Annotated in this window: 49 protein-coding genes and 1 pseudogene (1 of these 50 running past the window's edge); 21 read left to right on the top strand and 29 right to left on the bottom strand. The window is 65.3% G+C overall.

The window, feature by feature from the left end; all coding sequences use genetic code 11:
* The 4 genes from CG716_RS25610 to CG716_RS25595 all read right to left on the bottom strand — a co-directional run.
* Positions 1-2,215, bottom strand: partial view of a two-component system response regulator gene (locus CG716_RS25610; RefSeq protein WP_234818032.1) — the 5' portion only. It extends 470 nt beyond the left edge of the window; only the first 2,215 of its 2,685 coding nucleotides appear in the window; it begins with the start codon at positions 2,213-2,215; the stop codon falls past the left edge of the window.
* Positions 2,216-2,303: 88 nt separating this feature from the next.
* Positions 2,304-3,707, bottom strand: a complete 1,404-nt coding sequence (locus tag CG716_RS25605) for an APC family permease (protein WP_207760778.1) — start codon at positions 3,705-3,707, stop codon at positions 2,304-2,306.
* Positions 3,708-3,712: 5 nt separating this feature from the next.
* A complete protein-coding gene (locus tag CG716_RS30545; RefSeq protein ID WP_207760777.1) occupies positions 3,713-4,576 on the bottom strand; it encodes a universal stress protein in 864 nt (287 codons plus the stop codon).
* 88 nt (positions 4,577-4,664) lie between these two features.
* Positions 4,665-5,834 (bottom strand): MFS transporter, encoded by a 1,170-nt coding sequence (locus CG716_RS25595; protein ID WP_234818031.1) that lies wholly within the window; start codon positions 5,832-5,834, stop codon positions 4,665-4,667.
* A gap of 114 nt (positions 5,835-5,948) precedes the next feature.
* On the opposite strand from CG716_RS25595, the gene CG716_RS25590 reads away from it, so the two are divergent.
* Positions 5,949-8,069 (top strand): EAL domain-containing protein, encoded by a 2,121-nt coding sequence (locus CG716_RS25590; RefSeq protein ID WP_094483944.1) that lies wholly within the window; start codon positions 5,949-5,951, stop codon positions 8,067-8,069.
* Between the two features lie 91 nt (positions 8,070-8,160).
* Positions 8,161-8,640 carry a hypothetical protein gene (locus tag CG716_RS25585; RefSeq protein ID WP_094483943.1) on the top strand — a complete coding sequence of 160 codons (480 nt, stop codon included), beginning with the start codon at positions 8,161-8,163 and terminating at the stop codon, positions 8,638-8,640.
* Positions 8,641-8,646: 6 nt separating this feature from the next.
* Here CG716_RS25585 and CG716_RS25580 read toward each other — a convergent pair whose 3' ends face one another.
* The 5 genes from CG716_RS25580 to CG716_RS25560 all read right to left on the bottom strand — a co-directional run bounded on the left by CG716_RS25580 (position 8,647) and on the right by CG716_RS25560 (position 15,007).
* The gene (locus CG716_RS25580; RefSeq protein WP_094483942.1) at positions 8,647-11,523 is read right to left on the bottom strand and encodes an MMPL/RND family transporter; all 2,877 of its coding nucleotides are present in this window, start codon (positions 11,521-11,523) and stop codon (positions 8,647-8,649) included.
* Positions 11,520-11,966: an MmpS family transport accessory protein gene (locus CG716_RS25575; protein ID WP_094483941.1), complete on the bottom strand. Its 447-nt coding sequence runs from the start codon at positions 11,964-11,966 to the stop codon at positions 11,520-11,522. The genes CG716_RS25580 and CG716_RS25575 overlap by 4 nt, the downstream gene beginning before the upstream one ends.
* Positions 11,967-12,089: 123 nt before the next feature.
* A complete protein-coding gene (locus tag CG716_RS25570) occupies positions 12,090-13,457 on the bottom strand; it encodes an NAD(P)/FAD-dependent oxidoreductase (RefSeq protein ID WP_094483940.1) in 1,368 nt (455 codons plus the stop codon).
* A 29-nt stretch (positions 13,458-13,486) separates the two neighbouring features.
* The gene (locus CG716_RS25565) at positions 13,487-14,317 is read right to left on the bottom strand and encodes an LLM class F420-dependent oxidoreductase (protein WP_094483939.1); all 831 of its coding nucleotides are present in this window, start codon (positions 14,315-14,317) and stop codon (positions 13,487-13,489) included.
* Positions 14,318-14,380: 63 nt separating this feature from the next.
* Entirely contained in the window at positions 14,381-15,007 is a 627-nt protein-coding gene (locus CG716_RS25560) for a DedA family protein (RefSeq protein ID WP_094483938.1), read from the bottom strand.
* A gap of 89 nt (positions 15,008-15,096) precedes the next feature.
* Between CG716_RS25560 and CG716_RS25555 the strand changes: the two genes are divergently transcribed.
* A complete protein-coding gene (locus tag CG716_RS25555; protein ID WP_094483937.1) occupies positions 15,097-16,623 on the top strand; it encodes a phospholipase D-like domain-containing protein in 1,527 nt (508 codons plus the stop codon).
* On the opposite strand, the gene CG716_RS25550 is transcribed toward CG716_RS25555, so the two are convergent.
* The gene (locus tag CG716_RS25550; protein ID WP_094483936.1) at positions 16,586-17,209 is read right to left on the bottom strand and encodes a TIGR03086 family metal-binding protein; all 624 of its coding nucleotides are present in this window, start codon (positions 17,207-17,209) and stop codon (positions 16,586-16,588) included. The genes CG716_RS25555 and CG716_RS25550 overlap by 38 nt on opposite strands.
* 87 nt (positions 17,210-17,296) lie before the next feature.
* Between CG716_RS25550 and CG716_RS25545 the strand changes: the two genes are divergently transcribed.
* Positions 17,297-17,692, top strand: a complete 396-nt coding sequence (locus CG716_RS25545; protein ID WP_275987799.1) for a MarR family winged helix-turn-helix transcriptional regulator — start codon at positions 17,297-17,299, stop codon at positions 17,690-17,692.
* A 23-nt stretch (positions 17,693-17,715) separates the two neighbouring features.
* On the opposite strand, the gene CG716_RS25540 is transcribed toward CG716_RS25545, so the two are convergent.
* From CG716_RS25540 to CG716_RS25530, 4 genes are all read right to left on the bottom strand, one after another.
* Positions 17,716-19,104 carry an oxygenase MpaB family protein gene (locus CG716_RS25540; RefSeq protein ID WP_094483934.1) on the bottom strand — a complete coding sequence of 463 codons (1,389 nt, stop codon included), beginning with the start codon at positions 19,102-19,104 and terminating at the stop codon, positions 17,716-17,718.
* A gap of 216 nt (positions 19,105-19,320) precedes the next feature.
* Complete coding sequence (locus tag CG716_RS25535) at positions 19,321-20,205, bottom strand: NAD(P)-dependent oxidoreductase (RefSeq protein ID WP_272938290.1); 885 nt, start codon at positions 20,203-20,205, stop codon at positions 19,321-19,323.
* A gap of 180 nt (positions 20,206-20,385) precedes the next feature.
* Positions 20,386-20,559, bottom strand: a complete 174-nt coding sequence (locus CG716_RS30370) for a hypothetical protein (RefSeq protein ID WP_165774300.1) — start codon at positions 20,557-20,559, stop codon at positions 20,386-20,388.
* 77 nt (positions 20,560-20,636) lie between these two features.
* On the bottom strand, positions 20,637-20,939 hold the full coding sequence (locus tag CG716_RS25530) for a Rossmann-fold NAD(P)-binding domain-containing protein (protein WP_094483932.1): 303 nt from the start codon (positions 20,937-20,939) through the stop codon (positions 20,637-20,639).
* 299 nt (positions 20,940-21,238) lie between these two features.
* On the opposite strand from CG716_RS25530, the gene CG716_RS25520 reads away from it, so the two are divergent.
* Positions 21,239-22,642 carry an MFS transporter gene (locus CG716_RS25520; protein ID WP_234818030.1) on the top strand — a complete coding sequence of 468 codons (1,404 nt, stop codon included), beginning with the start codon at positions 21,239-21,241 and terminating at the stop codon, positions 22,640-22,642.
* A gap of 14 nt (positions 22,643-22,656) precedes the next feature.
* Here CG716_RS25520 and CG716_RS25515 read toward each other — a convergent pair whose 3' ends face one another.
* A complete protein-coding gene (locus tag CG716_RS25515) occupies positions 22,657-23,844 on the bottom strand; it encodes a PucR family transcriptional regulator (RefSeq protein ID WP_133067021.1) in 1,188 nt (395 codons plus the stop codon).
* Positions 23,845-23,957: 113 nt separating this feature from the next.
* On the opposite strand from CG716_RS25515, the gene CG716_RS25510 reads away from it, so the two are divergent.
* Genes CG716_RS25510 through CG716_RS25495 form a run of 4 tightly spaced genes read left to right on the top strand, consistent with a single transcriptional unit; the run spans position 23,958 to position 28,243 of the window.
* The gene (locus CG716_RS25510; RefSeq protein ID WP_094483961.1) at positions 23,958-24,785 is read left to right on the top strand and encodes an alpha/beta hydrolase; all 828 of its coding nucleotides are present in this window, start codon (positions 23,958-23,960) and stop codon (positions 24,783-24,785) included.
* A gap of 38 nt (positions 24,786-24,823) precedes the next feature.
* A complete protein-coding gene (gene mdlC / locus CG716_RS25505; RefSeq protein WP_207760776.1) occupies positions 24,824-26,437 on the top strand; it encodes a benzoylformate decarboxylase in 1,614 nt (537 codons plus the stop codon).
* A gap of 10 nt (positions 26,438-26,447) precedes the next feature.
* The gene (locus CG716_RS25500; protein ID WP_234818029.1) at positions 26,448-26,915 is read left to right on the top strand and encodes an FAD-binding oxidoreductase; all 468 of its coding nucleotides are present in this window, start codon (positions 26,448-26,450) and stop codon (positions 26,913-26,915) included.
* On the top strand, positions 26,915-28,243 hold the full coding sequence (locus tag CG716_RS25495; RefSeq protein ID WP_094483926.1) for a cytochrome P450: 1,329 nt from the start codon (positions 26,915-26,917) through the stop codon (positions 28,241-28,243). Before CG716_RS25500 ends, CG716_RS25495 begins: the two co-directional genes overlap by 1 nt.
* A gap of 113 nt (positions 28,244-28,356) precedes the next feature.
* Here CG716_RS25495 and CG716_RS25490 read toward each other — a convergent pair whose 3' ends face one another.
* Positions 28,357-29,970, bottom strand: coding sequence for an arylsulfatase (locus CG716_RS25490; RefSeq protein WP_094483925.1), 1,614 nt, complete (start codon positions 29,968-29,970; stop codon positions 28,357-28,359).
* Positions 29,971-30,162: 192 nt separating this feature from the next.
* On the opposite strand from CG716_RS25490, the gene CG716_RS25485 reads away from it, so the two are divergent.
* Positions 30,163-30,522 (top strand): hypothetical protein, encoded by a 360-nt coding sequence (locus CG716_RS25485; RefSeq protein ID WP_234818028.1) that lies wholly within the window; start codon positions 30,163-30,165, stop codon positions 30,520-30,522.
* 151 nt (positions 30,523-30,673) lie between these two features.
* Here the strand turns inward: CG716_RS25485 and dnaB are convergent, their stop codons facing one another.
* From dnaB to CG716_RS25440, 9 genes are all read right to left on the bottom strand, one after another.
* Positions 30,674-33,301, bottom strand: a complete 2,628-nt coding sequence (gene dnaB, locus CG716_RS25480; protein ID WP_094483923.1) for a replicative DNA helicase — start codon at positions 33,299-33,301, stop codon at positions 30,674-30,676.
* Between the two features lie 485 nt (positions 33,302-33,786).
* The gene (gene rplI / locus CG716_RS25475; RefSeq protein ID WP_094483922.1) at positions 33,787-34,245 is read right to left on the bottom strand and encodes a 50S ribosomal protein L9; all 459 of its coding nucleotides are present in this window, start codon (positions 34,243-34,245) and stop codon (positions 33,787-33,789) included.
* 17 nt (positions 34,246-34,262) lie between these two features.
* Positions 34,263-34,517: a 30S ribosomal protein S18 gene (gene rpsR / locus CG716_RS25470; RefSeq protein WP_094483921.1), complete on the bottom strand. Its 255-nt coding sequence runs from the start codon at positions 34,515-34,517 to the stop codon at positions 34,263-34,265.
* A 65-nt stretch (positions 34,518-34,582) separates the two neighbouring features.
* Positions 34,583-35,098: a single-stranded DNA-binding protein gene (locus tag CG716_RS25465; RefSeq protein ID WP_094483920.1), complete on the bottom strand. Its 516-nt coding sequence runs from the start codon at positions 35,096-35,098 to the stop codon at positions 34,583-34,585.
* 85 nt (positions 35,099-35,183) lie between these two features.
* A complete protein-coding gene (gene rpsF / locus CG716_RS25460; RefSeq protein WP_078021647.1) occupies positions 35,184-35,474 on the bottom strand; it encodes a 30S ribosomal protein S6 in 291 nt (96 codons plus the stop codon).
* A gap of 111 nt (positions 35,475-35,585) precedes the next feature.
* Positions 35,586-36,224 carry a DJ-1/PfpI family protein gene (locus tag CG716_RS25455; protein ID WP_094483919.1) on the bottom strand — a complete coding sequence of 213 codons (639 nt, stop codon included), beginning with the start codon at positions 36,222-36,224 and terminating at the stop codon, positions 35,586-35,588.
* Positions 36,193-37,764 carry a glycosyltransferase family 87 protein gene (locus CG716_RS25450; protein ID WP_234818037.1) on the bottom strand — a complete coding sequence of 524 codons (1,572 nt, stop codon included), beginning with the start codon at positions 37,762-37,764 and terminating at the stop codon, positions 36,193-36,195. The genes CG716_RS25455 and CG716_RS25450 overlap by 32 nt, the downstream gene beginning before the upstream one ends.
* 152 nt (positions 37,765-37,916) lie before the next feature.
* Positions 37,917-40,316 (bottom strand): transglycosylase domain-containing protein, encoded by a 2,400-nt coding sequence (locus CG716_RS25445; protein WP_094483960.1) that lies wholly within the window; start codon positions 40,314-40,316, stop codon positions 37,917-37,919.
* Positions 40,317-40,407: 91 nt separating this feature from the next.
* Complete coding sequence (locus tag CG716_RS25440; protein WP_094483917.1) at positions 40,408-40,842, bottom strand: DUF5318 family protein; 435 nt, start codon at positions 40,840-40,842, stop codon at positions 40,408-40,410.
* Between the two features lie 113 nt (positions 40,843-40,955).
* Here CG716_RS25440 and CG716_RS25435 point away from each other — a divergent pair, with 113 nt between their 5' ends.
* From CG716_RS25435 to CG716_RS25425, 3 genes are all read left to right on the top strand, one after another.
* Positions 40,956-41,813: a DUF1707 SHOCT-like domain-containing protein gene (locus CG716_RS25435; protein WP_094483916.1), complete on the top strand. Its 858-nt coding sequence runs from the start codon at positions 40,956-40,958 to the stop codon at positions 41,811-41,813.
* Positions 41,814-41,994: 181 nt separating this feature from the next.
* Complete coding sequence (locus tag CG716_RS25430; RefSeq protein WP_094483915.1) at positions 41,995-42,540, top strand: PadR family transcriptional regulator; 546 nt, start codon at positions 41,995-41,997, stop codon at positions 42,538-42,540.
* Between the two features lie 59 nt (positions 42,541-42,599).
* On the top strand, positions 42,600-43,703 hold the full coding sequence (locus tag CG716_RS25425; protein WP_094483914.1) for an inositol-3-phosphate synthase: 1,104 nt from the start codon (positions 42,600-42,602) through the stop codon (positions 43,701-43,703).
* Positions 43,704-43,709: 6 nt separating this feature from the next.
* Here the strand turns inward: CG716_RS25425 and CG716_RS25420 are convergent, their stop codons facing one another.
* Complete coding sequence (locus CG716_RS25420) at positions 43,710-45,260, bottom strand: cytochrome P450 family protein (protein WP_234818027.1); 1,551 nt, start codon at positions 45,258-45,260, stop codon at positions 43,710-43,712.
* A gap of 81 nt (positions 45,261-45,341) precedes the next feature.
* Between CG716_RS25420 and CG716_RS25415 the strand changes: the two genes are divergently transcribed.
* Both CG716_RS25415 and CG716_RS25410 read left to right on the top strand, forming a co-directional pair.
* Complete coding sequence (locus tag CG716_RS25415; RefSeq protein WP_094483913.1) at positions 45,342-46,262, top strand: Rv0045c family esterase; 921 nt, start codon at positions 45,342-45,344, stop codon at positions 46,260-46,262.
* Positions 46,263-46,315: 53 nt separating this feature from the next.
* Positions 46,316-47,104 carry an LLM class F420-dependent oxidoreductase gene (locus CG716_RS25410; RefSeq protein WP_094483912.1) on the top strand — a complete coding sequence of 263 codons (789 nt, stop codon included), beginning with the start codon at positions 46,316-46,318 and terminating at the stop codon, positions 47,102-47,104.
* 19 nt (positions 47,105-47,123) lie between these two features.
* Here CG716_RS25410 and CG716_RS25405 read toward each other — a convergent pair whose 3' ends face one another.
* Complete coding sequence (locus tag CG716_RS25405; protein ID WP_094483911.1) at positions 47,124-48,296, bottom strand: cytochrome P450; 1,173 nt, start codon at positions 48,294-48,296, stop codon at positions 47,124-47,126.
* 115 nt (positions 48,297-48,411) lie between these two features.
* Between CG716_RS25405 and CG716_RS25400 the strand changes: the two genes are divergently transcribed.
* From CG716_RS25400 to CG716_RS25385, 4 genes are all read left to right on the top strand, one after another.
* A complete protein-coding gene (locus CG716_RS25400; RefSeq protein ID WP_094483910.1) occupies positions 48,412-49,077 on the top strand; it encodes a GntR family transcriptional regulator in 666 nt (221 codons plus the stop codon).
* A 44-nt stretch (positions 49,078-49,121) separates the two neighbouring features.
* Entirely contained in the window at positions 49,122-50,915 is a 1,794-nt protein-coding gene (locus tag CG716_RS25395; protein ID WP_094483909.1) for an ABC transporter substrate-binding protein/permease, read from the top strand.
* Positions 50,915-51,655: an amino acid ABC transporter ATP-binding protein gene (locus tag CG716_RS25390; protein WP_094483908.1), complete on the top strand. Its 741-nt coding sequence runs from the start codon at positions 50,915-50,917 to the stop codon at positions 51,653-51,655. Before CG716_RS25395 ends, CG716_RS25390 begins: the two co-directional genes overlap by 1 nt.
* A gap of 63 nt (positions 51,656-51,718) precedes the next feature.
* Positions 51,719-52,177: a MarR family winged helix-turn-helix transcriptional regulator gene (locus tag CG716_RS25385; RefSeq protein ID WP_094483907.1), complete on the top strand. Its 459-nt coding sequence runs from the start codon at positions 51,719-51,721 to the stop codon at positions 52,175-52,177.
* 1 nt (position 52,178) lies between these two features.
* On the opposite strand, the gene ggh is transcribed toward CG716_RS25385, so the two are convergent.
* Positions 52,179-53,519: a glucosylglycerate hydrolase gene (ggh, locus tag CG716_RS25380; RefSeq protein WP_094483906.1), complete on the bottom strand. Its 1,341-nt coding sequence runs from the start codon at positions 53,517-53,519 to the stop codon at positions 52,179-52,181.
* Positions 53,520-53,608: 89 nt separating this feature from the next.
* Between ggh and CG716_RS25375 the strand changes: the two genes are divergently transcribed.
* Positions 53,609-54,274: an SDR family oxidoreductase gene (locus CG716_RS25375; RefSeq protein WP_094483905.1), complete on the top strand. Its 666-nt coding sequence runs from the start codon at positions 53,609-53,611 to the stop codon at positions 54,272-54,274.
* A 9-nt stretch (positions 54,275-54,283) separates the two neighbouring features.
* On the opposite strand, the gene leuS is transcribed toward CG716_RS25375, so the two are convergent.
* Positions 54,284-57,184, bottom strand: a complete 2,901-nt coding sequence (leuS, locus tag CG716_RS25370; RefSeq protein WP_094483904.1) for a leucine--tRNA ligase — start codon at positions 57,182-57,184, stop codon at positions 54,284-54,286.
* A gap of 255 nt (positions 57,185-57,439) precedes the next feature.
* On the opposite strand from leuS, the pseudogene CG716_RS29965 reads away from it, so the two are divergent.
* A pseudogene (locus CG716_RS29965) lies at positions 57,440-57,671 on the top strand (LpqN/LpqT family lipoprotein); the annotation flags it as partial.

The raw sequence follows: 57,671 nt of genomic DNA, 5'->3' as shown, positions 1-57,671 counted from the left end.
GACAAACGCTCTCCGGCGCGATCTGATTGTCCTCCTGAGCGCCGATCAGGTGGTCGAGGAAGCTGGCGTCGAGCACCTGAACCGGTGAGAGGTTCACGTGTAGTTTCAGGTCACTTCGCCCCAGGGACGCGTAGTCCTCCAGGCTGCGTGTGACGATCCATCGACCCAATGGACCTATCTGTCCGCCGCTTTCGGCCAAAGCGATGATCTCCCGCGCCGGCATCTCTTCGTCACCAACCCGCCACCGAACCAACGCTTCAAGACCGAAAAGGGCTCCGGTGGCTGCGTTTACGATCGGCTGGTACACCATTCGGAATTCCGACCGCACGATGGCGCCGGACAACTCCGCTCGCCGATCCACCTGGCCCTGGTGGCGGGACCCGATCAGATCGGTGTAGAGCACACACTGATCCAGTCGGTTCTTCTTCGCTTCGAACATCGCCATATCGGCCTGAGACAGCAACTCCTCCGGCGTATGAGCAGTCGCACCGAGGCACGCAATACCCATGCTCAGCGACGGGCGCAGTGTCGCTTCCTTACACCGCACGGGCTGTGACTGGACCCGTTCCAGAATCCGGTTTCCCGCCGAGACGGCTGCGCTCGCCGACGGCACATTTTCCAACAGGACGATGAATTCATCGCCGCCGATTCGGCATGCCAGGGCGTCGTCGCTGCGTATCGCCGACTGCAGTCGCGCAGCCACTTCGACCAGCAGTTCGTCCCCGGTGTCGTGCCCGTAGGTGTCGTTGACCGCCTTGAACTTGTTCACGTCCATGTACACCAGGGCGGCCAGCTTCCCACCGTCCTGCTGGCGCGCAAGCTCCGCAAGCCGATCGTTGAGCTGCCGTCGATTGGCCAGGTCGGTCAGCGCGTCATGACTGGCGAGATGGCTGATGACCAGCTGGGCTTGTTTGATCTCGGTCAAGTCGTGGACCACGACTGCCACGTTCAGGTCGACGGAATCGCCGATCGGTGACAACGTGATCAGGACTTCGATGGGGCGGCCGTCGTTAGCCGCCAGCGTCATCTCCAGCGATACCTCTTGATGTGTCGACAAGGTGGTATCCAACTGCTCACGCAACCGCTGCCGGTGAGCGGATACGGCAAGGTCCACGATCGACCGGCCGATCAACGTATCGGAGTGGTCACTGAACAGAGCGGTCGCAGCTTTGTTGCAACTACGGATGGCACCGGATGCGTCGACGGCGAGGATCGCATCGGCAGTGGCCTGCATAACGGCGGCATACTCGGCCTGGACCCGAAAAAGCAGCGCATTGGAAATCGCCAACGCGGCCGCCACACATGACCCGCGGAACTGCGCGCCTTCGGTCTCCGAGATGGGCAGGGCACCCGCTCGACCGAGGCAGAGCACGCCAACGCGCTGGCCCCGAGCGATCAACTCCTCGACGACCACCACCTGATACGTCGCCCTGCGAGTTCTGTCGTCCGGTTCGCCGAGCCACGCTTGCATGTCCGGCATCCGCCCCGATTCCGGGTGGGAAAATGTATCGTGCCAATCACTGCCGGGAAGTTGCACGCGCAGAAGGCAATCCGCGTCGAACACCTGGCTCATCTCGGTGACGATGGCCTTCTCCAGGTCGGCCAGATCCAGACTCACCGCGGCGAAGACGTTCCCCAGCCGCTCACGCCGGCGCGCGTAGATCATCTCGTCCCGTTGCCGGATCTCCGCGGAGCGTGCCACCTGTAGCTGTTGTTCGTGGAGGTGGGCCGCCTCGATCCGTAGCCGGGCAAACGACTGGTCCAGCTCCAGCAGTGCTTTGACTTTCGCGAAGAGCACCCGATGCGAGACCGGTTTGAGCAGGAAGTCAACCGCACCCAGGTCGTACCCGCGATGGGGGTCGTTCGCGTCCGACTGGCCGGTGAGAAAGATGATCGGCGTGGACGTGAACTCGCCGGCTTCCCGGATCAGCTGTGCAGTCTCGAACCCGTCCATCCCTGGCATGTTGACGTCCAGCACGATCACCGCGGCCTTGCGCAGGAGCAGGGCGGTGAGCGCTTCTTCTCCGGACCCCGCCTGGACGATCTCGCAGCCCAGCGGGGTCAGCACCGTGCAGAGCACGTCGCGCAGTCGCGCATCGTCGTCGACCACCAAGACTGTCTGTGTGCTCTCGATCGTCGCGGGCGGCGTCCGCGCAGCGGGTTCCGTCAGCGCAGGGAATGGTGATCCCTGCCGCACCACTTCCGGAACCACCACGCCGACTTCCACCTCCAGGCCTCCACGCGCGAACAATTTGCCCCCAGTGTGCCCTGGTCAGCCCGTGTACGGACGGTGATCGAAAAGGTCACTCCTGACCGTGTTTGATGTGGATGACCGGCGTGCCTTCCTCGGCCAGCGTCTCTTCCTCGATACGCATCGTCAGCGGCTCGCGGAACAACTTGGTCAGATAGAGCAGTACCGCGACCCCGATCGCGAACCAGATCCCGCCGTACAACAGCGCGTCGAAGTGCAGGTTGACCCAGAGCGCGCCGGTCAGGAACATCCCGATTGCCGGCAGCACGATGTTGGTGAAGATCTCTTTCGGAGTGCGCCGCCGCTTCAAGCGGAACGCGAAGAACACGATAATGGTCAGATTCACCACGGTGAACGCGATCAGGGCACCGAAGTTGATCATCGACGAAGCGAACTCGAGGGTGAATTTCACCGCTAGCAGCGACACGATGCCGACGATGAGGACGGCATGGGTCGGGGTGAGGAATCGCGGGTCGATGTGGGACAGGAACCGGCCGAATCGCCCTTTCCCGTTGCGGCCCATCACGTAGATCATCCGCGCCACACTGGCGTGCGAGGCGAGGCTCGACGCGACGACGGCGGCCAGGGCTGCTGATACGAAGAAGACCTTGAACAGCATGCCGCCAACCTTCAGCGCTATCTCGGGCAGCGTGTCGTCGGTGACTTCGAAACCGTCGAGTGTCGGGAACACCGACTGGGCGAACCAGCCCGCGATGAAGAAGATGGCGCCACCGATGAGCAACGCCAGCACGATCGCCCTGGGCACGACGTCCGGCGATTTGGCTTCCTCGGCGTACATCGTGATCGCGTCGAATCCGATGAACGAGAAGCACACAACGGTCGCGCCGGCGATCACCGCCTGCATCTGGACACCGTCGTGGACGAAAGGATCGAGAGTGAAGATCGTGCCGTGGCCGACGCCCTTGCTCAGCGCCATCGTCGCGAGGACCAGAAACGCGCCGATGAGCACCACCTGGAAGACGACAAGGATGCCGTTGACTCGCGACGTCCCCTTCATGCTCAGGTAATTCAGCGCGGTGATCCCGCCGACGTAGGCGACGACGAAAAGCCACGACGGTGCCGACGGGAAGAACGACTCGAAGTAGATGCGCGCGATGACCGCGTTCACCATGGGCAGCAACAGGTAGTCCAACAACGAGGACCAGCCGACCAGGAAGCCGAAGTTCGGATGGATCGTCTCAGACGCGTAGGTGTACGCCGACCCCGCCGACGGGTAGACGCGGGTCATCCGGCCGTAACTGATCGCGGTGAACACCATGGCGATCAGGGCGACAATGTAGGCCAGCGGCACCACCCCGTCCGTTTCCCCCGAGACGATCCCGAACGTGTCGAAGACCGTCATGGGAGTCATGTAACCCAGACCCAGGCCGACGATTGCCCACAGGCCCAGCGACCTGGACAGGTGCGATGTGGACGGGGAAGTGCTCTCAGACAAGGGTTTTACCTTCCTGGGGCGTCGGGGCTGGGAACGACGACAAGCGGGACGTGCAATACGCGCAGCATCTTCGCCGCGGTCGAGCCGAGGAACAGCCGTCTCGGTTGAGCCAGCCGGCTGGAGCCGACCATGATGAGATCGCCGTCGCGCCAGTCGAGTTTCTCCACAGCCGCCTCGACTGTCGCGCCGTCGGCGACCACCACCGTGACCGGAAAGCCCTCCGGCAGCGAGGACCTCGCAGCGGCCAGCGTTGCAGCGGCGTGATCGACTGCTTGTTGCCGAACCGCCTCTGCGCTGACCTCGTTGCGGGAGCCGTACTGGTCCAAGGGCACCAGCGACACCAGCCGCAACGGGCATCCGGCCGCACTGCTGATCCGCACCGCGGTGGCCAGAAGATCGTCGGCGCCCGGGCGCATGCCGACAGCACACGTGACGCTGCGGATTCGGTCGACGTCCGAGTGCCGGATGCCCCGCGGTGCGACAGCCACCGGGACCGGCGCCGAATGCAGCAGTTCGTTGACGACCGAGCCCAGGGAGAATCCACCGGCCAGACCGCCGCCGGATCCGCCGACCACGATGGCCGCCGCGCCCAACCGTTCGGCTTCTTGGCTGATTCCCTCGGCGAACGACTCGCGGAAGCTCACGTGGGTGTGTGCAGCGAGGTCGTCGGGCACACAGTCCAGCGCTTCGCGGAGCCACTGCTCTGCCTGCTCGCCCAGTTCCTCCTGGTATTCCGTGTTCAGGGGAACCGGCACCGGAAGTACCGCACAAATCTCCAGCTCGGCGCCGAAGGTTCTGGCCAACCGCACACCCAGCGTCAATGCGTCGGCGCCGCCAGGGGTGGCCAGGTATCCGATGAGCAGTTTCACTGCGTTCCGTTTCTTCAGCCGTAGCGCGGCGCGCCCGTTCGCTGCCGTCAAATTAGCTGAAGCGCCGACTCTATGCCCGCCGGGGGGTCTACACAGCCGTTCGATCCGGAACGGTATGTGCAGAAGCGCGTTTCGCCGAGATCTCCCGCGCAGCGCGCAGCATGGCCGCGGCGGCCGCCACGACACTGAGCACGACCAGCGGCGCGGTGATACCGACCGCGGGCTCGATGGTGACCAACAACACGGGCAGCCCGAAACCGAGGTAGGTGACGGCCCAGAACACACCGGTCAACGTTCCCCGCAGCGCGGGCGGCGACTTGGTTTCCACGTCGACCAGACCCTGCCGCAGGCACAGACCGTAGGCGATTCCCAATACGACCGCGACGGTGACGAACACGGCCAGTGACGGTGTCGCGCCGGCGGTGGCGACGGTGCCGTATCCGATCGCGGCCGCCACTGCACCGGCGGCGCCGGCAAGAGGGCCCCAGCCCCACCGCCGGGCGACCATCTGAATGGCGACACCCGACGTCAGCGTCAACGCGGCGGCCAAACCCGGCAGCAACGGACCGTTGAAGCGGTAATGCATGCGCTCGACCATCGTGACCATCGCAACCGTCGCACTGGCGAACACCCACACCGCCAATGGCAACGCCGCGCCCAGCGCGGCCGCGACACCCTGCCCACGGTCGGCGTCAGCGGCTGGGCCTGCTGCCGGCCAGCCGGCCGGCTCAGGTGTGCGGGCCAGAAACACACCGGCGAACACCGCGGCGGCTGAGAGTGTGACCGAGATGGCGAACGGCACATGAACCGGCGCCGAGGTGAACTGTTCCACCAGCGCGGAAGTGACCGGGCCACAACCGAATCCGGCACTCAATGACACGCCGGCCAGCACCGAACCCGATCCGCCGCCGATATCGGCGCTCCACGCGGTGCCTGCGCTCATCGCGACCCCGACACCCGCGCCGACGATGAGCCGGCCGACGAAGATTCCGGTCTGGTCATGCCAGCACAGCAGCGCGAAGTTTCCCAGGCCCGCAACCGCAGCACCGGTCAGCAGCAGCGGTCGGCGGCCCCACCGGTCGGACAAGGTTCCGCCACCCAGCAGACCGGGAAGCAGGCCGACCGCATAAATGCCGAACGCACCATCAAGCGCGGTCCGGCCCAATCCGTTCCGTTGAGCCAGCACCGGCAGCAGGGCGGTGAAGTGGTTCGCCGCCCACCCGGTGGCGAACAGCACAATCAAGACCGCGGGCAGCACAGCTTTTACCCGCGATTGCTGCCCTGTAGTCGCCACAGTCACCCACATCCGAACAGTCGTATCGACCCCTGCATTCCTATGCACGTTCGGTAGTCGTGCGGTCTACTAGTGGCTATGCGGTTCGAGGGGGCAGGCGAGCCTCTCTCCAACGACGGGCCAGGAATTCCCGTAGAACTGGTCCGCACCCTTCTGGGTCTCCTGCGAAGCCAGCTGGGTCTGGACACCGCGTGGTTGTCGTCCTTTCGCGACGGAGTGCAAGTTTTCGAGGTGCTCGACGGCGATGCGCTCGCGGTGGATCTATCCAGTGGTGACCGAGCCTCACTGGCGGATTCGTACTGTGTGCGGGTCGTCGACGGGCGGCTGCCCGCGATCATCCCCGACACGACCGGCAACCTAACCACCGCCGCACTCCCAGTCACCGGTGAGTGGGGGCTGGGCGCCTACGTGGGTGTGCCGGTACTGAGCCCCACCGGCATGACGCTGGGGATGGTGTGCGCCGTCAGCCGAGAAGCCAAGCCGTACCTCGCCGATATCGACCTGCGCCTCGTCAAGCAAGTGGCCGAACTCATCGGGACACTGATCGAATCCCCGGGCACCAGCGCGAGCACCACCGCGGCCCAACGCGAAGCAATCCGAAAAGTCGTGTCCCAACGCGACTTCGAAATTGTGTTCCAGCCAGTCCACGAAGTGGCATCCGGCAAGGTGATGGGTGTGGAGGCGCTGGCCCGTTTTCCGCATGCGCCGTTTCGCCCCGACGCCTTCCTTGCCCAGTCGGCACTGTTGGGCCTCGGGCTGGAGTTGGAGCTCGCGATCCTCACGCGAGTTCTCTCGATGGTGTCGCAGATCCCCGACGAGATCTTCGTCGCGGTCAACATCTCGCCGGGGGCGGCACTCGTCGCCCCATGGGCTCGGCTGCTCGCCGACGTGGACCCGTCGCGAATCGTGCTGGAGCTCACCGAACACACCGCCGTGCTGGACTACAGCGCACTCGACGAGGCACTGGAGCCGTGCCGGACGCGAGGTGTGCGAATCGCGGTCGATGACGTCGGTGCCGGCTTCTCCTCGTTCTCCCACGTGCTCGAGCTGACCCCGGAATTCGTCAAGATCGACCAATCGATCACCCGCAATATCGATGTCGACGACGCCAGACGGCGACTGGCGCACGCCATCGCCGAGCTCGCCGGGCAGATGGGCGCGACCGTGATCGCCGAGGGGGTCGAGAACCAAGGCGAACTCGATGCCGTCAGTGCTGTGGGTATCACTGCGGTTCAAGGCTTTTACCTCAACCGCCCGCAGCCCCTGGGCCACGGGTTCGAGCCGGCCAGTGTCACCGCTGAGCCCGCCGACCTCATGCGCGCGGAAGTCGACCTGCTCGGTGAGCGGCGTTTCGAACTGGCGCTCGCGCACTCGCCCATCGGTATGGCCGTCGTCGGATTGGACGGCACGTTCCTGCGGACCAACCGGGCACTGCGAGCCATGCTCGGCTACAGCAAGTGGGAGCTGGCCGAACTCACCTTCCAGGAGATCACTCACCCTGACGACCTGGACGCCGACGTGGCGTTGCTCACGGAATGCCTTGAGGGGCGTCGACGCTCGTATCGCATGGACAAGCGCTACATCGCCGCCGACGGCCGGATCGTGTGGGGCGCCCTCACCGTCGCCATCGTGCACGCACCACGGGACAAGCCGCGCTACTTCGTATCCCAAATCGTCGATGTGACTGCCGACCGGATTCGTGAGGCCGATCTGGCCCGTCAGGCTGCCACCGACCCACTGACCGCGATCGCCAATCGGTCGGCGGGGTGGGGCCGGCTGGAACACCTCGAAGCCGGCGGAGCGGGCTACGGCGTGCTGTTCTGCGACATCGAACGGTTCAAGGCGTTCAACGATCACCATGGCCACCGCGCCGGGGATCGCCTGCTGGTAGAGGTGGCGCACCGCCTACGCACCGCTGTCTGCGATGACGGCATGGTGGCCCGATGGGGTGGTGACGAGTTCCTGGTGATCACCCACTCTGTCGATGACGCGGAGTTGGCGCGTCTGGCCGACCTGATCGCGGACGACCTGGACAACAAGCCGGTCACCCTCGGCGACGGTTCGCAGGTTCCGGTCGGGCTGACGATCGGCTACGCGGCTCATCGCCCAGGTGACGGGCGCTCGATCGACACCGTGCTCGACCAGGCTGATCACGCCATGCACGAGAAGCGCCAGCACCGCAACGAGGCCCCCGCCTGACATGAACCTGCCCGGTTCCTGTGAGATGCGGGAAGATTACTTAGATCAGGTAGCGTTTTAAGAGGCACACACTGATCAGAGGAGCGCCTACGTGAATCTCGGACCCTGGGGTGATCTCACCGTCTTCGCCGGCTTGATGGAGTTCGTCTTCGCGACATGCGTATTCGTGTACATCGGCCGGATGGAGCGCCGGACCTCACATCCGATGGGTGAACAGGTGGGCGCCCACAAGGCGGTGCTGGCCAAGATCCGTAAGCGCGAGCCGCTGACGCAGGACGAATTCGACTACGCAAGCGAACTGGTGGCCGACGCTCGATCGCCGCTCGCCTACGCCATACCCGCCGCGCTGTTCACCATCGGGTTCTTCTATGTGGTGGGCTGCCTCTTCATGCTCCACCTCGACGGCGGGAACCCCTCGTTCCGCACGTTCATCGGTGGCATCCCGATGCTGACGTCGATGAACATTGCCGCTCAGCTGCGCCGGGTCGCGGGCATGAAGCGCAAGCTGCAGGACATCCCGGTGTTGGAGGCGGAGCCCACCGAAGAGCTCGCTACCGTTGGTAGCGCCTGACTTTCGTCACTTCGGCGTATTGGTGACGGTGTCGCCATCTTCCCACAGCAATAGCTGACGCACCGATTGCCGTGTGCCATAAGGCCGAAGCATCGAGCTGGCGGGGCGAGGGCGCACCTTCAGCGGCCACCAGAACCACCGGCCAAGCATGGCCGCGACGGCCGGGGTCATGAAGGACCGCACGATCAACGTGTCGAAGAGCAGTCCCAGGGCGATCGTGGTGCCGATCTGACCTAGAATCCGCAAGTCGGCGAAGATGAACGAGGCCATGGTCGCGGCGAACACCAGACCGGCCGCAGTCACCACCGCGCCGGAGCCGGCCATCGCCCGGATGATGCCGGTGTTCAAGCCGGCGTGAATCTCCTCCTTGAACCGGGAGATCAGCAGCAGGTTGTAGTCCGAGCCCACCGCCAGCAACAGAATGACGGCCAGTGCCAACACGATCCAGAACAGATGGATCCCAAAGATGTCCTGCCATATCAGCACCGAGAGGCCGAACGAGGCGCCCAACGACAGCGCCACGGTACCCACGATCACAAACGCGGCCACGATGCTGCGGGTGATGAACATCATGACGAGCAGGATCAGGCTCATCGCCGCGATGCCCGCAATCATCAGGTCGTAGGTGGCGCCGTCCTGAATGTCCTTGTACGTGGCCGCCGTTCCGGCGAGGTAGATCTTCGAGCCGCCCAGCGGCGTGCCCTTGACGGCTTCCTGCGCGGCATGCCGGATCGCATCGATGTGCGCAATGCCTTCGGGCGTGGCGGGATCACCGTCGTGGGTGATGATCATCCTGGCGGCATGGCCGTCCGGGGACATGAACAACTTCTCGCCGCGCACGAATTCGGAGTTGGTGAAGGCTTCCGGCGGTAGGTAGAACGAGTCGTCGGTCTTCGACGCGTCGAAAGCCTGGCCCAGCGCGGTCGAGTTCTGCAGTGCGGCCTGGGCCTGATCGTTGATGCCTGTCGTGGTGGCGTAGTTGGTCAGCACCAGATCGCGGTTGGTCTGCTGGCTGTCGATCTGCGGCGGAATCAGCGCGAGCAATTTCGGCTGCAGCTGGTCGAGTTTCGCGATGCTGCCAGCCACGTTGCCCAGTTGGTCGGTCAGCGCGTCAATGCCGTCGAGCGCGTCGAACAGCGAGCGCAGCGCAGCGCAGGCCGGGATGTCGAAACAGTGTGGCTCCCAATAGAAATAGCTGCGCAGCGGCCGGAAGAAATCGTCGAAGTTGGCGATCTTGTCGCGCAGGTCCTGAGCGGTGCGGACGGTGTCCGCGAATGCCTTGGTCTGCTCGTCGGTGACTTCGCTGGACTGTTGCTGCAACGCGTACTGCTGGCGCAGGACGTCGATCGACGTGTTGATCACGTCCACCTGCTTGAGCAGGTCGGCGCCGCGGGCCTCCTGGAACGGCAGATTGTTGATCTGCCCGAGGCTGCCGGCACTGATCTGGAACGGTATCGAGGTGTGGTCTAGCGGCGTGCCCAGCGGACGGGTAATGGCCTGCACCTGCGCGATGCCTTCAGTGTGAAAGACCGCTTTGGCGACGCGCTCCAGCAGGATCATGTCGGCGGAGTTGCGCAGATCGTGGTCAGATTCGATCATCAACAACTCGGGGTTGAGCCGCGCCTGGGAGAAGTGGCGTTCGGCGGCCGTGTAGCCGACGTTGGCCGGAGAGCCGGCGGGCATGTATCCGCGGGCGTCATAGCTCGTCTTGTAGGCCGGCAGCGCGAGCAGGCCGATGAGAGCGATGCCGACCGTCACCGCCAGGACCGGACCCGGCCAGCGCACGACGGCAGTGCCGATCCGCCGCCAGCCCCTGGTGCGCATGGGCCGGGCCGGATCGAAAAGGCCGAAGTGGCGGCCGATGATCAGCAACGCGGGCGCCAATGTCAGCGCCGCCACCACGGCGACGAGCACACCGATACCGGCTGGGACACCGAGGCTGTTGAAGTACGGCAGCCGGGTGAACACCAGACACAACACCGCGCCGGCGATCGTCAGGCCCGAGCCCAAGATGATGTGCGCGGTGCCGTGGTACATCGAGTTGTAGGCCGAAACGCGGTCCTGTCCGGCGTGTCGCGCTTCATGAAAGCGGCCGAGAAGGAAGATCGCATAGTCGGTGCCTGCGGCAATCACCAAGAGCGTCAACAGGTTCGTCGAATACGTCGACAGTTCGATGATGCCGGCGTTGGCGAGCACCGCCACCGAGCCGCGGGATGCGGTCAGCTCGATCATCACCGTGAAGATGACGAAGAACACGGTGGTGAGGCGCCGGTATAGGAAGAACAGCATCACCGCGATCACCCCGAGGGTGATCAGGGTGGTTTTCAGCGTGCCGTGACGGCCCACCTCGAACTGGTCGGTGACCAGGGGCGCGGCACCGGTGACATACACCTTGAGGCCCGGTGGCGGAGGGGTCTTGTTGACGATGTCGCGGATCGAGTCGACGGATTCGTTGGCCAGCGACTCACCCTGATTGCCGGCGAGGTACAGCTGGACCAGGGCGGCCTTGCCGTCGGCGCTCTGCGAGCCGGCAGCCGTCAGTGGATCGCCCCAGAAGTCCTGGATGTGCTCGACGTGCTTGGTGTCCTGCTGCAGCTTCTTGATCAGGCCGTCGTAGTAGTGGTGGGCGTCGGCGCCGAGCGGTTGGTCGCCTTCCAGCACGATCATCGCCGAGCTGTCGGAGTCGAACTCGCCGAACACCTTGCCGATGCGCTTGGCGGCTACTAGCGACGGCGAGTCCTGCGGGCTCAGGGACACGTTGTGCTTTTCGGCGACGGTCTCCAGCTGAGGCACGAAGACGTTGGTGAGCACTGCCAGGCTGAGCCAGAACAGGGCGATCAGCACCGAAAAGCGTCGGATGAAGTCTGGAACCCGCTGGTTCATCCGGACTTGTCCAGGCAGTAGGTGAAGGCGTTCAGGGTGTTCACCGTTCGCTCGTCTTTGACGGCGTCATCGATCTTGATACGGCAGCCGATCGAATCACTGTCCCCTTGGGCCGAGACATTGACGAAGACCGCAGGCTGGGTGGTGGTGGTGTCGTAGGCCCACGGCAGGGTGACGTTGTCGGCGCGCTGCGGTTGGGCGTTCACGTCGGTGTAGGTGATGGTCGCGATGGTGCCCGGCGGGCCGAAAACCTCCATGACCACGTGCTTCGGGTTGAACGGGACAATGTCGTTGCCCGAGCCGCTCGGCGTGGACGTCACGTCGTGGGAGCCGAAGATGCCGTGCAGGCGGTACACCGCGAAGCCGGCGACCGCGATCACCACCACCGCGACCAGCAGCATCCAGCGTTTACTAAGCCGGCGTCCGATCGAAACCCGCTGCATCCGTGACCCTTTCATGAGCGGCGACAGGCGCTGACGGCAACGAAATATCTGTAGGGCGGCTAATCAACTAGGTTGACAGTACGACACGGGACCGTACTCCACAACACTGGGAACCCGGTCGCGCTAGGCCGTCTTGTCGTCGCCCTGGTCGCCGCCGGTTAAGTCGTAACCCCCATGCACCGGCGTTCCCCAGGTGTAGGGCTCCCCTGGGTGGCCCGACCCGCCCAGGATGAAGGAGCGGTCGCTGCGGTCCGCCCGCGCGATGGTGGCCAGCCACGTCGCAACGGTGCTGAAGCGGTTGCGCACCCCGGTGAGGAATGCGATGTGGATGAAACCCCAGCCCAGCCAGCCCAGAAACCCGGTGAGCTTGACCGGGCCGGCCTGTAGCAGTGCGTGGCCGCGGCTGATGTAGGCCGCCGATCCCAGGTCGCGGTAGCGGAAGTCTTTCCGGCCGGTTCCTTTGAGGTCGCTTTTGATGGCCGCGGCGGCGTGGAGGCCACCCTGCATGGCGTTCTCGGCGACCCCGGGCAGGCCGTCGCGACCGGCCAGGTCACCGATGACGAACACCTCGGGGTGCCCGGGCACCGACAGGTCGGCGTCCACTGAGATGCGGCCGGAGTGGTCGGTCTTGGCGCCCAGCATCTCGGCGGCGTGCCGCGCGAACGGCACTGCCTCGACGCCGGCCGTCCACAGCACGGTGCGGGTAGCGAAATCTTGAGAGGTGCCGTCGGCTTTCGAACTCACGGTCACGCCGTCGCTCCGGACATCGGTGACGTGTACACCCAGGTGCAGCTCCACACCCAACTTCTCCAGGACCCGCTGCGCCCGATGGGCCAGGGCCGGGGCGAAGGCCTTGAGCACCCGGTCGCCGCCGTCGAACAACAGCACCCGCGCCTCTTCGGGCTGGATGCTGTGGAACTCGTTGGCCAGCGACCGCGTCGCCAATTCCCGTATCTGTCCTGCCAATTCGACGCCGGTGGGCCCCGCGCCGGTGACCGCGAAGGTCAGCCACTCGTCGCGTTCTGGCCCGGGCGGCAGCGTCTCGGCGATCTCGAACGCCGCGAAGACCCGCCGTCTCACGTTGAGCGCGTCATCGAGGGTCTTCATCCCGGGCGCCCACTCCGCGTATTGCTCCTTGCCGAAGTACGACTGGCGCATCCCGGCGGCGATCACCAGGTAGTCGTACTCGAGGTCGAATGTCGTTTCGCAGGGACGACGGGCCGTGATCCGGCGGGCGACGGGATCGAGCTCGATAGCCTCACCGAGCAGAGTGGTGACATTGCGATGGCGCTCGAGTTCTTCGCGCAGCGACCGGCTGATCTGCCCGATGCTCAGCGTCCCCGTCGCGCATTGGTACAGCAGCGGTTGGAACACGTGGCACGCCGCGCGATCCAGCAGAGTGACGTCGACACCGATGTTTTGGAAGCGGCGAGCGCAGAACAAGCCGCCGAACCCGCCGCCGATGATGATTACTTTGGGTCTGCTGCTCATGAACGCTTTCTACCCTGTTCCGCGGTGGTCTAGCCGCGGTACTCCGCAACCTTCGCCGCGTACTCGTCGAGCAGTCGCAGAGATTCGTCCCGCGGCTTCGTCGGCAGCAGCAGGTTCACCAGGCGGTATCCCAGTCCGTCCAGGGCGCGCCAGTAGTCCAGGTCGATCGGTGTGCCGAACGTCGTCAGCGGAATCTCATGGCCGGCTCCCGCGCGCATCTGCTCGATCCGTTGGGTCAGGTGCTCGACGGGAGACGGGTTGGAGATCCAGCCGGCCTCGTGCTGGATCACCCGCCGGACGGTGGCGTCGGAATCGCCGCCGATGTAGATCGTCGGGTGCGGCTTCTGAACCGGCTTGGGGCGCAGATACGCCGGGTCGAAGTCGACGAATTTGCCGTGAAATTCGGCGGGCTCCTCAGTCCACAGCACCTTGATGGCTTCGATGCGCTCGTCCATCAGCGCGCCGCGCGTCTTCGGGTCGGTGCCGTGATCGCGCAGCTCCTCGATGTTCCAGCCCGCGCCGACGCCCAATGCGAACCGGCCGCCGGAGATCAGGTCGATGCTGGCCGCCTCCTTGGCCGTGATGATCGGGTCACGCTGAATGAGCAGCGCGATACCGGTGATCAACTCGATGCTGGAGGTGACGGCCGCGGCGGCGGCGAGTGTCACGAACGGGTCCAGAGTGCGGTAATAGATGGACGGCAGTTCACCGCCCATCGGGTACGGAGACTGCCGGCTGGCGGGGATGTGCGTGTGCTCGGCGATCGTCAACGAGTGAAGGCCTCGCTCTTCGATCGCGCGGGCAAGTGTCACGGTGTCGATGGTGTCGTCGTTGACGAAGGTGGAGATGCCGAATTGCATCTCATCAGCCTACTGCCGGTGCGGATTAGCGGCGGCCGGAAGAGAATTCGTCGATCAGCCCGATCAGTCGCCGTCGGAGGTCCGGCGTCGCACGATCCACCACACCATCCACACGGCCAGCGCGAAGCCGAGACCGATCAGAAGGTAATTCTGGTAGCGCTCGACGACGTCATACACCGCCGCGACGCGGTTGCCCGCAAAGTTCCCGACGAGCACCCACAGAATCACCCACACGACGGCGCCGATCACGTTGTAGGTGAAAAACCGCCACCACGGCATCCCTGCCAAAGCCGCGACCACACCGTTGAATTGCCTTAGGCCGTCGATGAACCGCGCCACCGGCACCACGATATTGCCGTGGCGGCGGAAGAATTCCTCAACGTGCTGTAGCCGGCCCTCGGTGAGGAACACATATCGTCCGTATCGCAGCACCAGCGGACGACCTCCGAAGTGCCCGATCGCATAGCCGATGTTGTCGCCGACCACTGCGGCCAATATGCCGCACGCGATAACGGCGCTCAGGCTGAGCTGTCCGGACGCCGCGTAGACGCCACCCACGATGAGGATCGTCTGCCCTGGCGCTGGGATGCCGAAACCTTCGACACCGACGATGCCCACCACGGCGAGGTATCCATATCGGTCCAGGATCGGAGCAATGGAGTGCAGTACCCCGGGCAGTTGTGCGGTCACCCCCACACGATTCCCGCCAGCGTGAATGCCCACACAATCGGGGACACGGGACAGCCCGGATGGTGTGGATATAGGGAAAGATCGCATCAGTGGGCACCGATGACTTAGCAGGCGCGAAGCCGCTGCTGGTGCCGGGTGACACCTGTTGGCGTTCGGCGCGAGCCGATCGGTTCGCCCCGATTATCGATGGCGCCGACTACCTGCGGCATGTGAAGGCCGCCATGTCGGGCGCCCGCAATCGGATCATCGTCATCGGCTGGGATCTGGATTACCGGACCGCCTTCGAACGTGGCGAGACGACGCTGGAGGGTCCGAACCACCTCGGCTTGTTCATGCACTGGCTGCTGTGGAGGCGGCCCGCCCTCGAGGTGTATTTGTTGAAGTCGAACCTTCGTCTGCTCCCAGCGTTCGATGGATTTTGGTTCGGGGTTGCGCCGGTGAGCCTGTTGAATCAACTCACCTCGGCACGTTTGCATTTCGCTGTCGATGGCGCCCATCCGACCGGTGCGGTGCATCATCAGAAGATTGTGGTTGTCGACGACACTATGGCGTTCTGCGGTGGCATGGACTTGACCCTCGGGCGGTGGGATACCTCCGAGCATCGTCCCGAAGATCCTCGCCGGAGCGGACCCGGTGCTGCATACGGACCGCGGCACGAGGTTGTTGCTGCGGTGGACGGTGCCGCCGCGGAGATGCTTGCGGAGCAGGCGCGGGACCGGTGGGAGGCAGCAACCGGGCGAGTATTGCCGACGCTGGATCCCCCACCAGCGGCCTGGCCTGATGGGCTGCGCCCTGGGCTGCGCAATGTCGAGATCGGTTTGGCACGAACACTTCCCGCGCTGTCTGGGCGCAGCGAGGTCCGCGAAGTCGAGTCACTCGATCTCGCGGCGATAGCAGCCGCTCGCGACGTGATCTATCTGGAGAATCAATACTTCGCGGCGCGGGGTATCGCTGAGGCCATCGCGGACCGGCTGCGCGAGGCGGACGGTCCCGAAGTCGTGATGATCCTGCCGCGCAGCTCCGAGAGCCGGTTGGAACAAGAATCGATGGACAGCGCCCGGGGACTGCTCTTGCGGATGCTCAACGAAGCGGACTCTTATGGCCGGCTGGCTGTTTATTGGCCGGTCGCAGGTAGGGGTGTGCCGGTCTACGTGCACTCGAAGGTCATCGTCATCGATGACCGGCTGCTTCGCATCGGATCCTCCAATTTCAACAACAGGTCGCTGGGGTTCGACAGCGAATGCGATATCGCGATCGAGGCTGTGGGCGGGACTGACTGCGCGGCGGTGCAGCGCGAAATCCTTTGGATACGAGACAGTCTCGTATCCGAGCACCTTGGCGTGTCGGTCGACGAATTCCGCGATGCGATGGGATCTGGTCGAAGCTTCCTGCACGCCGCGGAAGCGCTGCGCGGCACGGGGCGTTCATTGCGTGCACTGACGGACACGATGGTGGCCGCGGACGCGAGCCCCTTCGCGGAGAACGACCTGATGGATCCCGATCATGTGCCGCCCTCGATAGCAGAGAGCGCGTTCACGCTCGTCGAGTCAGTGGTGATGTGGCCGCTTCGGCACTCGCTTATCGGGGCGTTGTACCGGAAGTTTCGCGGTTCGTGAATTCGGGTTTGCGGCCCAGGTGGCGCAGGACGCGGTCGAAATCCCCTGCCCCGGTGACTTGTTCAATCTCCGGGCCGAACGGAACGGCCTCGAGCATACGGACCTCGCCGCCGGGCACCGCGAGCGCTATCGGCAGAGCAGTCGCGAGGACACCAGCAGGTAGTTGGTAGTCGACCCCCAGTGCGGCGGCGACGTCCCAGCCGTGGACGACGTAGTCGACGAAGTGGAACCCCATCGCGATCTGAGCGGGGAAGACGGCGTTGTCACCGAATTCTGGGAGTGCGAAGGGAATGTTGTCCTTGACCGCCCAGAAGGCTTCAAGCACGTCATTGGCCGCGTGAGCGTAGGCAAGTGCCGGGTCCTCGCGCACCGCGTCGACGACGGTCTCCACCCGCCAGTTGCCGAGGTCGGCGCCGTGTCCTCTCGCGGCGGCGGCGAATCCGCGGTGCTGGACGGTCATGTGGGCGAGGAGATCTGCGAGATCCCAACCGGTGCAGGGTGTTGGGCGATCGAGGTCGGTGGGACGAACGGTGTCGACGAGTTCGATCGAAGTGATGACGGCGATGCCATGTTCTTTCATAAGCATATGCTTACGGTAAGCTTTTGCACACTATAATGCAATGCCTATGATGTCGCGGTGGCGGATAAACCCCGGCGCCCCGATCTCGCGGCGATGCTCGCTCCGCTGCTGCGCGAGCTGATCGCGGCCGAGGAGCCGGTACTGGCGGCCCACGAGGTGTCGATGTGGGGCTATGTCGTGCTGTCGGCGCTGGACGCGGCGCCGATGCGGACCCAGGCGGCGCTGGCCGCGACGATCGGAGCCGACAAGACGCGGATCATCCGCGATCTCGATGAGCTGCAGCAGCGCGGCCTGATCGAGCGGAGGCCCGATCCCGACGACCGACGAGTGCGGCTGCTGGCGATCACCGAGGCCGGCCGCGCGGTGAAGAACGCGGTGCAGGCCGAGATTCAGCGCGGCGAGGAACACTGGCTGGGTGTGCTCGATGCCGAGGAGCGCCGCACTTTTCTGCGGGTGCTGAGTCGATTGTCGGCTGGCGAACCGACCTGAGGCATGGGTCGCCCGACGACGGGTTAGCCGGTGAAGCCCTTTCCTGCTGTCGAGCGGTCGTGGTGGGTGTAGGTCAGCGGGATATGCCGACCGCGGGCGATCTTGTTCAGCATGGCGATCCGCTCGCGCGCGGCGGCACCGCTCTTCTTCCTGCGCTCACGGATGGGGTTGGTCCACGGCACTCTGTCGGCCACCATGGCGATACCGACGTTGAGCTTGGTGAGGTTCGCGAAGTAGCGCACCCGACGTTCGAAGTTGTAGCCCAGCGGTTCAAACAGGGTGCCCGCGACCATGGCCTCAATCTGCTTGTATCCGAACACGACTCCGGCCGGCGCCAGGGCGATGCTGGCAGTGATCTGGTTGGCGTACCGGGAAGCGATCTTCTTGGCCAAGCCGGGCAGCGCCTCGGTCAGGGTCGTCACGTGCGCGGGACCGGCAATTGCGTCCACGAGTTCAGCACGCCACGGGGATGGGTTACCGCCCCTGGCGAGAACATAATTCAGCGATCTGATCAGCTCCAGGCCGTTGGCCGAATGGAGCAGTTCAGGGGCTCCCCACAACCGCCCGGAAAAGGAGGAATACTCGGCGAGATCCTCGAGCTGTTGTGGGGTCAGCTTGCGCCCGAAGGCATGGTCGACGAGACGTCCGAGCAACATGCCGCTGCCGAATCCCAGCAACGACGTCACGGGAATGGGTTCGCCGAACTTGAGATAGACGTCGTCACCCCACTTCCGCCGCAACCCACGACTGGCCAGCGCGTGCATCAACCGCACCCGCACCACGTCCTGGAATGCTTCCGAATGCCGGTCGAAGATGTCTGGCAGCGTGAATTCTGCGAATACCCGGGCTGTTTCGATGAAGCGGCGCGGGCCGTCGTCTGCGAATCGGCCTGTGGCACCGGTGGCCGCAGAGATATCCCCGGTCATCGCGGTCTCGTAGAACGCCCACCCGCGGATGATGGTTGTGGCGGCGAACGTGCTCGACATCGCCAGCATGCGGCCTCGCTCGGCGGCGACGAGGTCGAACTGGGCTGGCAGCTGATCCAAGTGCTCGAAGAGTTCGACGAATTCGCGTGGGGGATCCTCGAGGGTGTCGATGCCCTGGGCCAACGCCTGCTCGAACAGCGCGCGACCCTGCTCATGACCAAGGCGCTCGAACGCCTCGACCACGCCGATCATGAGTTCGTCGCGCTGCCAGAAATAGTCGTCGCGCAGGCGCGTGAGATCGCTGGGCTCAAGCTCTTTGCCGGTGTCGATCCACTCGCCGAACATGAACTCGCGCATGTGACGCCACTGGTCAGCGAAGTGGTCACGACCGGGCGGGATCGGCCGCAGTGGCCGGTCGGGGTGATCGCGCCGATTGAAGTCGACGTCCTCGAGGAGGATCTCTGGACGTTCACCAGTCACCGTCATGAAGCGACCCCATCTGCAAGCGCGGGCAATACCGCGACGTTATCGCGGATACAACTATTTGGGAACGGGGGTTTCCGGTTTCATCCGGGCGGCGCCAGAGCGCTGCCGTCTCGAAGTGGCAGGTGGCCTGCTACCCGGGTGCACCGCCGAAGTCCGCTGCGCCGGCCTGCTTCGTGCCGTGAACTCACAGGTTGACGTAGTGGCCGTGAACCCCCATCAACCACGGTGAAATCCGAAGTAGACCGCGGCCATGTCGTCGTGACCGTGGCCGGCCTCGCTGGCGGCGTCGAAGGCGCCGAGGACGCCGTCGACGAGAACCGTCGACAGCCCCGACGCGACGATCGCGTCCTTGATCAGCCCGGTGTCCTTGATGACTCCGTCGACGCTGAACTGCGGGGCATATGACGACTCGATGATCGCCCTGCCCTTCGCCTGTAGGTATGGCGAGCCCGCCGCGGCCCCGTCGAGCGCGTCGAGCATCAATCGTTGGTCCAGGCCAAGCCCCTTGGCGAGCGCGAACGACTGGCCGACGGCGGCGGCCAGTGCGCCAATCCACGCGTTGCAGACCAGCTTGAGCTTCGACCCGAGGCCGAGCTCATCGCCCACCCAGATGGTCTTGGAGCTCATCGCGTCGAACGCCGGTTGCACCCGCTCGCGCAGGCTGGGGTCACCGGAGGCGAGCATTACCAAATTGCCCTGCTCCGCGGGGGCTTTGGTGCCGAGCACCGGGCAGTCCAAGAACGCGACGCCCTGCTCGGCGGCGACCGCCGCAGTCTGCGCGGCGCCCTCGATGCCGACGGTGGCGCACTGGACGAAGACCGCGCCCTCCTTCATGGCGGGCAGCACCGCCGCCATGACGTCGAGGGTTGCGGCCGTGTCGAACAACATCGCTACCACGACGTCGGCGTTGGTGACCGCCGCCGCCGGATCGAGAGCGACCACGGCACCATCGGCGGACAGCGGCTCTGACCGTTCCGCCGTGCGGTTCCACACCGCAACCTCGATCCCCTCCCGCAGCAACGACCGCGCCATGCCGGCGCCCATCGCCCCGGTACCCAATACAGTCACCCGCAGGGCCGTCATCGTGCCGCCAACGAGCAATGCATCCGACCCTGTGTTCCGGGCATCGTCAAGAGGCTCATGCCAGACCTCCGTGACCTATCAGCACTCGGTGGAGCAAGTCCTTGGTTTCTGGCCCTTCCACGGTCGTCATGGTCACGTGGGCTCCGTTGCTGTTGCGTCGAACACCAGGGTGCTCCATCTTTCGGTTGAGGACAATCTCTAATTGATTGATCCGAATTGGACCGATGGTAGATCGCCGACGCGATCCTCTTCGTGGCCTATCAGCAGGCGTCCTTCATCACCGGCCAGGTCATCCGCGTCAACGGTGGCAAGACCGCCGCCTGAAACCAGGTGTGGCGGCACCACCAATCCCGGGCAGATCAGAATCGCCACGGAATGATCTCCGGCACAACAAATCTGGAAATGCTGGGCCCGAGCATGGTCTCGCTGCGCGGCCGGTGGTGTCGTCATCAGCAGGGCGACCGGTGACTGACCGGTCCGTAGTACTCGCGGACGTAATCGGCGACGGTCTGAGCGGGATGTCCGGTGAGGTCTTCCACGGTGTGGGTGAGGCGGTTGTAGCGGTCTTGACGGTGCAACCGGGCCATGGTGGCGATGTGCTGTGCGACGTGTGGGTCTACCCCGGATGCCTTGAGCCGGCTCAACCAGCGCTCGTAGGGTACGTCGACGCCGGTGATGGGCCGATTCAGGGCGTCGGCGTACTGGGCGGCGAGCTCGTCGAGGCCTAGCGTTGCGGCGCCGGTAGGACGCATTCTTGAGTGCGCACCTCGATCTTCAGTCCCTCCATGTATCGCGACCTCACCGCAGGGCGACCCGTCGAGTCCGTGATCTTGGCCGAATCGCCGACCACGCCCACCGCCACCACCTCGACACACATCTCCTGGCCGTCGCACTCACGCTGCACAACTCGGCCCTGACCAGCTGGCCGCCGCGGCGCATAGTCCGCGCCCGGCGAAACAACCCTGGATCTGAGTATAGTTTAAGGTACTCAGCATGGGCCGGTCATCGGCACCCAGTGCGCCCGCATCGAGACCAACCACCCGAGGCTGCCGTGTCCGCGACAACGACGCACGATCATCCAACCCGCTCTACCGCCGCCAATGTGTTGGTGGTGTCGGTGGCCGCGTTCCTAGCAAGCCTCGACCTGTTCATCGTCAACATCGCCTTCCCCGAGATTCGCAGCGCGTTCGGCGCTACCGACCTGGGCGCCCTGTCCTGGGTGCTCAACGCCTACACCGTCGTGTTCGCAGCGTTCCTGAATCCGGCGGGCCGACTCGGTGACCGCTACGGACACCGCCGGATCTTCCTGTCCGGGCTCACCGTGTTCCTGCTCGGGTCACTGGCCTGTGGCCTGTCGCCCTCCCTGGCGCTGCTGATCGCCGCCCGCGTCGTGCAAGCCGTCGGTGCCGCCATGCTGATGCCGAGCTCGCTGGCCTTGCTCATGGCCGCCGTGCCCGCCGAGAGGCGAACTGTCGCGGTCAGCACGTGGGCCGCGGTGGGTGCAATGGCCGCCGCACTCGGGCCTCCCATCGGTGGACTGCTCGTCGAATTCGATTGGCGCTGGATCTTCTTCGTCAACCTGCCGTTGGGTGTGCTCGCGCTAGCCGTCGCGCCTGGGGTGCTCCCCAAGGTCACCACGGGGGGGAGCGGAGTGCCCGATCTATTCGGCGCACTGAGCCTGGTCGTCGGCGTAGCCGCGCTCGTCTGGGCCATCGTCGAAATCCCCGCAGCCGATGCCACCGTCGCCAAGATCTTCGCCGCAGCAGCACTAGCCGTCGGTGCCCTGGGACTCGCCATCTGGCGCTCGACACGCCACCACACCCCCGCCATCGACCTCGCCGCGATCCGGGTACACCCCATGTGGTCCAGCAGCGTCGCCCTCCTATTGTTCGCGGCGGCATTCGGCGCGATGCTGCTCGGAAACGTCATGCTGCTGACGACGATCTGGCACGAGACACCGGCCCTGGCCGGCCTGTGCCTATCGCCGGGACCGGTTGTCGTCGTACTGGTCTCACTGACTTTGGCGAGTCGGCTGATCAGCAAGCATGGCACTGGGGCGATCGCTGCCCTCGGTGCCGCCATCTACGCCGCCGGGATCGTCTTCTGGCTGTTCCGGGTCGATGTCGAACCGCACTACCTCGCTGACTTCCTTCCCGGCCAGATCCTCACCGGCGCCGGTGTCGGACTGGTCATTCCGAGCCTGTCCGGGGTTACCGGGAAGGCACTTCCCGCCAACCAGTGGGGATCCGGATCGGCGCTGACCAACACCGCGCGCCAACTCGGAACAGTGCTCGGCACCGCCATCCTCACCATGGTCTACCAGTCCGGGATCAGCATGTCCTCAGTCCGGTTCGGCTGGGATCTCATCGCTGCTTCAGCCGCGGCGGCGGCACTTATCGCAGTCGCGCTGGCGTTCGGCTGGAAGACCACGCTTGAAGGGGGTCAACTGTCGTAGATCGGCCTGGTGGCTCACTTCTGAGTACGAGGGGCCTCGAGCGCCAAGGCGACTTGGGCCAGCCAGAAATTGTCGGTCAGTGGTCGCCCGGTGAGTTCGGTGAATCGACGCAGCCGATAGTTGACGGTGTTGCGATGACAGTGCAGTTCTGCGGCGGTCGCTGATACCGATTGGCCCAGGCGTAACCAGGTGTGGACGGTAGTGAGTAGAGGGTCGGCCCGGTCTGGTGGAAGGTCGAGTACCGGCCCAAGGGTGGTCGCCACGACGGTCGCGGCGGCATCGGGTGCGCTGGCGAGCAGCACGGGTAAGACATCGCGGTTGTAGCGAGTGATTGGTCGGCTGTTCGTGGAGGCTGCCATGGCGATTTGGGCTTGGGCGCGGGCTTTCGAGCAGTCACTGATTGCGGCAAAGGGGCTGCTGAGACCAACCAGGACCGGCAGGTCTGAGCAGATGGTGCTCGCAATGCTGTCCAGCGCGTCAGCGCGATTCCGTCTCAGTGACACGACTCCGACTTGCGAATTGGCCGCGAGGCGGAACCACGCGTCCTGCACTGCGGAGTGCGAAGAGATCAGCGTCTCGATGTCGGGAGGCGAGTCCCCGGTCGACGTGTGCTCGGCGCTTGTGGCCGCGACGACCGTCAGCTGGCCCGTCCGTGGGAGGCCGAGCGCGGCGACGGCGTCCCAGAACGCTGCTCCGATGCTGGAGTCGTTGAACAGAATCGTATCCAGCAGCGCGGCTCGCACCTGTTCGTTGCGGCGTGCATCGCGGATGTCGATCTCACGGAAAACCGCATGCGCGCGAAGCGAATTGGTGTTCATCCAGGCAAAGATGGACGGTGTCGCCGCGATCAGCGCTTCCTTGTCGATTTCGTCTGTGTCAGCTAGACGTGCGAGCTCGTCCCAAATGGTGGCCGCGCCAAGCCGGAAGGCGTGCAGCAGGCTGGAAAGAGTCAGGCCCTGGCTGGCGCGGTGACGAATTGCGGAGTCGAAACTCTGGTGGCCCGGTTCGGCGCCGAGGTCGATCCAGTCGAGCATCTCGGCAAGGTAGCCGGCGACGTTGTCCTGGACCGTGTTGCCATCATCGTCGCGGCCGACGTAGTCAGAGACTTCGTCGCGCAACACGTCGAGGACCTTCCCCACGATCACCTCCGATTGTTGCCGGACGCGGTTGGTGAGAACTGTCGGCGCTGATAGCTGCGGCACGTACCGGATCGTAAAACGCCGCGCGGCGTTGTGCCCGGGCACAAGATTTTCAAGGATGGTTTTAGGCTGCGGATCATTGCCGGTGCCGACGTTGATTCCGCATGCTGGCTGCCATGGAAACCGGTTCAGTACAGACGATCGTTCTCATCCACGGGCTGTGGATGACACCGTTGGCGTGGGAGGATTGGGTGGCGCGGTATCGCGCCCGCGGTTATGACGTGGTGACGCCGGGCTACCCCGGTGTCGCTCCCGGCCCGGCCGGGGTCACAGCACTGCGCGAAAACCCCACACCCCTGGCTGAACTCGGGGTGCGGGAGGTCTTCGATCACCTCGCCGAGATCATTGATGAACTTGCCGAACCGCCGATACTGATGGGCCATTCGTTCGGGGGTACCTTCGTACAGCTGCTCCTCGATGCCGGTTATGGGCGAGCCGGCGTGTCCATCGACGGTGCTGCTGTCAAAGGCATTAAGGCGCTGCCATTTTCAGAAATTCGGGCCACGTTCCCGGTGCTGAAAAATCCCGCCAACGTGCACCACGCGGTGCCCATTACGCCCGAAGAATTTCACTACGCATTCACCAACACCCTCGCCGAACCTGAATCTAAAATCGCTTATGACCGTTACGCCGTCCCGGTGCCGGGACGGATCTTGTTCCAGGGCGGACTGGCCAACTTCACGCACAACGCTGCCACCACCTACAACTTCGCCAACGACGATCGTGCGCCGCTGCTGTTCATCGCCGGCGGCCGCGACCACATCCTCCCGCCGGCGGTGCAGCACGAGAACTACGCGAAAAACGCCAAACACTCGTCGGCGATCACCGCCTACAAGCTGTTCCCCCAGCGAGACCACTTCACCTGCGGCGCACCGGGATGGGAAGAAGTCGCCGACTTCGCCTTGAGCTGGGCGCTGAATCCTTTGCGCGGCGAACTCGACTGACCCCTATCTGCAACTTCTACACGAAAGCAAAGGCCACCATGACCACAGTGCGCGACGCGATCCTCGACCTGTTCCGCTCACACAATCTGACCACCTGGTTCGGCAACCCCGGATCGTCCGAATTGGCCCTGCTGCAAGACTTTCCCGACGACTTCCGATACTTCCTGGGCCTGCAGGAAATGATCCCGGTCGGGATGGCCGACGCCTACGCGCAAATCACCCGGCGTCCCGCCGTGGTCAACCTGCACACCGCGCCCGGCATGGGTAACGCGCAAGGCCAGATCTACAACGCCTACGTCAACAAGACGCCGCTGATCATCACCGCGGGCAACCAGCGCCGCAATATGCAGAACCAGTACTGTCTGCTCACCAACCACGAACCCACCACAACGCCTAAGCCGTTCGTGAAGTGGGCGGCCGAGCCCGCCATCGCCAGTGAAGCCCCCGCCGTGCTGGCGCGTGCGATCCACCTCGCCACTACGCCGCCGATGGGACCGGTTTTCGTTTCCCTCCCGATGGACGACATGCCGATCGAGCTGACCGACGAACAGGTCGCCGATATCGAGGTGGTGCGTGAGCGCACCGTGACTCACGCGACGGCTTTCCCGACCGAGTTGGCTGAGCAGGTCGCCGCTCGATTGGACGCCGCCACATCACCGGCAATCGTCGTCGGCGGCGACATCGACCGCTACGACGCTTACGAGGCCGTGATCGAACTGGCCGAGCGCATCGAAGCGCCGGTCTTCACCGCCCCGTTGACCGGCTGGAGCGGATTCCCGGAGAACCACCGGCTCTATCACGGCGCGCTGCCACCGGGCGCGGGCTGGATCTCGCAGGTCCTCACCGGCCACGATCTGATCCTGACGATCGGGACCGCGGTGTTCCGCTACTACCCATTGGTGCCCGGGCCATACCTGCCCGAGGGCGCGCGCTTGATCCAGATCACCAACGATCCCGACGAGGCCGCCCGTGCACCGGTCGGGGATGCGATAGTCGCCGACATCCGCACCGCGGCTCAGGCTTTGGCGGCGACGGTCAAACACACCCAGCGGTCGGCCCCCACGCCGCGCGCGGCGGTCCCCGAACGGGTGTCGGCGCAGGTGCCGCTCAAGCCAGGGGATCTGTGGACGGCCGTCGGTTACGCCGCACCCGCTGACACTCTGTGGGTCAGTGAAGCCGGCAGCAACGAGATTCCGATGACCGAAAGCATCCGTCCAGGCAATCCGCTGTCGCATCTGTCGGCGGCCGGCGGCGGACTCGGCTGGGGACTGCCCGCATCGGTGGGCGCCCAAATTGCCGCTCCGGATCGTCCCGTCGTGTCGTTGATGGGTGATGGCTCCATCCACTACGCGATCACCGCGTTGTGGAGCGCGGCGCGCTACAACATCCCACTCACTGTGGTCGTGGCGTCCAACGCGGAGTACGGGGTGGTCAAGGAATTCGGCGTCTGGGAAAAGACCCCGAACGTCCCCGGGCTCGACATCCCCGGCCTCGACATCGTCGCAACCGCGGCCAGCTACGGCGTCGACGCCCACGAAGCGCACAGTTCCGACGAAGTATTCGAGTTGGTCAAGGCGGGAATCGCCGACCGCGACCGACCCACCCTGATCAACGCGCGCACCGCACCCGTCTCGGGCGGATTCGGCAGCTAAGAGGATTCCCGTGGATGAGACAGTCGTATCGGCGTTTGCCGCGGCATTAGGTAGTCGTGACGCGGTAGCCACCGACGCCGCCACCCTGGCCGGAAATGCAAAGGACCGTTGGATTTTCGGCCACCAGCCCGGCCTGGTGCCGCGACCGCACACCCGCGACGAAGTCGTCGCAATCGTCAAAGTTGCTGGTGAACACAATGTCTCGTTGGTCACCCGCGGAGCAGCCTCGAACTGCAGTGCCGGATTCATGGCCGGTTCGGACCGTATGGAGCAGCTAGCCCAACACAAGCTGGTGTTCTCACCAGATCCCGTATCGGCACACCTGGCAGCAATCGGCGGCAATATCGTCGAAAACGCCGGTGGGCCAAACGCTCTCAAATACGGCGCCGCCTACAACCACGTACTCAGCGTCGAGGCGGTGCTGGCCGATGGCTCACTGCCCAGTGATATCCACGCCACCGTCCGTAGGCAACCCTGATGAGCTGCACAATCGCCATCCCGCACACCTCCACAGCTGAAAGCTTCCGCTTTACCACGCTGGTGGCGTTGCCCAATCTGGCCGAAGGCCTGTTCAGCCGCCGGCCCATAGTGACGGCTGCATTAAACCGAGTCGGTGTCGCCCGCCGCGCCCACCGACTCCTCACCGCAATAAATCGTCGCTACGGCGACGGACCTATTTGGTTGAACGTGGCAGGCAAGCAGACACTGCTCGTCTTCGGCCCCGATCAGATCCGCTTCGTTCTCTCCCACGCGCCAGAGCCATTCGCGTCCGACCCCGAACCCAAGCGCTCAGGGATGAACAAATTCCAGCCGCACGCCCTGACCATATCCCGAGGCAGCCATTGGTCTGACCGCCGACGATTCACCGAGGCCGTCCTAGCACGCGCCACCGGCAGCGGTGCGATCGCAAACCGCTGCGACACCGTCGCTCACGAGGAAGCCCGATATCTCCCCGACAACCTTGACTGGCCACAGTTTCACTCCGCAATACAACGCATTTCGCGGCGAATCATCCTCGGTGACAACGCTACCGACGACGAACAAATCTCAACACAACTTTCGACCCTTATGGCTAAAGCCAACCCTCCAGGCAAGGGAGACCCCCCGCTCTTCAGCACATTCCTGGCCGCACTGGACCGCTACGTACAGTCCGCAGAAGCCAACAGTTTGGTCGGACAATTCGCCGCGGCACCCACCAGCGACATAACTCATCAGACCCATCAAGTCATTCACTGGATGTTCGCCATGGGTGACACCTTGGCCATCAATCTCTGGCGCTGCCTGACCCTGCTCGCCGCTCACCCGGTCATTCTCGCCAAGGCGCAGAACGGAATCGACGAACACACTGGCCACGGCTACCTCATCGGCTGCCTATCCGAGGCCATGCGCCTGTGGCCGAGCACACCCGTACTGGCGCGAACCCTAACTCGGGCCACGGAGTGGGATGGCGCGACAGTTCCCGAAGGAACACAAGTCATGATCGTCAATACCTTTAACCACCGCGACACCAGCCGGTTCCCCGAGGCCGACCACTTCAACCCCACCGCCTGGACCGAAGGATCCGCCGAATCCTGCTGGTCATTCAACTTCTTCAGCCACGGCCCACAAGGATGCCCCGGAGCCGACCTTGCGCTGCAACTCGGCGTCGGCGCACTGACCGCATTACTGCGTGAGCGCAGCCCCGCGGCTGCCGGTGTCAAACTCAACCCACACGACCCGCTGCCCTTGACGCTTGACCACTCACGCGTGCAAATTCGCCTGACACCTCGTCAACGAACACTCCCGGCAGCGCCGAAAACAACCTAATTCGGACATGGCCGCGATACTGACCAACTGAGAGCCTCGACGAAGAGCTGTCACCGACCGCAGTGGGTCCGCGCCCCGGCTGCAACCGGGCATGCCGATCCGCTCGTGCTCGGTCAAAGCGCCTCCGCGTCGACCTCGAAGAGCGACACCGGCCCGACGATCACGCCGTTCTCCTCAACGTAGCGGTCCCACAGCTCAAGCAACTCGGCCAGTTTGTCGGGTCGGGAGGCGGCCTGGTCGTGAATCTCGCCGGGATCGCGTGAGAGGTCATAGAGCTGCCAGGTGCCCGAGCCGTAGGGCGCGGGCAGATGAAGCGCCTTCCAATCACCCTGGCGAATAGCGCGGCGGCCGAACAACTCCCACCCGGTACCGGAGTCGGCATCGTGCACCACGTCGGTCTGTCCGGACAGGTAGGACACCATTGATCGGCCGCGCATCGGCTCGACCTCCCGACCCCGGTACTCGGTACCGGGATGCTCGGCGCCGGCGAGCTCCAGCACGGTCGGGGCGATGTCCATGGCGGTGGTGAACGCCGTGCCGATCTCCCCCTGCCGGGAAAAGCCCGGCCAGGTGACGAAGCCCACCACCCGGATACCGCCCTCGCTGGTGAAGGCTTTGTGCAGCCGGGACGGCGCCGTGGCGGCCTGCGCCCAGCGGGGGCCATACCAGGTGTAGGAGGTGGGACCGCCGAGGTTATCCAGGCTGTTGTCACAGTGTTTCGCGACGAATGCGGCGATTCCGGCGCCGCGCAGCGGCATCGCCTCGACGATGGTTCCCTCCGCGCCGTTGTCCGACAGAAAGATCACGACCGTGTTGTCGAGCTCGCCGGTGCCTTCGAGGTAGTCGATCACCCGCCCGATGTTCCAGTCCATCCTGTCCACCATGGCGGCGTAGACCTCCATGGTCCGGGCGGACACGGCGCGGTCCTCGTCGGTCATATCCGCCCATTCGGGGGCGCCGTCGGCCACCACCGGGTGCGGCTCGATGTCGGGTGGGCACAAGCCCAGTCGTGTGAGCGCAGCCAGCCGCTCCTCGCGCAGTGCATCCGGTCCGGCGTCGTAGCGGCCGTGGTAGGCGGCGATGGTTTCCCGCGGGGCCTGCAGCGGCCAGTGGGGCGCCTGGAAGGGCAGATAGGCGAAGAAGGGCCGGTCCTGCGGGCCCTGGGGACGTTCGCGCAGATACTGCAGCAGCTTGTCGGTATAGGTATCCGACGAGTAGAAGTCCTCCCCTACCGTGACGAACTGATCGTCTTCGGTGAATATCGTCGGCGCGGCCGAGAACCCGCCGCCCCCACGGGTGCCGTAATGGCTGGCTCCGGCCGGCAACAGGGCGAAGGAGCGGTCGAATCCCCGTGCCCACGGAGATCTGTCGATGGTGTCGCCTAGATGCCACTTGCCTGCCATGAGTGTCTGGTAACCGGCGTCGCGCAGCAGTTCCGGCAGCGCCACGACCCGGTCGTTCAGATACCCCTCGTAGCCGGGGGCGCCGCGGAAATCCGGGGCGGCCATCTCGAGCATGGTGCCGATTCCGGCGACGTGGTGATCGGTTCCGGTCAGCAGCATCGCCCGGGTCGGGGAGCAGGCCGGGGCGGAATGGAAATCGGTCAGCCTGATACCCGCGTGGGCCAGGCGATCCAGGTTCGGGGTGTTGATTTCGCCGCCGAAGGCGCCGATGTCGGAGAACCCGAGGTCGTCGGCCACGATGACCAGAAAGTTGGGACGAGTCACGCTGAAGCATCCTGTCACGCCCCACCAATAGACCCGCCGTTGATCTCGTTTTCAACCAGCGGCAGCACCCACACGCCGTGCTGGCTGTGGTTTATCTACGCCATATCAGCGGCGTTAGCACACCTCGGTCTCTCGCGAACGGCGTCGCTTAGTCGGCGACCTGGAAATTCTGCGAGGTCTAGCGTGGGCGGAATGGGTTTGTTCAGTCATGAGGAGTTCCCGGATCCGGCCGACGGTGTTGGTGGTGGTGGGGTTGTTGAGCGAGCTCGGGGTGCTGAGGTGGGCGAGTACGGGGTGGATGAACCTGTGGTCGTGGGTCCGGGGTTGCCGCCTGAGGATGGTTCGTGCGGTCAGTTCGCTGTGCAGTTTCACGTGTCTACGTCATTGCTGGTCGGGCTGAAACGTATTGCGGATATGCGTGGGGTGAGCGTTCCGGAGGTATGCCGGCAGGTGATCGGCGTGTTTGTTGCCCAGCAGGAGGGTGAGTTGGGCGCATTGCTTGCTGCCGAGGCCGAGGCGGCTGATTACCGGCCGAGTTTGGGTGAGGCGTAGTCGGGCTGAATCGCCCAATGGCATATCAGATTCCCTCGGACAACGACCGGGGCGCTCGACATGCGGCTCGCGCCGCTCGACCTCTCCGTAAGGATCTGCAAGAGATCGCTGGCCGGAACGCCCAGCGCGTCGGCGATCCATCCGATGACCGTTACCGCGCCATATTGGTGAACCGCGACAAGTGCAGCTGGTGCGCAACCGTGACCGTACGCGTAGGTCCTGCACGGTGTTTCGCGACAATCAGGTCGGCTTCGCCACCGCGTGGATCGTCGGTTTCGAAGGCGTCTGGCCGATGCAGCAGGATGACCATGTCGGCATCCTGCTCGATTGAACCCGACTCACGGAGGTCAGCCAGCATTGGCTTTTTGTCGGTTCGCTGCTCAGGACCACGGTTCAGCTGGCTCATCGCGACCACCGGAACTTCCAACTCTTTCGCCAAAAGCTTGATCTGCCTTGAGAATTCGGACACTTCCTGCTGGCGTGACTCGACTTTCTTACCCGATGTCATCAGCTGCAGGTAGTCCAGCACGATGAGCCTCAGCCCCGCCTTCTGATGCAGTCGGCGGGCCTTCGCACGGATCTCCATCATCGTCAGGTTCGGCGAATCGTCGATATACAGTGGTGCTTCGCTGATTTCGCTCATACGGCGGGCCAACCGGGTCCAGTCGTCGTCGGTCATCTTGCCCGACCGCATATCAGCCAGCTTGATCTTGGCCTCGGCCGACAACAGCCGCATCACGATCTCAGACTTGCTCATTTCCAGCGAGAACACGATGCTCGGCAGCCGGTTCTTGATCGAGCACGACCGCAGGAAGTCCAGGCCCAGAGTCGAATTGTGCGTCGGAATCATCGAGCGACCCGCGAGATACAGGTGCTCGTCGTTGTCGACCTCAACGCACCGCACCGGAACACTCGTGATCGGCCGGACATCCGTGATAAACCTCGACGACACCCGTGCGATACCACCGGCCCTGCGCTCCTTGTGCGCCAGCGCTTTCCGCGCCAACTGGAACACCACGTCGTCGGTGGAGAAGTTCAGGATGAACGCTGTTGAGCTCGCTTCCGATCGCCCACGGACGCGTTTGGTCGTACGTCCGCACCGGTAGCCCAGGCTGACAATCAATTCGAAGACGTCATCGGCCAGCCGCTTGTTAGTGACCGCGAACTGAATCGCCCCACCGTTGGTAACGGTTCCATCGGTGTCCAACAGACCAGCCAGGACTGCCCGCCGCTGGGCTTCCGAGGCGCGGAGGTAGTCGGCAGGGATGTGCTTGTTGTTGAGAACACCGATAGTCCGCAGTCGAGCCTGCAGGGTGCCGACCTCATTGCGGCACGACTGGCACAACTGGAGTCCGCACGACGCCCCCCCGCACCGCGAGCACGTCGGTGCCGGCACCGGATCGGACAGGAATCGTGCCCTGCCTCCGCAGGACTGTCCGCAGGTGCGGACCTGACTTGTGTTAGGAACGAAGGCTTCTCCGCAAACGACGCAGCTCCGCGCCGCAAGCGCATCCGGCGCGGGCAAGCGCAACGAGTAGCGGTACTTAGCCGTCTCGGACTTGTGCGCTTCGATGCCTTCGGCCTCGATGCGCATGACGATCTCGGGATCCGCCACCGTGATCTGCGCAGCGGCGCTCGTGCCGTCCCCCAGCCACGCACCGAGGGTGTACGGCTGCACCAGCAAGTCGCGCTCCGGTGCCTGCAGCGGCTTGGCATTGATCACCGAGTGGTTCAGCCGGCGATCCTGTGTCGGGCAGCGCAGCGTCTCCGCGATCTCCCGCGTGGTTCGAACGGCGGCGAACGTGCGTTGCCTCTTGTACCGGTTGTAGCCAACCGCGGCGGACTGCGCCGACTTCCGCGACGCCCTGGTCTCCGTTAGCCACTGATGCTCGGCGTCCGCGATCAGCACCGTGCCGTCAGAGAATTCGACCTCGTAGCACGGCCGGCCCACCATCACATCGGTTGCCGCGACTACGCGCGTCGGACGTCCATCGGCGTCGATCAGGTAGTCCCCGACCTTGACCTCGCCCATCGTGGTCCAGCCCGACGGCGTCGGCAGCGGCGTATCCAGGCCCAGCGCCTTCCCCATACCGGGCCTGGCCGCCACCACGATCATCTGACCGGGATGCAGCCCGTTGGTCAACGCGTCGAGGTCATCGAAGCCCGTCGGCACGCCCTTCGAGAGCCCGCCGTTCGAGGCGATGGCATCGATCTCGTCCATCGTCGGCTGCAGCAGATCCTCCAGCGGAAGGAAGTCCTCTGCCGTGCGTCGCTCGGTGACGTCGTAGATCTCGGCCTGTGCGCGGTCCACGATCTCGTTGACGTCGGCACCCTCGGCGCCGGCATAGCCGTACTGCACCACCCGGGTGCCGGCCTCCACGAGCCGGCGCAACAGCGCCTTCTCGGCCACGATGCCCGCGTAGTACCCGGCGTTGGCCGCCGTCGGAACCGTCGAGATCAGCGTGTGCAGATACGGCGCCCCGCCGATGCGGCGCAGCAGCCCGCGGCGATCCAGCTCGGCCGCCACGGTGACCGCGTCCGCGGGCTCGCCACGTCCGTAGAGATCCAGGATCGAGTCGTACACGTTCTGGTGGGCGGGGCGGTAGAAGTCGCCTGGGCGCAGCCGCTCCAGCACGTCGGCAATGGCGTCCTTGGACAGCAGCATGCCGCCCAGCACCGACTGCTCGGCGGCGAGATCCTGCGGAGGTTGGCGACCGAAATCCTCGGACGGAGGAGCACTGTCCATCCCGGGCTGTCCAAGATCGTCAACGACCGCCATCGGGCTATCCCCACCTCCGTCTAAAGCCTGTCGAACGCCAGTTCGATGCATAACCGGAGGTCTACCCCACACCCCCGACAAGTGCTCGTCGCGACGGTGATGATGCCAACCGCCGACGGCTCACGGTAGACGTTGCTGGAGCCGCCGCAAACCGCGCCTGTTCATCAACCTGTTAGTGGTTTGTGGATAGCTGCGGAAAGTGGTGTTGAGGGGTTGGGGAGAACCTGTGGATTACGGGTTATTTTCGTGCCATTTGCCCAGCTGAGGGCAGAGTAACCCGACCTGTGCGTTGTGGATGGCAAGTTCATCGGCGTGTCGGCCCCGGTTGCGGTCTCGGGCGTGTTGTATTGCCGGAGCTTATGCGCGAGGTTAACGGCCGGTTAGATTAGCTGAGGCGCGGCGCCCAAAATGTGTTCGCCAGAAACACAGCAATTCCCCGGGAGCGACCTCGAAGGGCCGCCACCGGAGGGAATTGACGCTTACGGCTAACTCTGCGCGACGACGTCGACGGTCAGGTCGACGTTCACCTCGGGGTGCAAACGCACGCCGACGGTGTGCGGGCCCGTCGCCTTGATGTGTGCCTTGGGCAACTGCACGGTGCGCTTGTCCAAGTTGGGGCCGCCGGCCTTCTTGATCGCCACGACGATGTCGTTGGCGGTCACCGAGCCGAACAGCTTGCCTGAGTCCCCGGCAGCCTTCACCGGCAGCTGGACCGAGCCCAGCGCCGCGATCGCGGCCTTGATCTCGTCGGCGTGCTCACGGTCGCGCACGGTCTTGGTCTCGCGGGCGCGACGGATCTCGTCGGCCTGCTTCTGCGCACCACGCGACGCCACGATGGCCAGGCCGCGCGGCAGCAGGTAGTTGCGGCCGTACCCGTCCTTCACCTCGACGGTGTCCCCGGCTTCGCCGAGATGGTCGACCTCAGCGGTCAGGATCAGCTTCATGTCGATACTTCCGTTCTCTACCGTGCCGCCGACGTGAACGGCAGCAGAGCAACCTCACGCGCGTTCTTGACGGCAATCGCGATGTCGCGCTGGTGCTGCACGCAGTTGCCGGTCACCCGACGGGCACGGATCTTGCCGCGCTCACTGATGTAGGTACGCAGCAGCTGCGTGTCCTTGTAATCGATGTCCTGCCCCTTCTTGGAGCAGAACACACACTTGCGGGTCTTGACCGGCTTTTCCGGTGCCGGACGCCGCTTATTGGACTTGGCCATGGGTCAATCTCTTTCGTTCTTCGCAGTAGCGCGCCTGTGGCGCGCAAAGGTTTTCGTTGGGTGTGTCAGAAGGGCGGTTCGTCGTCGCCACCGGCGAACGAGCCCGACGCCGGGGCGCTGCCCCAAGGATCGTCAGCAGGCTCGCTGGCCGCCGGACGGGAGCCACCGCCACCGCCACTGCCTCCGCCGAAGCCACCGCCGCCCCCGCCACCACTGCGCGAGGCCTTATTGACCTTGGCGGTGGCGTAACGCAACGACGGGCCGATCTCGTCGACCTCGACCTCCATGACGGTGCGCTTCTCGCCCTCACGGGTTTCGAAGGACCGCTGCTTGAGCCGGCCGGTCACGATGACACGCGACCCCCGGGTCAGGCTCTCGGCCACGTTCTCGGCCGCCTCACGCCAGATGTTGCAGCGCAAGAACAGCGCTTCGCCGTCCTTCCACTCCCCGCTCTGGCGGTCGAACGTCCGCGGTGTGGACGCCACCGTGAAATTGGCGACGGCTGCACCGGACGGGGTGAACCGCAGTTCGGGGTCGGCGGTCAGATTTCCGACGACGGTGATGGTCGTGTCACCGGCCACAAGGTCCTCCTGGCATAGGCGGATGGATTCACCGCGAGCCTAGTTACTAGCTCCGACGCGCGGCGAGCTTTATCCACTGGCGTGACTAGTGCTTGTCGGTCCGCATCACCTTGGTCCGCAGCACCGACTCGTTCAGGTTGAGCTGACGGTCGAGCTCGGACACGGTGGCCGGTTCGGCCTTTACATCAACGACGGCATAAATGCCTTCGGCGTGCTTGGCGATCTCGTAGGCCAGGCGGCGCCGACCCCAGATGTCGACTTTGTCCACAGTGCCGCCGTCAGTGCGGACGACGTTCAGGAACGTATCCAGAGACGGAGCTACGGTGCGCTCGTCGAGAGTGGGGTCAAGGATGACCATGATTTCATATGGACGCATGGGAACCTCATCACCTCCTATGGTCGTAACGGCCACGGTCGATCCGTGACAGAAGGGTCGCCTGCGTCGGCAACCTGGCTAGGCTACCGGAGAGCAGGCTGATCAGCGAAATCAGGCCCGGTGGCCGTAGTACTCCAGCGCCAGCTGCAGCGTCGCGTCCGACGCCTTCTCGACCGCGCCGGCATCGAACGGCGGCTGCGGGTCGTACTCGATCATCAGCTGGCTGGCCTTCGCGGCCTCCGCGCCGACAAGCAACTCCACCAGTCGCAACGCCATGTCGATGCCGCTCGACACTCCCGCCGCGGTGATGATCCGCTGCGGCAGATGCTCGACCACGCGGTCCGCGGTGTAGAGCGCACCGAAGGACTCCAGCAACTCGGTGGCGCGCCAGTGCGTGGCGGCGGTCAGCCCGGTCAGCAAGCCCGCCGCGGCCAGCATCAGGCTGCCCGTGCACACCGAAGTGGTGAAGACCGTGTTGCGGTGCACATCGCGAATCCAGTCCAAGACGTCGGAATCCCCGACGAGAGTGCGGGTGCCGATCCCGCCTGGGAACACCAGCACGTCGGGCTTGGTGACCTCGTCGAAGGTGGCGTCGACGGTCAGCCCGAGCATGCCGTTGTCGCTGCGGACCTCACCGTGGCGATGCCCGACGAACACGACGTCGATCGACGGGATCCGCTGCAGCACCTCGTAGGGGCCGATCGCGTCCAGCGCGGTGTTACGCGGGAACAGTGCTATCGCGACTTGCATCCGGCTCCTCTTGCACTTCGGGCGCGGAGTCAGCCGTGACGCGCGGGCGCAGCCACCGCGGGAACCACGTCGGGTGTGCGTCCGGCGCGCCGTCGAACACTCCCCCGGCCGGATCGTCCACCCGGCCGTCCCAACGCACCAGGTCCAGGTCGGGCCGGTAGATCTGACGCACCACCAACACCATCAGCCCGATCACCGCGATATCGCGCACGAGCACCGTCGCGGTGAACCACTGCTCCGGCAGGCCCTTGTTCCCTTCGCCGTACAGGTAGAACATCCGTGGCACCCACACCAGCATGTCAATGGTCATCCACGCCAACAGGATTCGCCGGTGCGGCAACGCCAACACCGCCAGCGGCACCAGCCACAGCGAGAACTGTGGGCTCCACACCTTGTTCACCAGCAGGAAAGCCGCCACCGTCAGAAACGCCAGCTGCGTCACCCGCGGCCGTTGCGGGGCGGTGAACGTGATGTAGGCGATTGCCGCACAACACAACAGGAACAACACGGCCACGAACGCGTTGAGGATCAGCGGTGCCTGCCAGAACCCGAGATTCGTGTCGAAGCCGCCCCAACCCGTGAAGGACTTCACCACGTTGTAGAGCGAGTCCAAATCGTCGCCACGGCGGGAGTTCAGCCGGAAGAACTCCGACCAGCCGCGCGGATACAGCACCATCACCGGCAGGTTCACCACGAACCAGGCACCCACCGCGGACACCACCGTCCGTGCGGCATCGGGCATCCGATCGCTGCGGATCGCCAGCAGCAGCAACGGCAGAAGCAGCAACGCCGGGTACAACTTCGCGGCCACCCCGAGGCCGATCAGAATGCCCGCCAACACCGGCCTGCGCCGGGCCCAGGCCAGCAGCCCGCCGATCGCCAAAGCCGTCGCCAGCGCGTCGAAATTGGTGAAAACCTGGAACACCAGGACCGGCGATGCCGCCACCAGCGCGACGTCCCACACCCGCCGGCCGGCCAACCACGACGACGCCCACACCGTCGTCAACCAGGCCAGCGCCAGACCGAACGCCGCGACGTCGAAGAACAACACCACTTCGGCAACCCCCGGCAGCGACGCCATCTTGGCCACCGCGGTGTACGTCTTGGCCAATGCCATCGACATGTACTGGTAGACCCCGGTCAGCACCGGATACTCCATGTACCGGACCGCGGCCTTACCGTCGTACTGGAATTGCGGCCGGCCGCTGGAGTCCACCTCGAGCCAGCTCGACTTATACGGAAAACGGCCTTGGCTCAACAACTCCGCGCTGTACAACGGCACGGTGTCGGAGTAGCAGAGTTCGAAGTAGGCGCGCTGGTTCTGCCAGTTCGCCACCCGCTGGTCGGGCGGACCGTCGCCGACAGACTGCAGGCACGGCGACTTGGTGGACCAGCCCAGAGCCAGCACCACCAGCGCCATCATGAACATCACCCGCAGCGGGGTGAACACCCGGGTACGGCCGATCAGCGCGTGCCGACCCACCGGGCCGCCGACCACCTCCGAGAGCGCGGCGCCCAAAGTGTCGGTGCGGCTGGGCATGTCACGGTCGTCGGCGCTGCGCCGGTCGAGGGCCAACGGCGCCGGTGACACGGTCGCGCGGCCGGACCCCACTAAGAAGCCGCCGGCCGGCTCATGGGCCAGCCGGTCGGCCGAAAAATCTTGTGGTTGGTCATCACCAACCCTGTCGTCGATCATGGCGGCGGAGGCGGCGCGTTGGGATCACCACCGCCAACGGGTGCGGGCGCATCCGGGGCCCCCGGTAGGGGGACCCCCGGCGGACCCGGCGCACCTGGGGGCACTGTGATCGTCGTCGGCGGTCCGAGCGGGATCGTAATGCCAGGCGCCACTTCGATACTGGGCTGGATCACTTGCACGGACGGCGGGGCGGGCGGAGGCGGAGGCGGGGCCGGCACACCGGCGTAGCCACCGATCTCGGTCGGCTTGGGGAAGGACTCGTTGTCGGTGCCCTTCAGCGCGCCGTCCATCGTCGACTTCCAGATATCCGACGGGATGCCCGAGCCATAGACCTGGCCGCCGCCCTTGTCGACCAGCGGCTGCGTGCCGTCGGTGGTGCCAACCCAGACCGCCGTGGACAGCGACGGGGTGTAGCCCACCATCCAGGCGTCGCGATTGGCGCCGGTGTCACCGAGCTGGTTGGTCCCCGTCTTGGCGGCCGACTGCCGTCCGCCGGCCAGGTTGTGACCCCTGGAATATCCCGCGATGGGCTGCATGGCCGCGGTCACGTTGTCGGCGACCGCCTTCGGGATGCGTTGTTCTCCGCTGTTGTCGGCCGTGCTGGCGTCGAACAGCACCTCGCCGCGGGAGTTGACGACCTTCTGCACGAAGTGCGGCTTGTGGTAAATGCCGGAATTGGCCAGCGTCGCGTACGCCGAGGCCATGTCGAGCACCCGAGTCTGGTACTGGCCCAACACAACACCGTTGTTCGGCGGCCCACCCTTGCCGTCCTCGGACAGCGTGTGATCCACCCCCGGGAAGCTCTCGGCGATCCCCGCTTGGTGGGCGGCATCGGCGACGTCGGACGGACCGTTCTTCAGCTTGAGCATCAACCGGTAGTAGGAGGTGTTCAGTGATCGTTTGAGCGCCTCGGCGATATTGCAGACCCCGCAACCCTCGCCCTCGACGTTGGTGATGGTGATGCCGTTGAGGGTCACCGGCGAGCTGTCGACCTGATAGCCCAGCCCGATCCCCTGTTCCAGCGCGGCCACCAACGCGAACACCTTGAACGACGAACCCGTGGGCAAGCCGGCCTGCGCGAAGTCGAAGCCCTGGGCGTCATCTCCGCCGTAATAGGCCTTCACCCCACCAGTTTTCGGGTCGATGGACACCACCGCCGAGCGCATGTCCGGCATCTGGCCGTCCAGATATTTCGTCACCGCGTTCTCGGCGGCCTGCTGTGCCTGAGGGTCGATCGTCGTGGTGATCTGCAGTCCCTGGGTGTTCAGGGTCTGCTCGTCGATGTTGAACAGATCGAGCATTTCCTTGGTGACCTGGCGTTCGATCAGACCGTTGGGCCCCGTGGTGACGTTGGCCGCGCGGGCCTGTTCGGGCGGCACCGTCGGCGGGAAGACCTGTTGGGCGCGTTCCTCTTTGGACAGCGCACCCATCGACACCATGCCGTCTAGGACCCAATTCCAGCGCTTGGCCGCGCCGTCGGGATCGATCGCCGGATCCAGCGTCGATGGCCGCTGGATCAGCGCCGCCAGCAGGGCTCCCTCGGCGACTGTCAACTGTTCGACAGGTTTGTTGAAGTAGGCCTTCGAGGCCGCCGAGATGCCGTAGGCGCCGCGACCGAAATAGATGATGTTCAGGTACGCCTGCATCACTTCGTCTTTGGACCATTCGCTCGTCATCTTCGTGGAGATGACGAGTTCCTTGGCCTTGCGCACCACGCCGCCGACACCCGAGCGAGCGTCACCCACGAGCGCGTTCTTCACGTACTGCTGGGTGATCGTCGACCCGCCCTGCAGGTCGCCACCGAAAAGATTGTTCTTCAGTGCCCTGGCGAAGCCAGAGAACGAAAACCCCGGATTGGTATAGAAGTCACGGTCTTCGGCGGCCATCACCGCATTGCGCACCGGCACCGGCACCTGGTCGATACTGACGTCGACTCGGTTGCCTTCCGGCGGAACGATTTTCGCCAGCTCCGAGCCGTCGCTGGCCAGAATCGTCGATACCTGATTGGTGCGCAGGTCACCCGGCTGGGGGACCTTGACAATCATGTACGCCATGCCGAACGTGACGATCGGCAGCACGACGAGCACCACGACGCACAGGTACAGCGAGCGGCGCACCCACTTCCAGTTGATCTGCTGGGAGAAGGTCGGCGTGGGCGGCGGTGGGGGGCCACCTGGGCCGCCACCGGTCGGACGCGGCGGCGGAGGCGGCGGGAACTTCGGCGGCGGGGTCCCGTCCAAAGCCGCCTTGACGACGTCGATCGGGTCGCGCAGCAGCGGCGTGGTGTCGTCACGCACCGGCTCGATGATCGATGTCAGCCGGTCGTCGGGCGGTACCTGCCTGCGGGGCGCGGTGCGAGGCGGCCCGGGCGAGCCTCCGTCGCCAGAGGTCGGGATCTTCGTCGTCGGCGGCTCGGAATGAGCGGACGCATCATCGGCCCCCGATCCCGAGTGGACATCCGTGGCAGGCCGGTCGTGACGCCCTTCGCTATTCACTGGCCGTACGCGCACCGGAGCGCGCCGTCGAGGTGCGCCGGCGTCCACGCGTCCCGTTGGTGGGACGCGGCGTTCCGAGCACATATGACTTGACCAAGTGATTCCATTCGCAGGTGCGGCATACCTCCACCACGTGTACCGAAAACTCGTCGAACTTCGTCGCCAGCAGCACCAGTTCCTCGGCGGTGCGCGCCGATCCGGAGACCGCGCCCAGGTGATCGCCGAACACCCAGGACACCAGCGTGAGCGGCTCCTTGCGGCAGATCGGACACATCACTGAACTGGTCTTGCCGTGAAACTTGGCGGCGCGCAAGAGGTAGGGATTGGCATCGCAAACCTCGCTGACGCCGGTTCGCCCGGAGTACACCTCGGCCAGCAGGGAGCGTCGCCGAAGGGCGTAGTCCACCACCTGTCGCTGCAATCGCACGTTGACCAGAGTACGTCGGGGATCTAGACACCGACACGCAACCAACTCGCTGCGGCGCCGGATTGTGCGCCTGGTCTGCGTTCTTGCCCGTCGAACTCTTACGATCACTCTCCGTGGCGACTTCGCAGACAGCCAGCACTCGCGCCAAGGACTCCGACCGCAACGACATCTGCCAGATCCTGGACACCGCACTGTCCGAAGGGCAGCTTTCGATGGCCGAACACGAGCAGCGGGTGAAGGGCGCCACCAACGCCACGACGCTGGGCGACCTGCGGGCCCTGGTTTCGGATCTGCAGACCGCCAACGCGCCGGTGCAGCTGCCGACGCTGAAGAAGCCGCGGCTGCCGGCGGCGCCCGGCGCCGGCGGCACCTGGGGCATCCGCATCGCCGTCATGGCCGTGCTGATCGTGCTGGGGATCGGCATCGGTTGGGGCCTCTACGGCAACACGCCTTCGCCGCTCAGCTTCACTTCCGACCCGGGGGCAAAGCCTGACGGGGTGGCTCCCGTGGTCCTGACCCCGCCGCGCCAGCTGCAGTCACTCGGCGGGCTCACCGGATTGCTCGAGCAGATGAAGAAGAAGTTCGGCGACACCAACGGCTACCGGCTGGTGATCTATCCCGACTACGCGTCGCTGACCCGTCCCGATCCCACTGATGACCGTCGTGAACTGAGCTACACCTATCGCGGCGGCTGGGGCGACCCGAGCACATCCGGGGCCGGCAGCGATACCACGCTGGTGGACCTCGCCAAGTTCGACGCCAAGGCCGTCGTCGGCGTCATCCGGGGTGCGCCCGAGACGCTGAACGTGAAGCCCGGCGACGTCAAGAGCACCTATCTGATCATCGAGCCGACCCGGGATATCACCGCGCCCGGAACGGTGTCACTCTCGGTCTACGTCTCCAGCGACTTCGGTAGCGGCTACATCCAGCTGAATCCGGACGGCTCGGTCAAACAGGTCAACTACCCCTAACCCGCGAGCATGACGCCGGAGGTGACGTTCGGCGTCGAACGCAACGCTGGGGTGACGCTCACCGCTCAACGCCCGCTCAACGCCCGCTCGCACGGCGTTCAAGTAGCGTTAAATATATCGCTCCGATACTATCGCCAGAGGTGTCGAATCGCCGTAACGGCCGAGCAAAGGAGGTGACCCGATGCTGGAGCTAGCCATCTTGGGTCTTCTCCTCGAATCCCCCATGCACGGCTACGAACTGCGCAAGCGGCTGACGGGCTTACTGGGGGCGTTCCGCGCTTTTTCCTACGGCTCGCTTTACCCGGCGCTGCGTCGGATGCAGACCGACGGGTTGATCGTCGAGGACACCGCACCCGCGGGAACAACGGTGTTGCGCCGTGCCCGCCGGGTGTATCAGCTGACCGATACCGGACGCCAGCGGTTCGCCGAGCTGGTGGCCGATACCGGTCCGCAGAATTACACCGACGACGGCTTCGGTGTGCACCTGGCGTTCTTCAACCGCACACCGGCCGAGGCCCGGATGCGGATCCTTGAAGGCCGCCGGCGCCAGGTGGAAGAACGCCGCGAAGGTCTGCGGGAGGCCATCGCCCGGGCGAGCAATTCGCTCGACCGCTATACCCGACAACTGCATCAGCTGGGCCTGGAGTCCAGCGAGCGGGAAGTCAAGTGGCTCAACGAGCTGATTGCCGCTGAGCGGGTGGCGCAAAGCCATCCAGACCAGGCCTGACGCGGCCGCCGCAGTACCTGAACAGCAGCCAGTAGAAGTACGAGTTAGGAGAACGTCCCATGACGGAGCACAACGGAGCGTCGACAGATGTGCGGGTCGCCATTGTCGGCGTCGGCAACTGCGCGTCCTCACTGGTCCAGGGCGTGCAGTACTACAAGGACGCCGACGCGAACGCCACCGTTCCTGGCCTGATGCATGTGAAGCTCGGCCCCTACCACGTACGTGACGTGAAGTTTGTCGCCGCGTTCGACGTGGACGCCAAGAAGGTCGGCTTCGATCTGTCCGAGGCGATCTTCGCTTCGGAGAACAACACCATCAAGATCGCGGACGTGCCGCCGACCGACGTCGTTGTGCAGCGCGGCCCGACGCTGGACGGCATCGGCAAGTACTACGCCGAGACCATCGAGATCTCCGACGAGCAGCCCGTTGACGTGGTCAAGATCCTCAAGGACGCTCAAGTCGACGTGCTGGTGTCCTACCTGCCCGTGGGCTCGGACGAGGCCGACAAGTTCTACGCGCAGTGCGCCATCGACGCCAAGGTCGCGTTCGTCAACGCGCTGCCGGTTTTCATCGCCTCGGATCCCGTCTGGGCCAAGAAGTTCGAGGACGCCGGTGTGCCGATCGTCGGCGACGACATCAAGAGCCAGGTCGGCGCGACCATCACCCACCGCGTGATGGCCAAGCTTTTTGAGGACCGCGGCGTCACGCTGGACCGCACCTATCAGCTGAACGTCGGCGGCAACATGGACTTCAAGAACATGCTCGAGCGCGAGCGCCTGGAGTCCAAGAAGGTTTCCAAGACCCAGGCCGTCACCTCCAACCTGACCGGCTCGCTGGCAGGCAAGATCGAGGACAAGAACGTCCACATCGGCCCGTCGGACCACGTCGCTTGGCTCGACGACCGCAAGTGGGCCTACGTCCGGCTCGAGGGCCGCGCGTTCGGTGACGTGCCGCTGACCCTGGAGTACAAGCTCGAGGTGTGGGATTCGCCGAACTCTGCCGGCATCATCATCGACGCCGTGCGTGCGGCCAAGATCGCCAAGGACCGCGGCATCGGCGGCCCGATCGTCCCAGCCTCGGCCTACCTGATGAAGAGTCCGCCCAAGCAGCTGCCCGACGATATCGCGCGGACGCAGCTCGAGGAGTTCATCGCCGGCGAGTAGGACGCGTCATCGCCGACGAACGAACCCCATGTCGTCGGCGATGACCGTCGTGGGGCCGACCGGCAGTTGCTCGGCACCATCGCCGCGCACCTTGACGAAGTCAAGCCGGTCGGTCCACACCTTGCGCAGCAGATCCTCGAACGCCATCGTGGTCAGCTGCTCTCCGGGGCAGCGCCGGTAACCAAAGCCGAACGGCGCGAAGCCGGCGTAGTCGCACACCGGCATCGGCTGGCCGTCGGCCACCCCGAACACCGTGCCGAAGGCGCTGTTGCGCAACGCCGCCGGCCGGCCGTCCCGCACCGGCCAATCCACCGGGTCGAATGGGCAACCGGCCAGACCCATCTGCTGAATCTTGGCCTGGTCTACCTGCGCGCTGGTCGGCGTCGGCAGGTAGCGCTCCGGATCGAAGGCGTCGGGATTGACCCACTGCACCGCGTCCCGGCTGGTCGTCGGGTGCGGGGTGACCATGTAGGTATAACGATCGAACGGCGGCGGCGACGTTTCGGCCAGGGCCGAGATGCTGCCACCATTCGGTGAGATCACCCGGAAGAGCTCCATCACGAACCGCTCCAGCGGGGGAAACGGTGTGCCTGTGTCGGGGCTTCCGGACATGGTCTTGGCGAACCAGTCCTTGGCCTGCGGATCACCGGCGTCGCGCGCCAGCGTGCCCATGACGTTGAACAGGCTGTTGCCCCACTGGCTGAACGCGACGAAGTTGTGGAAACACTCGAAGACCACGTCCTTGTGGTTGAAGTACTCGCTGCCCTCACCGTTGGTGAGCCAGTACCAGGCGAACGTCGCCTTGGGGTTCGGTGTGACGCCGGACGAGATGTCGCCCAGGCGGTCGTCGATCCAGGACTTCAGGAAGTCGAGGTTCTTGCGAACCGTCATGTAGTTGTCGTGGACGTTTCGCTGGGTGACGTCGCGGTAGGCCAGCACCGCCATGAAGCTGGTGCCGATCTCCCTCACCTGCGCCGGGATGTCAGAGCCTTTGACCCCGAGGTGCAGGTCCCAGTACAGATCCCAGAACGTGTCGAGGTACACCCGCATCAGCGGTTTATTGGTGTTGTCCGGTGCGAACAGCTCATTCCAGAACGCGACGACCTTCGGCTGATAGACCGCCCGGTAGAGATCCGGCGTCACGGCCGACATGTAGATCCGCTTGCGCCGGTTGTCGGGTCCACGCTTCTCCAGGCCCTGCAGGAAGACCGTGACGCCTTCCTCCGGGTTGGGCTGCCAAGTCGCGCTCAACAAACCCCACAAATCGCGGGGCAGGGCGTTCTCCTTGGTCAGCGCGACGTCGATCATCGGCAGTACGGGCCGCTCACCTTGGGTGACGCGGTTCATCAGGTGCGGGACGATGACGTGGTCGACGTAGTCGGGCCCGTACTCGGCCACGTACTTGGCGCGCTGCTGCGCAACGGCTTCCGGCAGACCGCTGCTCGGTGACGCGTCGACCGTCGGCGGCGACGAGCACGCGACCGCCGCCTGGGCCGACACCGCGGCCACAGCACCGGCACTACCGGCCAGGAACGCCCGCCGTTTGACTTGCTTCACCCTGATGACCCCTCTCGACCCGCGTCGAACATACGTGACGGGGGCACCCTTCTCGGTGACGATGCCCCCTACAGTCGACACATGACCGAGATCTCCGACGACCAGCTGATCGGACTCGACGAGTTCGCACTGCTGCCCGAGAATGCCGAACAAGCCGGGGTGAGCGATGCACTGCCCCCGGTGCAGCGCATCGACCGCGGCCCCGTCAGCACCGTGCGCTGGGGCACCGACCCGGTGCGCGTGGTGTTCCTGCACGGCGGCGGACAGAACGCGCACACCTGGGACACCGTCATTCTCGGCCTTGGGGTTCCCGCTCTGGCCGTTGATCTTCCCGGCCATGGCCGCTCTGCGTGGCGGGAGGACGGCGACTACGGTCCCAAGCTCAACGCCACGGTAATCGAACCGGTGGTGCGCGACCTGGCCCCCGACGCCGACCTGGTGGTCGGCATGTCCCTGGGCGGTCTGACGGCGCTGCGGCTGGCGACGACGGCGCCTGATCTAGTCCGCAAGCTGGTGCTGGTCGACGTCACCCCATCCGCACCGGAACGGCACGAACAGATGACCAAGGCGCAGATGGGCGCGGTCGCACTGGTCCAAGGTGAGCGCACCTTCCCGAGCTTCGCCGCCATGCTGGACGTGACCATCGCCGCCTCGCCAACCCGAAGCCGAGAGTCTCTGCGCCGCGGTGTTTTTCATAACTCAAAGCAGTTGGATGACGGCACCTGGACGTGGCGCTACGACTCGTTCCGCAAAGGTGCGGACAAGGGCGACGGCCTGCCGGAGTCGTTCGCCGGCCTGTGGGACGACGTCCCGTCGATCACGATGCCGACCACGCTGGTGCGCGGCGCCAACTCGTTCTTCGTCAACGACGACGACGCCGACGAATTCGCCCGCACCGCACCGGGTTTTCAGAAGGTGATCGTGGTGCCCGACTCCGGCCACTCGGTCCAGGGCGACCAGCCCCGTGCTCTGGTCGACATCCTGCGCGAGGTGCTGGGCTGAATCTGTGCGCCCGAACGGGAATACCGCGGTCTGGCCGAACGTACGGTTGATGCGTGACCTTTCCCATTCGTATCGGCGTGCAACTGCAGCCGCAGCATTCCACCGACTACAACCAGATCCGCGACGCCGTCCGACGCTGTGAGGACATCGGCGTCGACGTCGTCTTCAACTGGGATCACTTCTTCCCGCTCTACGGCGATCCCGACGGCGCGCACTTCGAGTGCTGGACCATGCTGGGCGCCTGGGCCGAGCAGACCTCTCGCGTCGAGATCGGCGCCCTGGTGTCGTGCAACTCCTATCGCAACCCGGAGTTGCTGGCCGATATGGCCCGCACCGTCGACCACATTTCCGGCGGCCGGCTGATCCTCGGCATCGGCTCAGGCTGGAAAGAGAAGGACTACGACGAGTACGGCTACGACTTCGGCACCGTCGGCAGCCGCCTCGACGACCTCGCCGCCGCGCTGCCGCGGATCAAGTCCCGGCTGGCCAAGCTGAACCCGACGCCGACGCGCGACATCCCGATCCTCATCGGTGGCCAGGGCGAGAAGAAGACCCTGCGCCTAGTCGCCGAGCACGGCGACATCTGGCACGGGTTCACCAATGCCGAGACCTACCCGGGCAAGGCCGAGGTACTCGACCGGCACTGCGCCGACGTCGGCCGCGACCCCGCCGCCGTCGAACGGTCCGCGGGCGTGGAGGGCGGCAACGACCTCGACGCCCTGGTAGCCAACGCCGAGGCCCTGGCCGGGCTCGGCGCCACGCTGCTGACCGTCGGCGCGAATGGACCCGACTACGACCTCGGTCCGGCGCAGGCGCTGGTTCGCTGGCGCGACGCCCGCTGACCTAGACCCGATTGCCTCGCTAGCAGGGGTCGAATTCCAGCGGCAGCGACTCCAGACCGAAGGTGCCGGCGGGCCACAGCGTGGTGGCCTCGCCGGCCTGCCTGTAGTCGGGGATGCGCGCGTGGAATTCCTCGATCGTCAGCCGCAGTTCGCGCCTCGCCAGGTGCGAGCCCAGGCACCGGTGCACGCCTCCGCCGAAACCCAGGTGGGTGGACTTGGCGGTCAGATCCATCTCGTTGGCGATGTGGGCATTGGGGCCTTCGCGATTCGCCGTGCACAGCATCAGCATCACTGCGGAGTTCGCGGGAATCATGACCCCGTCGACCTCCACGTCGGCTGTGGTCAGGCGCGGCACGCCGGGCACCGGGCCGTCGAGCCGCAACACCTCTTCGACAAACGGCGGGATCAGCGACGGATCGTCGATCAGCCGATGGCGCAGCATCGGATCGTTGGCCAGGTTCAGCAACGCGAACCCGATGGCCCCGGTCACGGTGTCGAGCCCGGCCAGGATGATCAGGAAGCACAGACCCAGGATCTCGGCGTCGGTCCACGCGCTGTCACCGTCGAGAGCCAGAATCGAGCTGAGCATGTCGTCGCCCGGGTGGCTCTTCTTCATCTCGAGCTGCTCCTGCAGGAAGACGAAAAGGGCCATGCTGCAATCGATCACCGATTGCGACGTTTCATTGCCCAGCGACGAGACGTCGGCACCCTTGATGATGCCCGTCACCCACCCCAGGAACTTCGGCAGGTGCTCCAACGGCAGCCCGAACAGGGTCAGGATCGCCTGGGTCGGGAACTTGTAGGACAGGTCGGCCACCACGTCACATCGCCCGAGCGGGGCGAACTGATCGATGTGCCCACGCAGCTGCGCGCGCAGATCGGCATCCATGGCCTCCATCCGTTTGGGGCCGAACATCGGGTCGAGCACCCTGCGGTAGTCGGCGTGCTTAGGCGGGTCGATCGCGATCGGGATCAGCTGGATCGCATTGGCGACCCCGTCGAAGGCCTTGGCCGAAGAGAATAAATCGGGGTTCCGTTGAGCGAACCGAACTCCCTCGTAACTCGTAATCATCCACGTGTTGCCAACCTGGTACACCGGTCCTGGCCGACGTAGATACTCCATGGCCGCGGTACGCCCCCTCGCCACCGGGGCATCCGCATAGAAGCTGTCGGGGAGTTCCATCGTCGTCATGCTCGCAGCGTAACGAGACCAACAGTCTCGTTACCGGTGATTCGCCCGGATAATCACCAGAAAACGGCAAGGATTGCCCCTGCGTCCAGTCGTCGGGACGAGCCGGAGAGTGACAATGCCCAAACGCTACGGGATCAAAGAGAAGGACTTGGTCGTCGCGCACGTCCTCGACCTCCTTCTCACTGGACGGCTGCGGTCCGGTGACAGGGTCGACCGCAACGAGATCGCCGCAGCCCTCGGGCTGAGCCGGGTACCGGTGCAGGAAGCCCTCGTCCAACTCGAGCACGACGGCATCCTGGAGACGCGCTATCACCGCGGCGCGTTCGTTCATCGCTTCGATGCCGACGTACTGCGGGAACACCACGAGGTGCATGGCCTGCTGATCGGTGCGGTGGCCGCCCGCGCCGCAACCGACCCCCGGCCGGCAGCGCTCGACGCAATGGAACGAACGATGTCGGTCTTGCGCAACACCGACGACCCGCGCGAATTCCTCGACGGCGCCAACCTGTTCCGCGACGTCCTCGTCGACGAATACGCCGGCCCCCGGCTGAAAGCGAGCATCAGTTCGTCACGCAGCTTCATGCCCCAGGAGTTCTGGGCCACCCACCCCGACGGCCCCGTCCAGCTGCTACCGCTCGCCGAGACCGAATACACCGCGATCCGCGGCTGCCACCCGGCCGCGGCGCGGCAAGCCTGCCTGGACCGCACCGATCTGATGGCCGACGTACTGATCGTCGAGCTCAACCGCCACGGAGTGTTCACCGAATTGGACTCCGTCTGATCACAAGCCGTGCCCAGGGCACCGCCGGCAGTACCTTGCTAATAATGACCAGCGACACGCGCCAGAGACCGCGCGCCGGCATCCGGCTGGCGGCCCTGCTGGCGGTTCTGCTGATGGTCGCCGGCCTGGTCGCCGCCGCGCCCGCGGGCGCCGACCAGTGCGCACCGCCCGGAGTCGAGTCGGCCAGCGCACTGCCCACCAATCTGGCGGCCGCGGCCAAAGGGCCCGACGACGACAAGTACACGACCGCCACCACCGAACCGCTGACCGCCGTGAACCGCGACGCGCTGCGGCTGATCACCCCAGACACGCTGACCGTCGGCACCCTCTCGGACGCGCCGCCGAGCATCTGCATCGACTCCAAGGGGCAGTTCACCGGATTCGACAACGAGCTGCTGCGCGCGATCGCCGACAAGCTCGGCCTCAAGATCACCTTCGTCGGCACCGAATTCTCCGGCCTGCTCGCCCAGGTCGCCGCCCGACGCTTCGACGTGGGGTCGTCATCGATCACTACCACCGCCGCGCGACGGCGCACGGTCGGCTTCACCAACGGCTACGACTTCGGCTACTTCTCCCTGGTCGTCCCGTCGGGCTCGGCGATCACCGGGTTCGACAAACTCGGACCCGGCCAGCGCATCGGGGTGGTGCAAGGCACCGTTCAAGAGTCCTACGTCGTCGACACCCTGCATCTGGAGCCGGTGAAGTTCCCCGACTACAACACCGTCTACGCCAGCCTGAAGACCCGACAGATCGACGCGTGGGTGGCGCCGTCGCAACAGGCACAGGGCACCGTCCGTCCGGGCGATCCCGCCCAGATCGTCGAAAACACCTTCAGCTTGGACAATTTCGTCGCCTACGCGGTAGCCGACGAGAACAAGCCCTTGATCGATGCGCTCAACGCCGGCCTGGATGCCGTCATCGCCGACGGCACCTGGTCGCGGCTGTACTCCGAATGGGTGCCGCGTGCGCTGCCGCCGGGCTGGAAGCCGGGTTCCAAAGCCGCGCCGATGCCGCAACTACCCGACTTCGCCGCGATCGCCGCCGCCCACCAGAAGCCCGCCGCGGCAGCAGTAGCACCGAAGCCGGTGCTGACCCAGCTGCGCGAATCCTTCCTGGATTGGAACCTGTACAAGAAGGCCATCCCCGATCTGGTGACCACCGGCCTGCCCAACACGTTGCTGCTGACGGTCAGTGCCGCCGTCATCGGGCTGGTGCTCGGCATGGGGCTGGCCGTTGCCGGGATCTCCCGGTCGCGCTGGCTGCGCTGGCCGGCGCGGGTCTACACCGACATCTTCCGCGGGCTGCCCGAAGTGGTGATCATCCTGCTGATCGGCCTGGGTATCGGGCCGGTGGTCGGTCAGCTCACCGGCAACGACCCCTACCCGCTGGGCATCGCCGCGCTCGGGCTGATGGCCGCGGCCTATATCGGCGAGATCTTCCGGTCCGGCATCCAAAGTGTGGACCCCGGACAGATGGAAGCGTCCCGCGCACTGGGGTTCAGCTACAGCTCCTCGATGCGGTTGGTGGTCGTCCCGCAGGGTGTGCGGCGGGTGCTGCCGGCGCTGGTGAATCAGTTCACCTCGCTGCTGAAAGCCTCGTCGCTGGTGTACTTCCTGGGACTGGTGGCCAGCCAGCGTGAGCTGTTCCAGGTGGGCCGCGACCTCAACGCCCAGACCGGCAACCTGTCGCCGTTGGTGGCAGCGGGCCTGTTCTACCTGTTGCTGACGATTCCGCTGACGCACCTGGTGAATTACATCGACGGCCGGCTGCGCCGCGGCCGGCCAGCCGCCGACGAGGATCCGCTGGAGCCCGCCACCGCCAGCCAGGAGATGGTGTGATGACATCGCGTCCCGAGCCGGTTTCGTTGGCGGCCAACGGTATTCATCTGACTTTGGGCGGCAACGCAGTGCTGCGGGGAGTCGATCTCGAGGTGCCGGCCGGCAGCACGGCGGCGGTCATCGGTCCGTCGGGCTCCGGCAAATCCACGCTGCTGCGAACGTTGAACCGGCTATACGAGCCCGATCGCGGCGACATCCTGCTCGACGGCAAGTCCGTGCTGCGCGACGATCCCGACAAGCTGCGCCAGCGCATCGGCATGGTGTTCCAGCAGTTCAATCTGTTTCCGCATCGCAGCGTGGTGGACAACGTCGCGCTCGGGCCACGCAAACTCAAAGGTTTGTCGGCCGACGCGGCCCGGGAGCTGGCAGTCGGGCAGCTCGAGCGGGTGGGCTTGCGGCACAAGGCCGACGTGCGGCCGGCCACCCTGTCCGGGGGCCAGCAGCAGCGGGTGGCGATCGCCCGGGCGTTGGCGATGTCCCCGCAGGTGATGTTCTTCGACGAGGCCACCTCAGCACTGGATCCCGAGCTGGTCAAAGGGATTCTGGCACTCATCGCCGAGCTCGGTGCCGACGGGATGACGATGGTGGTGGTCACCCACGAGATGGGATTCGCCCGCTCGACGGCGGATTCGGTGGTGTTCATGGACCACGGCCAGGTCATCGAATCCGGGGAGCCCGACAAGATCTTCACCGCCGCCGAAACCGATCGACTACAGCGGTTCCTTTCGCAAGTTCTGTGAGTGCATCTGTGAAAACCGCGTATATCGCGGTTGACAGGCACTGACAGGTTAGACTAGCGAACTATGATTGAGGCCGAGCCGCAGGTCACCGACCTGTCTGGTGACCTGCAACGGGTGCTCTCGAAGCTGTTTTCGGTCTTGCGTCGCGCCGATACCAAGTCCAGTACCGCCGGCGCGGACCTCACACTCGCGCAATTGTCGATCCTGCTGACCCTGCTCGATCAGGGTCCGATCCGGATGACCGAGCTTGCCGCACGCGAGCGGGTGCGCACCCCTACCACGACCGTCGCGATCCGCCGGCTGGAGAAGCTGGGCCTGGTCAAGCGTTCGCGGGATCCCTCGGATCTGCGCGCGGTTCTCGTTGAGGTCACCCCGCAGGGACTGGTCCAACACCGCGAGGCGCTGGCCGTGCGACGAGCGAACCTGGCTGCGCTGCTGTCGAAGCTGACCGACGAGGAGCGCGACACTCTGGCCACCGCGCTTCGGCCGCTGGAGCGGCTGGCCGACCAGGCGCAGAGCTGACTTAACCCAACCAATCCAGGACCGCGGCTGCGGTCCAGGACTGTTGCATGCTGCCCAGCGGTTCACCGGTGAACGGTTCGTAGTACTCGGCGAACGTACCGTCGCTGGCCTGCCGGAGACCTTCCTGCCGCAGCAGCACTGAGCGTTCCGACCATCCCCTTCGGGCGAACGCCCAGGAGAACAACCACGTCATGACCGGCCATACCGGGCCGCGCCAATACTCGCGAGACCGGAAGTCCTTGGAAACCGGGGACGTCGACGGGATCACCGCATACTTGAGGTCCGGGTGCCCGCAGAACCGCGGACCCTCCAGGATCCGCAGCAGCGCGCGTTCGCGGTCGTGCGGCAGCCCGCCACACAACAGCGGGGCGAACTGCGCAACCGTCTCCGTCGCAATCCATTTGCCCGCCCTGACATCGAAATCCCTTGCCGCCCCTGTTCTTTCGTCGGTAGTCTCGACGACCCCCGTGCGGAACCGCTCGGCCCACGAATACAGGTCGCGCACATCGGCATGGGGGCGCTTGTAGTCCTCGCCGATGTTGGCCAGCACGTCACACGCCACCGAGAAGATCGCCGAGACGAAGACGTCTTCGACAGCGAAGCTCATCACCTTGGGCAGCAGATCGTCGTCGTAGCGAACCGACTTCATCTCCTCGAGCAGCCAGAGGTAGCGGTCGTACTCGGTGTCGGAGGGACGTTGGCTGGCGTCGGTGACGATGTGGTTGTCCTCGCGTTGATACTCCGGGATCACACCCGGAATCACGTTGGCGTAGGCGGAATCCCAGCGTGGCGAGTTGTCCATGCCGGACTCCCAGCCGTGATACAGCGTGACACGGCCGTGCTCGTCTTGGTCGCGGGCCTCGGCCAACCAGCGATGCCAGCGGACCAGACCCGCCCACCTGCGGTCCAGGAACGCCTCGGCGACCGCGCGGGTGGAACGGCCGCGGGTGCGGGCACGATCGAGGATGCGCTGCACCGCGATCGCGTGTACCGGCGGCTGGGTGATCCCCGACGTGTGCCGCGTGCGCGGGGCGTTGGCCGCCAGCGCCGAGGTGGCCCAGCGGGCCGGGCCGGGGAAATATCCGTCAACACCGTTGGCGAACACGATGTGCGGGATCATCCCGTTGGCCCACTGCGCCGACAGCAGAGTGTCGAGCTCGACGACGGCGCGTTCCACGCTCAGCGGGGCCAGACCGACCGCGACGAACGCGGCGTCCCAGCTCCACATGTGCGGGTAGAGAAGCGGGGCCGCGGAGGTCATCACACCCAGGTCGTTGCCGCGCAGAAGGTAGGCCGCGCGAGCCGCCAACTGCGTCGGTCCGAAACTCGGGTCGTATGCCACGCGTTCATTCTGCGTCCCGAAGGTGGGAAGCGCAGGTCGGTAGGGTTGTGTCTATGCCTTCCGGCGGGCAGGAGCGGAGCGACCAGGGGATGAAGACAGCACTGATTACCGGGGCCGGCGGCGGCATCGGCTCGGCGATCGCCGAGGCGCTGGCGCCCACCCACAGCCTGCTGCTGGCGGGCCGGCCGTCCGAGCGGCTCGACGCGGTGGCCGCCCGGCTCGGGGCGACCACCTGGCCGTTGGACCTCACCGACCAGGACGGGATCGAGGCCGCGGCCGAACCGCTGGTGGAACTCGAGGTGTTGGTCCACAACGCGGGCGTCTCGCATCCCGGACGGTTCGACGAGTCGACACCCGAACAGTGGCGGGCCTGCTTCGAAGTGAACGTCACCGGCCCCGTCGCGCTCACGCTGGCATTGCTCCCCGCACTGCGGGCGGCCCGCGGGCACGTCGTCTTCATCAACTCCGGCGCCGGGCTCAATGCGTCACCCGGGCTGGCGGCGTACTCGGCGAGCAAGTTCGCGCAGCGTGCGTTCGCCGACTCGTTACGTGCCGACGAACCCCAGCTGCGGGTCACCAGCGTGCATCCCGGCCGCGTCGATACCGAGATGCAGGAGGACCTGGTCGCCTACGAGGGCGGCCAGTACAACCCGGCGAAATACCTCAAGGCCTCGACCGTCGCGCAGATCGTCGCCGACGTGATCGCCACCCCGCCCGACGCGCACACCCACCAGGTCGTGGTCCGGCCGCGCTGACGAAATCCCCTAGACGACGAGGTTGACCAGACGGCCGGGCACCACGATGACCTTCTTCGGGATGGCACCGGCCAGAAACGCCTGCACCTTCTCGTCGGCGAGTGCACTCGCCTCCAGGCTCGCCTTGTCAGCATCGGCCGCGACGGTGACATGTCCGCGGACCTTGCCGTTGACCTGGACCGGGTACTCGACCGTATCGGTCACCAGATACTGCGGGTCGGCGACTGGGAATGGGCCGTGCGCCAACGACTTCGGGTGACCCAGCCGCTGCCAGAGCTCTTCGGCCAGGTGGGGCGAGAGCGGCGCCACCATCAACACCAGCGGCTCCAGCGCCGCCCGGGCGGTGATGCCCTCCTTGGTGAGATGGTTGGTGTACTCGATGAGCTTGGCGGCCGCAGTGTTGTTCCGCAGGCTCGCATAATCGTCCGACACCCCGGCGATCGTGCGGTGCAGCAGCCGGAGGGTGTCCTCGTCGAGTGCCTCGTGCTCGGAAACCCGTACCTCACCGGTGGATTCGTCGACCACAAGCCGCCACACCCGCTGTAGGAACCGGTGGGCGCCGACGACATCCTTGGTCGCCCACGGCCGCGACGCCTCCAGCGGGCCCATCGACATCTCGTAGACCCGAAGTGTGTCGGCGCCGTAGTTGTCGCAGATCTCATCCGGGGAGATCGAGTTCTTCAAGCTCTTGCCGATCTTGCCGAACTCCTGGAAGACCTCGGTCTCACCGTCTGGGCCGGGCAGGAAGAACTTGCCGTCGCGCTCGACGACGTCGGCGGCCGGGACGTAAGCGCCGCGCGAATCGGTATAGGCGAACGCCTGGATGTAGCCCTGATTCACCAAGCGGCGGTAGGGTTCCCGCGATGTGACGTAGCCCAGGTCATGCAGCACCTTGTGCCAGAACCGGCAATAGAGCAGGTGCAGCACCGCGTGCTCCACTCCACCGACGTACACGTCCACCCCGCCGGGATCGGCCGCGCCGTGTTCGGCCGGGCGCGGGCCCATCCAGTAGGCCTCGTTCTCCTTGGCGCAGAACTCTTCTGAATTGTGCGGATCCGCGTACCGCAACTCGTACCAGGAGCTGCCGGCCCACTGCGGCATCACATTGGTGTCGCGGGTGTAGGGCCGCAGACCGTCGCCCAGGTCAAGTTCGACGTGCACCCATTCGGTGGCCTTGTTCAGCGGCGGCGACGGCTCGCTGCCGGCGTCGTCGGGGTCGAACATCACCGGTGAGTAGTCGGCGATATCGGGCAGCTCCACCGGCAGTGCCGACTCGGGCAGCGGATGGGCGCGTCCGTCGGCGTCATAGACGATCGGGAACGGCTCGCCCCAGTATCGCTGACGCGCGAAAAGCCAGTCTCGAAGCTTGTATTCGACCCGCGCGCGTCCCCGGCCGTGCGCCTCCAGCCGCTCGGTGATCGCCTTCTTGGCGTCCGTCACGCTCAGCCCATCGAGGTAGCCCGAGTTCACCAGCACACCGTCACCGGTGTACGCCGCCTCCGAGACTTCGCCGCCCGCAACCTCATCCCCGGGCCCTGCCGGCCGAATGACTTCCAGGATCGGCAGCCTGAATTCCGTCGCGAACTCCCAGTCCCGCTGGTCGTGACCCGGCACCGCCATGATCGCGCCGGTGCCGTAGCCGGCCAAGACATAGTCGGCGATGAAGATCGGAACCTGTTGCCCGTTAGCCGGATTGGTCGCGTACGTACCGAGGAAGACTCCGGTCTTGGTCTTGTTCTCCTGACGTTCCAGATCGGACTTCGCCGCGATCGAACGCCGATAGGCGGCCACCGCCTCGGCAGGGGTGGCCGCGCCGAAGGTCCAGCGCGCATCCACCCCGTCGGGCCACTGCGTGGCGGCCAGGGTGTCGACCAGTTCATGTTCGGGCGCCAACACCAGGTAGGTGGCCCCGAACAGGGTGTCGGGCCGAGTGGTGAAGACCTCGATATCGGTATCGCCCGCACCGAACAGCGCCGACGCTCCGGTAGAGCGGCCGATCCAGTTGCGCTGCATGGCCTTGACTTTGTCCGGCCAGTCCAGCACGTCGAGATCTTCGAGCAGCCGGTCGGAGTAGGCGGTGATGCGCATCATCCACTGCCGCAACCGCTTCCGGAACACCGGGAAATTGCCGCGCTCGCTGCGGCCATCGGAGGTGACCTCCTCGTTGGCCAGCACGGTGCCAAGACCGGGGCACCAGTTCACCATCGAATCGGACAGGTACACCAGCCGGTGGCTGTCGACGACATCAGCACGCTCCCCCGCCGACAGGTCGGACCACAACCGTCCGTCATCGAGACCGCGTGCGCCGCTGTCGAATTCGGCCACCAGCTCGGCGATCGGACGCGCCTTGTTCTGATCGGCGTCGAACCAGGCGTTGTAGATCTGCAGGAAGATCCACTGCGTCCACTTGTAGAAGTCGACGTCGGTGGTCGAAAAGCTGCGGCGCTGGTCATGCCCGAGGCCCAGCCGGCCCAGCTGGCGACGGAAGTTGACGATATTGGCTTCGGTGCGAATCCGCGGGTGGGTGCCGGTCTGGATGGCGTACTGCTCGGCGGGTAACCCGAAGGCGTCGAAGCCCAGCGCGTGCAGCACATTGCGGCCGGTCATCCGGAAGTAGCGGGCGTAGACGTCGGTAGCGATGTAGCCCAGCGGGTGCCCGACATGCAGGCCCTCCCCCGAGGGGTACGGGAACATGTCCTGGACGAACATCTTGTCGGCCGGGACGGCCGCGCCGTCGGTGGGTGCCAGCGAGCCGACCGGGTTGGGCACGTTGAAGGTGCCCCACGATTGCCAGTTCTCCTGCCAGTTCCGCTCGATCCGCCCCGCCAGCTCGGCGGTGTAGCGGTGCCTCGGCACATCGCTATCGGAGCCGTCGGGGTCCACGGCGGCAGCGGTCGGCGATTCGGTCACGTCACACAGGGTATAAGGGCCGCTCGAGCTGCCGAAAACCCGTTTGCGCACGCCTGTGATCCCCACCCCCGTAACGGCGGTGTGTGACCGTCGTCGCACTGCCGGCAACGACGCGATCTCGGTTGCGTTGCAGTGGGGTCGAAGGTTGGTTCCAGCTCTGTCCCAGACCTATCCGCGGCCCTCGGCGGCTGGATACAGTCGGCCCCTGACTAAGGGGTCTCACCTGGCCCGACCGAGTCGAGAAGGACAGCTGCGATGATCACGATTGCCCGTAACTGGCGGGTGGCAGTAGGGGGTGTGGCCGCCGCTTCGGCCGCCGTATTGGGGCTGGCAGGCGCGAACGCGTCGGCCGACCCGATCGTTCCGATCCAACCGGCTCCGGCCACCGTCACGGTCACCGTGACGCCGGACGCCATGGCCGCATCAGCGCCAGTCAATCAGGCAGCCGCCCAGGTGGCTCCCCCGCAACCGGCGGCAGCCCCAGTAC

The sequence above is a fragment of the Mycolicibacterium sphagni genome (assembly GCF_002250655.1).
GTDB classification, from domain to species: domain Bacteria; phylum Actinomycetota; class Actinomycetes; order Mycobacteriales; family Mycobacteriaceae; genus Mycobacterium; species Mycobacterium sphagni.
This window is presented reverse-complemented; position numbering and strand designations above follow the sequence as displayed.

Bases quoted from the DNA above. Each gene is read 5' to 3' on its own strand.
- CG716_RS25590 (WP_094483944.1), top strand. From the start codon at position 5,949: ATGCGGTTCGAGGGGGCAGGCGAGCCTCTCTCCAACGACGGGCCAGGA.
- CG716_RS25580 (WP_094483942.1), bottom strand. From the start codon at position 11,523: ATGAACCAGCGGGTTCCAGACTTCATCCGACGCTTTTCGGTGCTGATC.
- CG716_RS25575 (WP_094483941.1), bottom strand. From the start codon at position 11,966: ATGCAGCGGGTTTCGATCGGACGCCGGCTTAGTAAACGCTGGATGCTG.
- CG716_RS25570 (WP_094483940.1), bottom strand. From the start codon at position 13,457: ATGAGCAGCAGACCCAAAGTAATCATCATCGGCGGCGGGTTCGGCGGC.
- CG716_RS25565 (WP_094483939.1), bottom strand. From the start codon at position 14,317: ATGCAATTCGGCATCTCCACCTTCGTCAACGACGACACCATCGACACC.
- CG716_RS25550 (WP_094483936.1), bottom strand. From the start codon at position 17,209: ATGCTTATGAAAGAACATGGCATCGCCGTCATCACTTCGATCGAACTC.
- CG716_RS25545 (WP_275987799.1), top strand. From the start codon at position 17,297: ATGCTCGCTCCGCTGCTGCGCGAGCTGATCGCGGCCGAGGAGCCGGTA.
- CG716_RS25540 (WP_094483934.1), bottom strand. From the start codon at position 19,104: ATGACGGTGACTGGTGAACGTCCAGAGATCCTCCTCGAGGACGTCGAC.
- CG716_RS25530 (WP_094483932.1), bottom strand. From the start codon at position 20,939: ATGCGTCCTACCGGCGCCGCAACGCTAGGCCTCGACGAGCTCGCCGCC.
- CG716_RS25510 (WP_094483961.1), top strand. From the start codon at position 23,958: ATGGAAACCGGTTCAGTACAGACGATCGTTCTCATCCACGGGCTGTGG.
- mdlC (WP_207760776.1), top strand. From the start codon at position 24,824: ATGACCACAGTGCGCGACGCGATCCTCGACCTGTTCCGCTCACACAAT.
- CG716_RS25495 (WP_094483926.1), top strand. From the start codon at position 26,915: ATGAGCTGCACAATCGCCATCCCGCACACCTCCACAGCTGAAAGCTTC.
- CG716_RS25485 (WP_234818028.1), top strand. From the start codon at position 30,163: ATGGGTTTGTTCAGTCATGAGGAGTTCCCGGATCCGGCCGACGGTGTT.
- dnaB (WP_094483923.1), bottom strand. From the start codon at position 33,301: ATGGCGGTCGTTGACGATCTTGGACAGCCCGGGATGGACAGTGCTCCT.
- rplI (WP_094483922.1), bottom strand. From the start codon at position 34,245: ATGAAGCTGATCCTGACCGCTGAGGTCGACCATCTCGGCGAAGCCGGG.
- rpsR (WP_094483921.1), bottom strand. From the start codon at position 34,517: ATGGCCAAGTCCAATAAGCGGCGTCCGGCACCGGAAAAGCCGGTCAAG.
- rpsF (WP_078021647.1), bottom strand. From the start codon at position 35,474: ATGCGTCCATATGAAATCATGGTCATCCTTGACCCCACTCTCGACGAG.
- CG716_RS25455 (WP_094483919.1), bottom strand. From the start codon at position 36,224: ATGCAAGTCGCGATAGCACTGTTCCCGCGTAACACCGCGCTGGACGCG.
- CG716_RS25450 (WP_234818037.1), bottom strand. From the start codon at position 37,764: ATGCCCAGCCGCACCGACACTTTGGGCGCCGCGCTCTCGGAGGTGGTC.
- CG716_RS25430 (WP_094483915.1), top strand. From the start codon at position 41,995: ATGCTGGAGCTAGCCATCTTGGGTCTTCTCCTCGAATCCCCCATGCAC.
- CG716_RS25425 (WP_094483914.1), top strand. From the start codon at position 42,600: ATGACGGAGCACAACGGAGCGTCGACAGATGTGCGGGTCGCCATTGTC.
- CG716_RS25415 (WP_094483913.1), top strand. From the start codon at position 45,342: ATGACCGAGATCTCCGACGACCAGCTGATCGGACTCGACGAGTTCGCA.
- CG716_RS25405 (WP_094483911.1), bottom strand. From the start codon at position 48,296: ATGACGACGATGGAACTCCCCGACAGCTTCTATGCGGATGCCCCGGTG.
- CG716_RS25400 (WP_094483910.1), top strand. From the start codon at position 48,412: ATGCCCAAACGCTACGGGATCAAAGAGAAGGACTTGGTCGTCGCGCAC.
- CG716_RS25395 (WP_094483909.1), top strand. From the start codon at position 49,122: ATGACCAGCGACACGCGCCAGAGACCGCGCGCCGGCATCCGGCTGGCG.
- CG716_RS25390 (WP_094483908.1), top strand. From the start codon at position 50,915: ATGACATCGCGTCCCGAGCCGGTTTCGTTGGCGGCCAACGGTATTCAT.
- CG716_RS25385 (WP_094483907.1), top strand. From the start codon at position 51,719: ATGATTGAGGCCGAGCCGCAGGTCACCGACCTGTCTGGTGACCTGCAA.
- CG716_RS25375 (WP_094483905.1), top strand. From the start codon at position 53,609: ATGAAGACAGCACTGATTACCGGGGCCGGCGGCGGCATCGGCTCGGCG.